Annotated in this window: 52 protein-coding genes and 2 pseudogenes (1 of these 54 cut by a window edge); 29 read left to right on the top strand and 25 right to left on the bottom strand. The window is 75.4% G+C overall.

Annotated elements, in window-relative coordinates; all coding sequences use genetic code 11:
* The 4 genes from AC07D6_RS17810 to AC07D6_RS17795 form a co-directional block, all read left to right on the top strand.
* Window positions 1–299: the end of a transglycosylase family protein gene (locus tag AC07D6_RS17810; protein ID WP_479045278.1), read on the top strand. Its footprint begins 334 nt before the window's first position; the window shows 299 of its 633 coding nt (coding positions 335–633); the start codon falls outside the window, past its left edge; its stop codon occupies window positions 297–299.
* A gap of 304 nt (window positions 300–603) precedes the next feature.
* Entirely contained in the window at window positions 604–1,887 is a 1,284-nt protein-coding gene (locus AC07D6_RS17805; RefSeq protein WP_315881229.1) for a glycosyltransferase family 4 protein, read from the top strand.
* On the top strand, window positions 1,884–2,678 hold the full coding sequence (locus AC07D6_RS17800) for a hypothetical protein (RefSeq protein WP_479045275.1): 795 nt from the start codon (window positions 1,884–1,886) through the stop codon (window positions 2,676–2,678). Before AC07D6_RS17805 ends, AC07D6_RS17800 begins: the two co-directional genes overlap by 4 nt.
* A 64-nt stretch (window positions 2,679–2,742) precedes the next feature.
* Window positions 2,743–3,807 (top strand): helix-turn-helix transcriptional regulator, encoded by a 1,065-nt coding sequence (locus tag AC07D6_RS17795; protein ID WP_479045272.1) that lies wholly within the window; start codon window positions 2,743–2,745, stop codon window positions 3,805–3,807.
* On the opposite strand, the pseudogene ctaD reads toward AC07D6_RS17795, so the two are convergent.
* Window positions 3,698–5,392, bottom strand: a pseudogene (gene ctaD / locus AC07D6_RS17790) (aa3-type cytochrome oxidase subunit I); the annotation flags it as partial. The gene AC07D6_RS17795 and the pseudogene ctaD overlap by 110 nt on opposite strands.
* A gap of 346 nt (window positions 5,393–5,738) precedes the next feature.
* Between ctaD and AC07D6_RS17785 the strand changes: the two are divergent.
* The gene (locus AC07D6_RS17785) at window positions 5,739–5,954 is read left to right on the top strand and encodes an I78 family peptidase inhibitor (protein WP_479045270.1); all 216 of its coding nucleotides are present in this window, start codon (window positions 5,739–5,741) and stop codon (window positions 5,952–5,954) included.
* Between the two features lie 151 nt (window positions 5,955–6,105).
* Here AC07D6_RS17785 and AC07D6_RS17780 read toward each other — a convergent pair whose 3' ends face one another.
* On the bottom strand, window positions 6,106–7,137 hold the full coding sequence (locus AC07D6_RS17780) for a phosphatase PAP2 family protein (protein WP_315881225.1): 1,032 nt from the start codon (window positions 7,135–7,137) through the stop codon (window positions 6,106–6,108).
* Between the two features lie 469 nt (window positions 7,138–7,606).
* On the opposite strand from AC07D6_RS17780, the gene AC07D6_RS17775 reads away from it, so the two are divergent.
* Window positions 7,607–9,286, top strand: a complete 1,680-nt coding sequence (locus AC07D6_RS17775; RefSeq protein ID WP_479045267.1) for an MFS transporter — start codon at window positions 7,607–7,609, stop codon at window positions 9,284–9,286.
* Window positions 9,287–9,367: 81 nt separating this feature from the next.
* On the top strand, window positions 9,368–10,558 hold the full coding sequence (locus AC07D6_RS17770; RefSeq protein ID WP_479045265.1) for an acyl-CoA dehydrogenase family protein: 1,191 nt from the start codon (window positions 9,368–9,370) through the stop codon (window positions 10,556–10,558).
* Between the two features lie 12 nt (window positions 10,559–10,570).
* Here the strand turns inward: AC07D6_RS17770 and AC07D6_RS17765 are convergent, their stop codons facing one another.
* Window positions 10,571–11,005, bottom strand: a complete 435-nt coding sequence (locus AC07D6_RS17765; RefSeq protein ID WP_315881222.1) for a cell division protein SepF — start codon at window positions 11,003–11,005, stop codon at window positions 10,571–10,573.
* A 273-nt stretch (window positions 11,006–11,278) separates the two neighbouring features.
* On the opposite strand from AC07D6_RS17765, the gene AC07D6_RS17760 reads away from it, so the two are divergent.
* Window positions 11,279–12,538, top strand: coding sequence for a DUF5685 family protein (locus AC07D6_RS17760; RefSeq protein ID WP_479045262.1), 1,260 nt, complete (start codon window positions 11,279–11,281; stop codon window positions 12,536–12,538).
* Window positions 12,539–12,739: 201 nt separating this feature from the next.
* On the opposite strand, the gene AC07D6_RS17755 is transcribed toward AC07D6_RS17760, so the two are convergent.
* Window positions 12,740–13,774, bottom strand: coding sequence for a YhgE/Pip domain-containing protein (locus tag AC07D6_RS17755; protein ID WP_479045260.1), 1,035 nt, complete (start codon window positions 13,772–13,774; stop codon window positions 12,740–12,742).
* A gap of 328 nt (window positions 13,775–14,102) precedes the next feature.
* The gene (locus AC07D6_RS17750) at window positions 14,103–14,792 is read right to left on the bottom strand and encodes a response regulator (protein ID WP_315881219.1); all 690 of its coding nucleotides are present in this window, start codon (window positions 14,790–14,792) and stop codon (window positions 14,103–14,105) included.
* Window positions 14,793–14,918: 126 nt separating this feature from the next.
* Between AC07D6_RS17750 and AC07D6_RS17745 the strand changes: the two genes are divergently transcribed.
* The 4 genes from AC07D6_RS17745 to AC07D6_RS17730 are packed head-to-tail and all read left to right on the top strand — an operon-like array spanning window position 14,919 to window position 18,368.
* Window positions 14,919–15,902, top strand: a complete 984-nt coding sequence (locus AC07D6_RS17745) for a Bug family tripartite tricarboxylate transporter substrate binding protein (RefSeq protein ID WP_315881218.1) — start codon at window positions 14,919–14,921, stop codon at window positions 15,900–15,902.
* The gene (locus AC07D6_RS17740; RefSeq protein ID WP_479045255.1) at window positions 15,899–16,417 is read left to right on the top strand and encodes a tripartite tricarboxylate transporter TctB family protein; all 519 of its coding nucleotides are present in this window, start codon (window positions 15,899–15,901) and stop codon (window positions 16,415–16,417) included. Before AC07D6_RS17745 ends, AC07D6_RS17740 begins: the two co-directional genes overlap by 4 nt.
* Window positions 16,417–17,913: a tripartite tricarboxylate transporter permease gene (locus tag AC07D6_RS17735; RefSeq protein ID WP_315881216.1), complete on the top strand. Its 1,497-nt coding sequence runs from the start codon at window positions 16,417–16,419 to the stop codon at window positions 17,911–17,913. Before AC07D6_RS17740 ends, AC07D6_RS17735 begins: the two co-directional genes overlap by 1 nt.
* Window positions 17,910–18,368, top strand: a complete 459-nt coding sequence (locus tag AC07D6_RS17730; protein ID WP_315881215.1) for a GNAT family N-acetyltransferase — start codon at window positions 17,910–17,912, stop codon at window positions 18,366–18,368. The genes AC07D6_RS17735 and AC07D6_RS17730 overlap by 4 nt, the downstream gene beginning before the upstream one ends.
* On the opposite strand, the gene AC07D6_RS17725 is transcribed toward AC07D6_RS17730, so the two are convergent.
* Complete coding sequence (locus AC07D6_RS17725) at window positions 18,347–18,820, bottom strand: ribonuclease FAU-1 family protein (RefSeq protein ID WP_315881214.1); 474 nt, start codon at window positions 18,818–18,820, stop codon at window positions 18,347–18,349. The two genes, AC07D6_RS17730 and AC07D6_RS17725, sit on opposite strands and share 22 nt — an antisense overlap.
* The gene (locus AC07D6_RS17720) at window positions 18,801–19,724 is read right to left on the bottom strand and encodes a GNAT family N-acetyltransferase (RefSeq protein WP_479045251.1); all 924 of its coding nucleotides are present in this window, start codon (window positions 19,722–19,724) and stop codon (window positions 18,801–18,803) included. The genes AC07D6_RS17725 and AC07D6_RS17720 overlap by 20 nt, the downstream gene beginning before the upstream one ends.
* A gap of 70 nt (window positions 19,725–19,794) precedes the next feature.
* Between AC07D6_RS17720 and AC07D6_RS17715 the strand changes: the two genes are divergently transcribed.
* Window positions 19,795–20,169 (top strand): GntR family transcriptional regulator, encoded by a 375-nt coding sequence (locus tag AC07D6_RS17715; RefSeq protein WP_479045248.1) that lies wholly within the window; start codon window positions 19,795–19,797, stop codon window positions 20,167–20,169.
* A gap of 55 nt (window positions 20,170–20,224) precedes the next feature.
* On the opposite strand, the gene AC07D6_RS17710 is transcribed toward AC07D6_RS17715, so the two are convergent.
* Window positions 20,225–21,316, bottom strand: a complete 1,092-nt coding sequence (locus AC07D6_RS17710; protein WP_315881211.1) for a DUF5925 domain-containing protein — start codon at window positions 21,314–21,316, stop codon at window positions 20,225–20,227.
* 328 nt (window positions 21,317–21,644) lie between these two features.
* Here AC07D6_RS17710 and AC07D6_RS17705 point away from each other — a divergent pair, with 328 nt between their 5' ends.
* Window positions 21,645–22,454: an SGNH/GDSL hydrolase family protein gene (locus tag AC07D6_RS17705; RefSeq protein WP_315881210.1), complete on the top strand. Its 810-nt coding sequence runs from the start codon at window positions 21,645–21,647 to the stop codon at window positions 22,452–22,454.
* A gap of 384 nt (window positions 22,455–22,838) precedes the next feature.
* Window positions 22,839–23,102: a hypothetical protein gene (locus AC07D6_RS17700; protein WP_315881209.1), complete on the top strand. Its 264-nt coding sequence runs from the start codon at window positions 22,839–22,841 to the stop codon at window positions 23,100–23,102.
* 147 nt (window positions 23,103–23,249) lie between these two features.
* On the opposite strand, the gene AC07D6_RS17695 is transcribed toward AC07D6_RS17700, so the two are convergent.
* The 4 genes from AC07D6_RS17695 to hmgA form a co-directional block, all read right to left on the bottom strand.
* The gene (locus AC07D6_RS17695) at window positions 23,250–24,464 is read right to left on the bottom strand and encodes a CaiB/BaiF CoA transferase family protein (protein ID WP_479045243.1); all 1,215 of its coding nucleotides are present in this window, start codon (window positions 24,462–24,464) and stop codon (window positions 23,250–23,252) included.
* 316 nt (window positions 24,465–24,780) lie between these two features.
* Complete coding sequence (locus tag AC07D6_RS17690; RefSeq protein ID WP_479045240.1) at window positions 24,781–26,025, bottom strand: type ISP restriction/modification enzyme; 1,245 nt, start codon at window positions 26,023–26,025, stop codon at window positions 24,781–24,783.
* A 32-nt stretch (window positions 26,026–26,057) separates the two neighbouring features.
* Window positions 26,058–26,807, bottom strand: a complete 750-nt coding sequence (locus tag AC07D6_RS17685) for a GntR family transcriptional regulator (RefSeq protein WP_315881206.1) — start codon at window positions 26,805–26,807, stop codon at window positions 26,058–26,060.
* Window positions 26,808–26,855: 48 nt separating this feature from the next.
* On the bottom strand, window positions 26,856–28,190 hold the full coding sequence (gene hmgA / locus AC07D6_RS17680; protein WP_479045237.1) for a homogentisate 1,2-dioxygenase: 1,335 nt from the start codon (window positions 28,188–28,190) through the stop codon (window positions 26,856–26,858).
* Between the two features lie 1,584 nt (window positions 28,191–29,774).
* On the opposite strand from hmgA, the gene AC07D6_RS17675 reads away from it, so the two are divergent.
* The 6 genes from AC07D6_RS17675 to AC07D6_RS17650 all read left to right on the top strand — a co-directional run bounded on the left by AC07D6_RS17675 (window position 29,775) and on the right by AC07D6_RS17650 (window position 36,032).
* On the top strand, window positions 29,775–30,287 hold the full coding sequence (locus tag AC07D6_RS17675; protein ID WP_479045235.1) for a hypothetical protein: 513 nt from the start codon (window positions 29,775–29,777) through the stop codon (window positions 30,285–30,287).
* A 67-nt stretch (window positions 30,288–30,354) separates the two neighbouring features.
* Window positions 30,355–31,143: a class F sortase gene (locus tag AC07D6_RS17670; RefSeq protein ID WP_479045232.1), complete on the top strand. Its 789-nt coding sequence runs from the start codon at window positions 30,355–30,357 to the stop codon at window positions 31,141–31,143.
* Between the two features lie 190 nt (window positions 31,144–31,333).
* The gene (locus AC07D6_RS17665) at window positions 31,334–31,816 is read left to right on the top strand and encodes a DUF3574 domain-containing protein (RefSeq protein ID WP_479045229.1); all 483 of its coding nucleotides are present in this window, start codon (window positions 31,334–31,336) and stop codon (window positions 31,814–31,816) included.
* Window positions 31,817–31,944: 128 nt separating this feature from the next.
* Window positions 31,945–33,336: an aldehyde dehydrogenase family protein gene (locus AC07D6_RS17660; RefSeq protein WP_479045226.1), complete on the top strand. Its 1,392-nt coding sequence runs from the start codon at window positions 31,945–31,947 to the stop codon at window positions 33,334–33,336.
* Between the two features lie 68 nt (window positions 33,337–33,404).
* Window positions 33,405–34,490, top strand: coding sequence for a Zn-dependent alcohol dehydrogenase (locus tag AC07D6_RS17655; RefSeq protein WP_479045307.1), 1,086 nt, complete (start codon window positions 33,405–33,407; stop codon window positions 34,488–34,490).
* Between the two features lie 219 nt (window positions 34,491–34,709).
* Window positions 34,710–36,032, top strand: coding sequence for an MFS transporter (locus AC07D6_RS17650; RefSeq protein ID WP_315881547.1), 1,323 nt, complete (start codon window positions 34,710–34,712; stop codon window positions 36,030–36,032).
* 367 nt (window positions 36,033–36,399) lie between these two features.
* On the opposite strand, the gene AC07D6_RS17645 is transcribed toward AC07D6_RS17650, so the two are convergent.
* The gene (locus AC07D6_RS17645) at window positions 36,400–37,113 is read right to left on the bottom strand and encodes an ArsR/SmtB family transcription factor (RefSeq protein ID WP_315881546.1); all 714 of its coding nucleotides are present in this window, start codon (window positions 37,111–37,113) and stop codon (window positions 36,400–36,402) included.
* An 18-nt stretch (window positions 37,114–37,131) separates the two neighbouring features.
* A complete protein-coding gene (locus tag AC07D6_RS17640) occupies window positions 37,132–37,803 on the bottom strand; it encodes a TetR/AcrR family transcriptional regulator (protein ID WP_315881545.1) in 672 nt (223 codons plus the stop codon).
* Between the two features lie 59 nt (window positions 37,804–37,862).
* Between AC07D6_RS17640 and AC07D6_RS17635 the strand changes: the two genes are divergently transcribed.
* The 3 genes from AC07D6_RS17635 to AC07D6_RS17625 all read left to right on the top strand — a co-directional run bounded on the left by AC07D6_RS17635 (window position 37,863) and on the right by AC07D6_RS17625 (window position 40,064).
* Complete coding sequence (locus tag AC07D6_RS17635; protein WP_479045223.1) at window positions 37,863–39,017, top strand: acyl-CoA dehydrogenase family protein; 1,155 nt, start codon at window positions 37,863–37,865, stop codon at window positions 39,015–39,017.
* A gap of 61 nt (window positions 39,018–39,078) precedes the next feature.
* Window positions 39,079–39,366, top strand: coding sequence for a YiaA/YiaB family inner membrane protein (locus AC07D6_RS17630; protein ID WP_315881543.1), 288 nt, complete (start codon window positions 39,079–39,081; stop codon window positions 39,364–39,366).
* Between the two features lie 71 nt (window positions 39,367–39,437).
* Window positions 39,438–40,064, top strand: coding sequence for a TetR/AcrR family transcriptional regulator (locus AC07D6_RS17625; protein WP_315881542.1), 627 nt, complete (start codon window positions 39,438–39,440; stop codon window positions 40,062–40,064).
* 24 nt (window positions 40,065–40,088) lie between these two features.
* Here the strand turns inward: AC07D6_RS17625 and AC07D6_RS17620 are convergent, their stop codons facing one another.
* Window positions 40,089–40,550, bottom strand: a complete 462-nt coding sequence (locus tag AC07D6_RS17620) for a MaoC family dehydratase (protein ID WP_479045220.1) — start codon at window positions 40,548–40,550, stop codon at window positions 40,089–40,091.
* A 98-nt stretch (window positions 40,551–40,648) separates the two neighbouring features.
* Here AC07D6_RS17620 and soxR point away from each other — a divergent pair.
* Window positions 40,649–41,107, top strand: a pseudogene (gene soxR / locus AC07D6_RS17615) (redox-sensitive transcriptional activator SoxR); the annotation flags it as partial.
* Between the two features lie 925 nt (window positions 41,108–42,032).
* Here the strand turns inward: soxR and AC07D6_RS17610 are convergent.
* Complete coding sequence (locus AC07D6_RS17610) at window positions 42,033–42,656, bottom strand: hypothetical protein (RefSeq protein ID WP_315881540.1); 624 nt, start codon at window positions 42,654–42,656, stop codon at window positions 42,033–42,035.
* Between the two features lie 199 nt (window positions 42,657–42,855).
* Complete coding sequence (locus AC07D6_RS17605; protein WP_479045217.1) at window positions 42,856–44,163, bottom strand: exo-beta-N-acetylmuramidase NamZ family protein; 1,308 nt, start codon at window positions 44,161–44,163, stop codon at window positions 42,856–42,858.
* 224 nt (window positions 44,164–44,387) lie between these two features.
* On the opposite strand from AC07D6_RS17605, the gene AC07D6_RS17600 reads away from it, so the two are divergent.
* Both AC07D6_RS17600 and AC07D6_RS17595 read left to right on the top strand, forming a co-directional pair.
* A complete protein-coding gene (locus AC07D6_RS17600) occupies window positions 44,388–45,152 on the top strand; it encodes an SDR family oxidoreductase (protein ID WP_315881538.1) in 765 nt (254 codons plus the stop codon).
* 74 nt (window positions 45,153–45,226) lie between these two features.
* Window positions 45,227–45,823, top strand: a complete 597-nt coding sequence (locus tag AC07D6_RS17595) for a TetR/AcrR family transcriptional regulator (protein ID WP_315881537.1) — start codon at window positions 45,227–45,229, stop codon at window positions 45,821–45,823.
* A 38-nt stretch (window positions 45,824–45,861) separates the two neighbouring features.
* Here the strand turns inward: AC07D6_RS17595 and AC07D6_RS17590 are convergent, their stop codons facing one another.
* From AC07D6_RS17590 to AC07D6_RS17575, 4 genes are all read right to left on the bottom strand, one after another.
* Complete coding sequence (locus AC07D6_RS17590; RefSeq protein ID WP_479045215.1) at window positions 45,862–47,076, bottom strand: acyl-CoA dehydrogenase family protein; 1,215 nt, start codon at window positions 47,074–47,076, stop codon at window positions 45,862–45,864.
* A gap of 3 nt (window positions 47,077–47,079) precedes the next feature.
* Window positions 47,080–48,102 (bottom strand): phosphotransferase family protein, encoded by a 1,023-nt coding sequence (locus tag AC07D6_RS17585; RefSeq protein ID WP_479045213.1) that lies wholly within the window; start codon window positions 48,100–48,102, stop codon window positions 47,080–47,082.
* A gap of 318 nt (window positions 48,103–48,420) precedes the next feature.
* Window positions 48,421–49,332 (bottom strand): MBL fold metallo-hydrolase, encoded by a 912-nt coding sequence (locus tag AC07D6_RS17580; RefSeq protein ID WP_315881534.1) that lies wholly within the window; start codon window positions 49,330–49,332, stop codon window positions 48,421–48,423.
* Between the two features lie 107 nt (window positions 49,333–49,439).
* Entirely contained in the window at window positions 49,440–49,736 is a 297-nt protein-coding gene (locus tag AC07D6_RS17575; protein ID WP_315881533.1) for a hypothetical protein, read from the bottom strand.
* Between the two features lie 84 nt (window positions 49,737–49,820).
* Here AC07D6_RS17575 and AC07D6_RS17570 point away from each other — a divergent pair, with 84 nt between their 5' ends.
* Window positions 49,821–50,753 (top strand): NADP-dependent oxidoreductase, encoded by a 933-nt coding sequence (locus AC07D6_RS17570; RefSeq protein ID WP_315881532.1) that lies wholly within the window; start codon window positions 49,821–49,823, stop codon window positions 50,751–50,753.
* Window positions 50,754–51,000: 247 nt separating this feature from the next.
* Here the strand turns inward: AC07D6_RS17570 and AC07D6_RS17565 are convergent, their stop codons facing one another.
* The 3 genes from AC07D6_RS17565 to AC07D6_RS17555 are packed head-to-tail and all read right to left on the bottom strand — an operon-like array spanning window position 51,001 to window position 52,235.
* Window positions 51,001–51,315, bottom strand: a complete 315-nt coding sequence (locus AC07D6_RS17565) for a DUF202 domain-containing protein (protein ID WP_315881531.1) — start codon at window positions 51,313–51,315, stop codon at window positions 51,001–51,003.
* Entirely contained in the window at window positions 51,312–51,704 is a 393-nt protein-coding gene (locus tag AC07D6_RS17560; protein WP_315881530.1) for a YidH family protein, read from the bottom strand. The genes AC07D6_RS17565 and AC07D6_RS17560 overlap by 4 nt, the downstream gene beginning before the upstream one ends.
* A 9-nt stretch (window positions 51,705–51,713) precedes the next feature.
* Entirely contained in the window at window positions 51,714–52,235 is a 522-nt protein-coding gene (locus AC07D6_RS17555) for an NUDIX domain-containing protein (protein WP_479045210.1), read from the bottom strand.
* A gap of 112 nt (window positions 52,236–52,347) precedes the next feature.
* Here AC07D6_RS17555 and AC07D6_RS17550 point away from each other — a divergent pair, with 112 nt between their 5' ends.
* Entirely contained in the window at window positions 52,348–54,003 is a 1,656-nt protein-coding gene (locus tag AC07D6_RS17550; RefSeq protein WP_315881528.1) for an FAD-binding dehydrogenase, read from the top strand.
* 78 nt (window positions 54,004–54,081) lie between these two features.
* On the opposite strand, the gene AC07D6_RS17545 is transcribed toward AC07D6_RS17550, so the two are convergent.
* Window positions 54,082–54,873, bottom strand: coding sequence for an ASCH domain-containing protein (locus tag AC07D6_RS17545; RefSeq protein WP_391654535.1), 792 nt, complete (start codon window positions 54,871–54,873; stop codon window positions 54,082–54,084).
* Window positions 54,874–55,002: the final 129 nt, after the last annotated feature.

Here is a 55,002-nt window from a genome sequence, read left to right as displayed (position 1 = left end):
GGGAGGAGTTCGGCGGCCTGGCGTACGCGCGCCGCGCCGACCTGGCCAGCCGCGTCCAGCAGATCACCGTCGCGCAGGAGGTGCTGCGCTGGCAGGGGTGGAGCGCGTGGCCCACGTGCTCCCGCCGGTACGGGCTGTCCGGCCGGTACCACACCGTCCAGCCGGGCGACACGCTGAGCACGGTGGCGCGGCGGTTCGGCGTCGACGGCGGCTGGCGGGCGCTGTACGCCGCGAACCGGGACGTCGTGGGCGGCGACCCGAACGTCCTCCGGCCCGGCTGGATGCTGCGCCTGCCGTAGGCCCTCCCGCAGGATCCCGGGAGGCGCCGCCCGGTGGCGGTGACCACCGTCCCCGGGGGCGCCGGCCCGCCCGGCGGGGCGTACGCGCGCCGGGCGCCGGCCCGTCCGGCGCGGTGCCCCGGCCGGCCGCTCCGGAGCCGCCGCGCCCGCCCGTCCGCCGCCCCCCGGCGGGACGGCCGCGGCGGCCCGCCCGGGGCGGCGCGGACGAGGGCCGCGCCACCGTCCCCCGGCTCGGCCACCGCCCGTGCGGGCCAAGTACAGTCCACCTCTGACGACCTATCGACCTGGGGGACCCGGCCACGCGATGCACATCTCCTTCCTGCTCCACAACGCGTACGGGATCGGCGGCACCATCCGCACGACCTTCAACCTCGCCGAGGCGCTCGCCGCCCGCCACGACGTGGAGATCGTCTCCGTCTTCCGCCACCGCGACGAGCCGACCCTCGGCGCCCCCGCCGGCGTGACCATGAAGCACCTCGTCGACCTGCGCAAGCACAGCCCCGGGTACGACGGCGACCACCCCGACTACCGGCGGCCCGCCAAGGTCTTCCCGCGCGGCGACGGCCGCTGGAAGCAGTACAGCCGCCTCACCGACACGAGGATCGCCGCGTACCTGAAGGCGGTGGAGGCCGACGTCGTCGTCGGCACCCGCCCCGGGCTGAACGTGCACATCGCCCGGCAGACCCGCCGCGGCCCGGTCCGCGTCGGCCAGGAGCACCTCACCCTCGACAGCCACGGCTACCGGCTGCGCCGCGAGATCGGCTTCCGCTACCCGCTGCTCGACGCCGTCACCACCGTCACCGAGGCCGACGCCCGCTCGTACCGCACCCGGCTGAAGCTGCCCGGGGTCCGCGTCGAGGCCGTCCCCAACAGCGTCCCTGCGCCGGCCGTCGCACCGGCCGACTCCACCGCCAAGTGGGTCGTCGCGGCCGGCCGGCTCACCAAGGTCAAGCGGTACGACCTGTTGGTCGAGGCGTTCGCGAAGGTCGTCGCCGCCCGCCCCGACTGGCGGCTGCGGATCTACGGCTCCGGCGACGCCACCGGCAACGAGAGGAACGCCCTGCGCGCCCTGATCGAACGGCGCGGGCTGCACAACCACGTCTACCTGATGGGCCCCGCCAACCCCCTCGAACCGGAGTGGGTCAAGGGGTCCGTCGCCGCCGTCACCTCCCGCCTGGAGTCCTTCGGCATGACCATCGTCGAGGCGATGCGCTGCGGGCTGCCGGTCGTCGCCACCGACTGCCCGCACGGCCCCCGCGAGATCATCGAGGACGGCGTCGACGGCCGGCTCGTCCCGGTCGGCGACGCGGACGCCGTCGCCGAGGCGCTGCTCGGCCTCATCCAGGACGACGAGCTGCGCCGCCGCGCCGGGCGGGCCGCGCTCGCCGCGTCCCGCCGCTTCGACCCCGTACGGATCGCGGAGCGGCACGAGGCGCTGTTCGCGGAACTGGTCGCCCGCGGGTCCGGCGCCGCCCCCCGCGACCGGGGCCGCGACGCGCTCCACCGCGCGCGGGGCGCCGTCCTCGACGCCGCGTACACGGCCCGCTACAAGGCCGCCGACGTCCTCAGGAAGGGGAAGCCCGCATGACCGGGACCACGCCGGCCACGCCGGCCCCCGAGCACGGCGCCCCGCGCGCCGACTGCGTCGCGGACTCGGCGGGCGGCATCACGTTCGACATAGCGGGCGCCGAGCCGGGGGAACCGGTCCTGCTGCTGCGCCGCCGCGGCGCCGACCCGGCCGAGGAGGCCCGGCTGCCGCTCACCCCGGCCGGCGGGGGCCGGTCGCGCGCCGTCCTGCCCAGCACGGTCGAGCTGGCGGAGGGCCACTGGGACGTGTCCGTCGGAGGCCGCCCGGTGGAGCCCGGCGTCCGCGACGTACGGGCCCTCGTCGACCGCGTCCCCGAGGCGTCCGGGCCGGTCGCCGCGCGCGTCCCGTACCCCACGGCGGACGGCCGGCTCGCCGTCCGGAGCTGGCTGCGCGCCCGGCACGCCGAGGCCGGCGACCTCGTCCTCGGGCCGGGCGGCTGCACCGTCGAGGGCCGGCTGTACGGCGCCGTGCTGGGCGCCGGCGCGGTGGCCGAGGCGCGGTGGGGCGGCGAGGTGCGGGAGGTGCCGGTGGAGGGCGAGGACGGCACGTTCTCCTTCACCCTGCCGTACGGCCCGCTCGCCGGGCCGGCGCCGGACCGCCAGCGCCTGTGGCAGCTGTGGCTGCGGCCCTCCGCCGGCGCCGGGCCGGTGCGGGTGGCCCGGATCCTCGACGACGTGTGGGACCGCAGGAACGTCTTCGTGTACCCGCAGGCCCGGGGCGACGGGTTCCGGGCGGAGCCCTGCTACAGCTCCGACAACGAGCTCTGCGTCCGGGTCACCCCGGTCCCGTAGCGCCCCGGAGGGCGGGAGCCGTCGCGGACCGTACCCGTCCGCGACGGCTGGCAGACTCGCCCCCATGTTGGAGACCTCGGCACGACTGCTGCGCCTGCTGTCCCTGCTCCAGGCCCACCGGGACTGGTCCGGCGCCGCCCTCGCGGAGCGGCTCGGCGTCACCCCGCGCACGGTGCGCCGCGACGTGGACCGGCTGCGGGAGCTGGGCTACCCGGTGCACGCCACGCCGGGCACCGGCGGCGGCTACCAGCTCGGCGCGGGCGCCCGGCTGCCGCCGCTGCTGCTGGACGACGAGGAGGCCGTCGCCGTCGCCGTGGGGCTGCGCACCGCCGCGGGGCGCGGCGTGGAGGGGATCGGCGAGACGTCGCTGCGCGCCCTGGCCAAACTGGACCAGGTCCTGCCCGACCGGCTGCGGCGGCGGGTGAGCGCGCTGACCACGTTCACCGTGCCGGCCATGCGCGCCCCGCGGGAGGGGCAGCAGGCCGACGCGGCGGTCCTCACGGAGCTGGCGGGCGCCTGCCGGGACGGCGAGCGGCTGCGCTTCGCGTACCGGGACCACAACGGCACCACGACCCACCGGACGGCCGAGCCGTACCGGCTCGTGTGCACCGAGCGCCGCTGGTACCTGGTCGCCTGGGACGTGGACCGCGGCGACTGGCGGACGTTCCGCGTCGACCGGATCACCCCGACGCCGCCGCACGGGCCGCGGTTCACGCCGCGCACCCCGCCCGCCGAGGACCTGGCCGCCTACGTGGCGCGGGGCGTCTCCACGGCGGCGTATGTGGCGCGCGCGGTGATCCGGCTGCACGCCTCCGCACAGGAGGCGGCGCAGGTGGTGGGCGTGTCCGACGGGGTCGTGGAGGCCGAGAGCGAGACGACGTGCCTGCTGCACACGGGCGCGTGCGGCCTCGACGTGCTCGTGGTGCACGTGGCGCTGATGGGCCTGGAGTTCGAGGTGGTGGAGCCGAGCGAGCTGGTCGGCCACCTCAGTTCGGTTCGAGACCGCCTGACCCGCGCCCTGGACCGCTCGGCCGCTCGGCCGGGTCCGCCGGGGCGTCCCGCTCCGGACGCTGGTACGTCGCGTGCTCCGGGTGGTGCAGGTCGAACGCCGGGGACTCCGACCGGATGAGCGGGACGTGCCGGAAGTTGTGCCGGGGCGGCGGGCAGGACGTCGCCCACTCCAGCGACCGACCGAACCCCCAGGGGTCGTCGGTCCCGACCTCCGTGCCGTACTTGGCGGTCCGCCAGACGTTGTACAGGAACGGCAGCGTGGAGGCGCCCAGCAGGAACGCGCCGATGGTGGAGGCCGTGTTGAGCGCGGTGAAGCCGTCGGCGGCGAGGTAGTCCGCGTACCGGCGGGGCATGCCCTCCGCGCCGAGCCAGTGGTGCACCAGGAAGGTCAGGTGGAAGCCGGTGAACAGCGTCCAGAAGTGGATCTTCCCCAGTCGCTCGTCCAACATCTTCCCGGTGAACTTCGGCCACCAGAAGTGGAAGCCGGCGAACATCGCGAAGACCACCGTGCCGAAGACCACGTAGTGGAAGTGGCCGACGACGAAGTACGTGTCGGTGACGTGGAAGTCCAGCGGGGGAGAGGCCAGCAGGACGCCCGTCAGCCCGCCGAAGAGGAACGACACGAGGAAGCCGACCGCCCACAGCATCGGCGTCTCGAAGCTGAGCGACCCCTTCAGCATGGTCCCGGTCCAGTTGAAGAACTTCACCCCGGTCGGCACGGCGATCAGGAAGGAGAGGAACGAGAAGAACGGCAGCAGCACCGCCCCGGTGGCGAACATGTGGTGCGCCCACACGACCACCGACAGACCGGTGATGGCCGTCGTCGCGGCGACCAGCGTCAGATAGCCGAAGATCGGCTTCCGGGAGAAGACCGGGACGATCTCGGTGATGATGCCGAAGAACGGCAGCGCGATGATGTACACCTCGGGATGGCCGAAGAACCAGAACAGGTGCTGCCACAGCAGCGTCCCGCCCCACTGCGGGGCGAACACCAGGGACCCCAGCCGCCGGTCCGACTCCAGCACCAGCAGCGCCGCCGCGAGCACGGGGAACGCGACCAGCACCAGCACCGAGGTGAACAGGACGTTCCAGGTGAAGATCGGCATCCGGAACATCGTCATCCCCGGCGCCCGCATCCCGATGATCGTCGCCAGGAAGTTGACCGCGCCGAGAATCGTGCCGAACCCGGACAGCGCCAGGCCCATGATCCACAGGTCGGCGCCGACCCCGGGCGTGTGGACCTGCGAGTTCAGCGGGGCGTACGCGAACCAGCCGAAGCTCGCCGCCCCGGTCGTCACGAGCAGCGATCCGAGCACGATCAGCCCGCCGAAGAGGAACAGCCAGTAGGCGAGCATGTTCAGCCGGGGGAAGGCCACGTCGGGCGCGCCGATCTGCAGCGGCACGATCTCGTTGGCGAACCCCGCGAAGGTCGGCGTCGCGAACAGCAGCAGCATGATCGTGCCGTGCATCGTGAACGCCTGGTTGAACTGGTCGTTGCTGATCAACTGTAGTCCGGGGCGGGCCAGCTCCGCGCGCATCAGCAGCGCCATCGCCCCGGCGACCAGGAAGAAGCCGAACGACGTGATCAGGTAGAGGTGACCGATCTTCTTGTGGTCGGTGGTCGTCAGCCAGGCGACCACCATCCGGCCGCGCCGCCGGACCGGCGGTGGCACGGCGGTCGCCCGGACGGTGTCGGTCCCCATCAGCACCCCTCCGCATCGGCTCCTCGTCGGCCCGGTCCCGCCCCACGATGCTCGCGGCCCCCTTCCCGGATCGCCCGCGTTCACGCCGTCCGGAGGTGCGGGAATTCTGTGGAGAGCCCGTGGAACAAACGTGTCCGGTGGTGTTCGGGTGACGCCGTTCGGGGGAATTCCCAAGCCGCCGAATGCGGGCCGCCCGGCCTTCGGGGAATTACCGCGGAACGCCTCCGGCGGGCCCTGCGGGCACGGAAACGTCCGATAATCGTGGCCCGGGTGTCTGTGACATACATGTGACGGGCCGCGTACGGGAGGATGGCGATACCCGTGCGGGGGCGCCTACGGTGAGGCCATGGCACCGATACCCGCGACACCCCCCGCACGGCCCGACGAACCCGGCGCGTACGTCGGCCTCGACGACCGCGAGGCCAAGCGCCGGGCCCGCTCCCGGGGCTGGACGACCGTACGGGCGCTGCCGCCCGGCTCCGTCATCACGCTCGAGTACGTGGAGGGCCGGATCAACTTCGAGGTGCGCGACCACACCGTCGTCCGCTGCTGGGTGGGCTGACCCCTGCCCCGCGCCGTCCGCCCCCGTCCCGCGCCTTCCGCCCCCGCCCTGCGCCTTCCGCCTCCGTCCCCGTGCCGTCCGCCCGACGGCACGGGAAGGGCCCCGGCACGTGGCCGGGGCCCTTCCTCGCGTACGTACCGTCGCCGGCGGCTCAGCCGCCCGTCACCGGGCGGGAGCGCGGCGGTCTGCGGCTGCCCGCCGGGGTGACCGGCATCCGCTCGGAACGCAGCACCGCGTGCGTGCGGGGCTGCGACAGCGTCGTACGGATGCTCGCGGCGTGCGTCCCGGCGCCGACCGCCCCGGCACCCGCCGCCGGTTCGCGCACCGGCTCCGCCGGGGGCTCGGCGGCCGGCCGCCGCGGCTGCGCGTCCGGCAGCGGCCCGGCGGCCGCCACCGGTGCCACGGGCCGTACCGGAGCGGGCGCGGGGCGGCGCTCCCGCAGCCGGCCGCGCACCCGGTCGCGCACCTGGTCCCGAGCGGCGAGGAGCACCGCCTCCGCGCGCGCGATCAGCGGCTCGCACCACGGCAGGCCCAGCAGGATCAGCAGACCGGCGGCCCAGCCCAGGAGCACGTCGCTCAGCCAGTGCGTACCGAGGTAGACGGTGGTGAGGCCGACGCCCAGGGCGACCACGGCGGAAAGGGCCGACAGATAGCGGCGCGCCCGCGGCGTGGTGGCCAGGTAGGAGAGGATGCCCCAGGTCACCACGGCGTTGGCGGTGTGCCCGGAAGGAAATATATCGCCGCCCGCGAACAGTTCGGCCGAGCCGATCTGCGTCGCGTAATGCGGGCCGAGCCGGCCCAGGCCGATCTTCACGGCACCCACCGTGACGTTCAGCAGCAGCAGCGCCGTGCCCAGCACGAGCAGCGGGCGCAGCGTGTGCTGCCGCCACGACCGCCAGCCGAGCCAGGCCGCCACCATCACCGCGGTCGGGCCGCGCTGGCCGAGCACCACGAAGTAGTCGAGCGGCGCGTGCAGCTCCGGCCACTGCTGGTACGGCCGGAAGAGCATGACCTTCCAGTCGATGAGCACCAGCCACGTCGACGCGAGCACGGCCACGACGATGGCCAGGTAGAACACGGACGTCCCGCCGAAGAGGGCAAGACGCGTGCGGCTCATCCGCGGGCTCTCTATCTTCGGCGGTTCCGGCTCCCGGTCCAGACGGGCAAAGATGTCGGTACGCACGCAATCGACGTTACAGGGAGTGAGTGTCGGGCCAGGCCGATCCGGTCTCTTTGTGATGACGATGTGATGTGGAGTGGGTCTCGGCGGCTGTTTATCCGATGCTTATCCAAAATGCGCCGGGGCAGGTCGCCCTAATGTCGGGAGCGGTTCTTCCGTAACCGTGTTTGTCCGCCGGAGGAAAACCCGCCGCGCTCCGCCGCACGGGGAATTCGTACGCCGTTCGGGCCACCGGGGGCGTGTCGCGACGGGCGGTCCGCGTGGCGCACGCCACACTCCCGGGCGCGTTCCGGTGAGAGCTGGGCCACGCACCACCCGCCCCACGTCACGTAGGCTGACGTCTCGCTCGCCCGCCCCCGGAGAGCCGGACGCATCCGGCCGGGGACCCCCTGTTGCCGGGCCGCCCCGCGGAACGTCCCCTTCCCCGGCCGGTGCCCGCCGAGCGCGAGAGTTCCACGCGGGAGGTACCTACATGTCGGGAACGGCCACTGCCGGAGCGCGTCTGCGTGCCGCCGGCGGCGGTGCCAACCGCTGGGTCGTCCTGTTCGTCCTCTGTGTGAGCCTGCTGCTGGTCGCGCTGGACGCGACCGTCCTCCACGTCGCCGTCCCCGCGGTCACCGAGGACCTCCGGCCCAGCTCCACGGCCCTGCTCTGGATCGTCGACGCCTACCCGCTCGTCTGCGCCTCGCTGCTGATCCTCTTCGGCACGCTGGGCGACCGGGTCGGGCGGCGGCGCGTCCTGCTCGGCGGCTACGCCCTCTTCGGCGCGGCGTCCGCCGTCGCCGCGCTGGCCGACACGCCGGCGGTGCTCATCGCCGCCCGCGTGCTGCTCGGCGTCGGCGGCGCGATGATCATGCCGGCCACGCTCTCCCTGCTGCGCGCCGTCTTCCCCGACCGGCGCGAACGGGCCACGGCCATCGGCATCTGGACGGCCGTCGCCGCGGTCGGCGCCGCCACCGGCCCCGTGCTCGGCGGGTTCCTGGTCGAGCACTTCTGGTGGGGCTCGGTCTTCCTCGTCAACATCCCCCTGATGGCCCTGATCCTCCCGGCCGGCCGCTGGCTGCTGCCCGAGTCGCGGGGGAGCGGCGACGGGCCGTGGGACGTCCTGGGCGCGCTGATGGCCGCCGCCGGTGTCCTCGGCGTCGTCCTCGGCGTCAAGCGGACCGGCGCGGGCGACCCCGTCCTGAGCGCCGCCACGCTCGGCCCGCTGCTCGCCGGCGCCGTGCTGCTCGTCCTCTTCGTCCGCCGGCAGCGCCGCCACGCCCATCCGCTCATCGACATGCAGATGTTCTCGCGGGCCGCGTTCACCACGTCCGTCGGCTGCATCGTGCTCGCCATGCTGGCGCTGGTCGGCCTGGAGCTGATCGCCGTCCAGTACCTCCAGCTGATCCTGGGCCTGAGCCCCCTGGAGACCGGGCTGCGGCTGCTGCCGCTGACGTTCGCCGCGATGGCCGCCGGCGCCACCGGCTCGTACACCCTCGCCCGCCTCGGTCCGCGCCGGATGGTCGCCGGCGGCTTCGTCCTCACCGCCGGGTCCGTGCTGCTGCTCGTCCTCATGGGGCAGCACGACCGGCCGCTGCTGCTGACCGCGGGCTTCGTCCTGCTCGGCTTCGGCCTGCAGACCACGCTGTTCGCGGCGTACGAGTCGATGCTCAGCGAGGCGCCCGCCCGCAGCGCGGGCGGCGCGGCGGCCATCGGCGAGACGTCCTACCAGCTCGGCGCGGGCATGGGCATCGCCCTGCTCGGCAGCGTCATGAACGCCGCGTACGCCCCCGGCCTCACCGGCGTCCCCGGCGTCCCCGCCGGGGCGGGCGCCGCCGCCGCCAACTCGCTGGGCGAGGCCTACCAGGTGGCGGCCCGGCTCGGCGGCGCGGCCGGCGAGGCGCTGCACTCCGCCGCGCGTCACGCCTTCGTCCACGGGTTGCACGTCACGCTGGTGGTGAGCGCGGGGCTGCTGCTCGCCGGGGCGGTGATGGCGCTGCGCCTGCCGCGGGTGATGGACGCGCAGGCGGGCGGCCCCGCCGACGACGACGGCCCGGGGGACCGCACCGTCCCCGCGGCCCGCGACGCGCACGGCGCGCCGGACGCGCGGCGGGTGCCCGCGCGGCGCGCCCCGGCGGAACCGGCCGGCTCTGGACGCGCGGCACACTGAGCCGTAACGTCGGCGCCCAGCTCGACTATCAACGGTAGTTTTCCCGTCGTCTCCCTGGTGAGCCAGTTGCCGGAGGTCCGTATGCCCGCACCCGCGAAGCTCCCGCCGTTCGACCCGGACGACCCGCTCGGCGTCGACGACCTGCTCGACCCGGAGGACCTCGCCGTCCGCGACACGGTCCGCGGCTGGGCCGCCGAGCGGGTGCTGCCGCACATCGCCGAGTGGTACGAGCGGGGCGAGCTGCCCGTCATCCGCGAACTCGCCCGGGAGCTCGGCGCGCTCGGCGCGCTCGGCATGTCCCTGGAGGGGTACGGCTGCGCCGGGGCGAGCGCCGTCCAGTACGGGCTGGCCTGCCTGGAGCTGGAGGCCGCGGACTCCGGGATCCGCTCCCTCGTCTCCGTCCAGGGCTCCCTCGCCATGTACGCGATCTGGAAGTACGGCTCCGAGGAGCAGAAGCGGCACTGGCTGCCGTCCATGGCGGCGGGCGAGACGATCGGCTGCTTCGGCCTCACCGAACCGGACCACGGCTCCGACCCGGCCGCCCTGCGCACGTACGCCCGGAGGGACGGCACGGACTGGATCCTCAACGGCCGCAAGATGTGGATCACCAACGGATCGGTCGCCGGGGTCGCCGTCGTCTGGGCGCAGACCGACGAGGGGATGCGCGGCTTCGCCGTCCCGACCGACGCCCCCGGCTTCTCCGCGCCGGAGATCAAGCACAAGTGGTCGCTGCGGGCCAGCGTCACCAGCGAGCTGGTGATGGACGACGTACGGCTGCCCGCCGACGCGGTCCTGCCCGGCGTGACCGGGCTGAAGGGCCCGCTCGGCTGCCTGACGCACGCCCGGTACGGGATCGTGTGGGGCGCCATGGGCGCGGCGCGGGCCTCGTTCGAGGCGGCGCTCGACTACGCGCGGACGCGGGAGCAGTTCGGGCGGCCCATCGGCGGCTTCCAGCTCACCCAGGCCAAGCTCGCCGACATGGCGGTGGAGCTGCACAAGGGCGTCCTGCTCGCCCACCACCTGGGGCGGCGGATGGACGCGGGGCGGCTGCGCCCCGAACAGGTCAGCTTCGGCAAGCTGAACAACGTGCGGGAGGCGATCGGGATCTGCCGCACGGCCCGGACGATCCTCGGCGCCAACGGGATCTCCCTGGAGTACCCCGTCATGCGGCACGCCACGAACCTGGAGTCGGTGCTCACCTACGAGGGCACCGTCGAGATGCACCAGTTGGTGCTGGGCAAGGCGCTCACCGGTCTCGACGCCTTCCGATGAGCGGCCCCGCCCTCAGCTCTGGTTGAAGAAGCCGTCCTGGGCGCGGCCCCCGGGTTCCCCGGTGAGGACCTGCGTGTCCGCGGGTGTCAGCAGGAAGACCCGGGTGGCCACCCGCTCGATGGAGCCGTGCAGGCCGAAGGTCAGGCCGGCGGCGAAGTCCACCACGCGCTTGGCGTCGTCCGGTTCCATGGTGGTGAGGTTCATGATGACCGGGATGCCGTCGCGGAACAGCTCACCGATCGCCCGGGCGTCGCGGAAGCCGGCGGGCGACACGGTGGCGATCCGGCGGCCCTCCTCCCGGGCGCTCTCGGAGGCGACCCGCACGCGGGGGTCGGTCACCCAGGCGTCGCCGCTCTCGGCGGTCTCGGCGTACTCGTCGTCGTAGTAGCGCTCGTCGTTGTCCTCGACGAGTCCCAGCCAGGCACTCGCCTTGCGTACCGATCCCATGGACGCCTCCTTTCAACGTGGTCACGTGTGGTTCCGCACCCCTATGGTCGTCCATGATGCGGATCGCGCGCCAAGTGGATAGCCGCCGAGCGAGCGTTTCGTGACGGTACTGGTGCAGAAGATATGGCGATTCGTCAGGATACTTGCTGCGTAACGGGCTTCTTATACCCCAAATATGAAATTCACACCGGGCGGGCGAGTCGGCGCGCGTACGGGTGAACGGACCCCCGGCTACGATGCCCAGCGCGTACGGATCCAGTCACGGGGGAGCACATGTTCGGTATCGTCAGGCCCTGTTCGCACCGGCTCGCGGAAGGGCTCCGGACGGAGTGGATGGCGCACCTGTGCGGGCTCTGCCTCGCCCTGCGCGCCGACCACGGCCAGTTCGCCCGCGTCGCCACCAACTACGACGGGCTCGTCGTCTCGGTCCTGACGGAGGCCCAGACCGTGCGCACCGCCGCCGCCCGGCGCACCGCCGGCCCCTGCCCGCTGCGCGCGATGCGCACCGCGCCCGTCGCGCGCGGCGAGGGCGCCCGGCTGGCCGCCGCCGTCTCCCTGGTGCTCGCCTCGGCGAAGGTGCGGGACCACGTCGCCGACCGCGACGGGCTGCTGGCCCGCCGCCCGGTGGCCGCGGCCGCCCGCCGGGTCGCGCGCCGCTGGGACGCCGCGGGCACCCGGGCCGGGCGGGAACTCGGCTTCGACACGGCGGTCCTGCTCGACGCGGTCGACCGGCAGACCGGTGTCGAGGCGCTGGCCCGGCCCGGCACGCCCCTGCTGGCGGTGACCGAGCCGACCGAGACGGCCACCGCCGCCGCCTTCGCGCACACCGCGGTCCTCGCCGGCAGGCCGGGGAACGCCGCGCCCCTCGCGGAGGCCGGCCGGCTGTTCGGGCGCCTCGCCCACCTGCTGGACGCCGTCGAGGACCTGGAGGCCGACACGGCGTCGGGCGCCTGGAACCCGCTCACCGCGACCGGTACGTCACTCACCGAGGCGCGGCGCCTCGCGGACGACGCCGTGCACGGCGTGCGCCTCGCGCTGCGGGACGCCGAGTTCGTCGACGACCGGCTGCTGCACCAGCTCCTCGTGCACGAGCTGCGGCGATCGGTGGACCGCGCGTTCGCCGCGCCGTCCTGCTCGCACCAGGGGTACGGCGCGCCCGGCGCGCCCCTGCCCCCGCACGGCCACGCCCACCAGGGCGGGGGCCAGGCCCCCGGCCCGTACGGCTCCTTCAACCCGTACGGGGGCGGCGGGCCGGGCGGTCATGGTGGTCTCGGCGGTCATGGTGGTCACGGCGGGTCCGGCGGGGGACGCGGCGGGTCGGGCGGGTCGGGCTTCGGCGGCGAGGGGCCGCGACAGAAGCCGCCACGCGGGCTCCTCGCCGGCTGCGCCGTTTTCGTCGGCCTCTTCTGCACCTGCCGGATCTGCTGCGCGGAGGAGTACGAGGGGCCCTGGTCCCGCAAGAAGCGCGAGGGCTGCTGCCGCGACTGCGACAGTTGCAGCTGCGACTGCTGCTGCCCCTGCGACGGCTGCTGAGGCCGTACGCGCACCGGCGCCCCGTACGCGCACCGGCCGGTTCCGCGACGGGGCGGGAGCGGCCCTCAGGCCGCGCCCCGGCCCGTCGCGGGGGCGCTCGCCGGGCACGGCGCGCAAACCGGCGGACCCCGGCACGGGAACCGGGAAGGCCCCCGGTCCCGGGAGCACCGGGGCCGGGGGCCCGCGCGGGATCGGGGCCGGTCAGGCCCTGTCCGCGCCGGCCGGCGGCGCGTCCCCGGTGCCGTCGCCGCGGCGCAGCGACGACACGACCAGGGTGACCACCGTCCCGGCGACCGCCCAGACGGACAGCGCCTGGAGCGGCCCGGAGACGGCGTTGCCCCGGAAGTACGCGATGGACCGCGCCGCCCAGGTGCCCGCGCCCGGCGGCAGGCCGGGGCCGATCGTCCGCCAGAAGTCGGGCAGCATGGGGCCGGGGAACGCGCCGCCCGCGCTCGGGTTGCCGGCGATCACGATCAGCAGCACGGCCAGCCCGATGCCGACGATGCCGGTGAGCGCCTGGAGGGCCAGGGTGACCGCGCCGACCGAGAAGACCACCAGCGCGCCCAGCCCCCACAGGGCGGCGACGCTCCCGGGCAGCGCGCCGAGCACCGGGCCGACGATGATCGCGCCGCCCAGCCCGCCGAGGAGCGCGGAGAGCGCCAGGGCGGCGAGCCGGATGACCGCGCGCCGGGTGTTGGCGGGCCGGGAGCCCGCGCTGATGGCCAGGATCGACGCGAGCAGATAGCCGCCCACGCACCACCCGACGACCAGGTAGAAGGCGGACAGGCCGTCGAAGTCCCGCTCGGAGGCGGGGGCCACGTCCACCGTCCGGACCGTGCGGCCCTGGGGTCGTTCGACCTCGGTGGCGATCCGCTCCAGGGCGGTCGCCAGGACCGTACCGCCGCCGGAGGCGACCAGCAGGGTGTCGGTGGTGCCCGCCGGATCGACGACCAGGGCGCCGTCGATCTCCCGGTCCGTGATCCGCCGCCGCGCCTCGGCCTCGTCGGACAGCACCCGCGGGTCGAGCGGGTCGCCGGGCAGCGCGGCGAGGCGGTCGGCCGTCCGCTCGGCGGCGGGGCCCGGCGCGACCACGCCGAAGGGCACGTCCGTGGGCCTCGGGTCGTGCAGGGCGCCCACGTAGGACGCGATGAACAGCAACTGGAGCGCCAGCACGCCGACGACCAGCAGGGCGGCCCTGGGCGTGACGGCGCTTCGCACCTCGGCGGCGAGCGTCATGCCCCCACGCTCCGGTCAGGCCGGGGTTCCCGCAGGCGGTGCGGGGCCGAATGGCTGAGCCCCGGCCGCCGGACCCGCCGCCCGGACCCGCCGCCCAGCCGCCGCCGCGTTCGCCCGCCCGCTGCCGCCCGCCACGTCCGACCGCCGCCCGCCGGACCCGCCGCCACCGCGCCCGCCGTCACCGTGCCTGTTCGCCGCCCGCCGCCGACGCGCCCGGCCGCCGTGTTCGCCCGCCCGCTGCCGCCGCCACGTCCGGCCGCCGCCAGTCCGCCGCCCCGCGGCACGTCCTGCGCGCCCGGCCGCCGCCCTCGTCCTGCCCCGCCGGCGCTCAGCCCACCCGCCGGTAGCGGCGCTCCGGGCGGCCCGTCCCGCCGTAGCGGAGGGTGACCTCGGCGCGGCCCGTCTCCGCGAAGTACTCCAGGTAGCGGCGGGCGCTCACCCGGGACAGGGAGCCCGCCTCCGCGCACTCCGACGCGGACAGCCCCGCGGGGTGCTCGCGCAGGACGCGGTCCACCAGGTCCGCCGTGTGCGCGGCCAGCCCCTTCGGCAGCTCCCGCGACGCGCGGGGCCGGGTGCCGAAGATCCGGTCGACGTCCTCCTGGCGGGCCTCGTCCAGCGCGGCGAGACGCGTACGCACGGACGCCGCGTGCAGCAACTGCTCCCGCAGCGCCGCCTGGCTGAACGGCTTGATCAGGTAGTGCAGCGCGCCCGCCCGCAGCGCCGAGCGGACCGTGGCCGCGTCCCGCGCGGCCGTGATGAACAGGGCGTCCGCGTGCGCGCCGCCCCGCCCGGCGCGCTCCTCCTCCGCCCGTACCGCCCGCAGCACCTCGATGCCGTCCATGTCGGGCAGGTACACGTCGAGCAGCAGCAGGTCGGGGCGCAGCTCACGGGCGGCGCGCAGCGCGTCGGCGCCGCTGTGCGCGACCCCGGCGACCGTGAAGCCGTCCACCGCGGACACGTAGCGGCTGTGCAGCTTGGCGACCATGAAGTCGTCGTCGACCACCAGCACCCTCGTCATTCCCCGAACGCTAGGCCGCGACCACAACGACCACAACGTCCGTTGATTGCGGAACGGAGACATGTTCTTAACGCGCGGGCAACATGTGGGCCATCTCCCGGAACCCAGAACCGAAAGGCGGCACCCGTGCGACTGCGCACCCCCCTCGCCCTGCTCGGGGCGGCACTGCTGGTGCTCGTGGGGCCGCCGCTGCTTCAGCCCGGCAGCGGCTCCGACACCGGCACCCACATCCCCGGCCTGCGCCTCATGGTCCCCAACACGCCCGGCGGCGGCTACGACATCACCGCCCGCACCGTCGCGAAGAACGCCGAGGACGCCGGCCTGACGCGCAACGTCGAGGTCTTCAACCTGCCCGGCGCGGGCGGCACCGTCGGCCTCACCTCGCTCGTCAGCGAACACGGCGACGGCAGGCTCGCCATGTCCATGGGTCTCGGCGTCGTCGGAGCCGTCCACACGAACAACGCGCCCAAGACCCTCGCCGACACCACGCCCATCGCCCGGCTCACCGAGGAGCAGGACATCGTGGTGGTGTCCAAGCACTCCCCGTACCGGACCCTGCGCGACCTGCTCTCCGCCTGGAAGGCCGACCCCGGTGGGCTGCCCGTCGGGGGCGGCTCGTCCCCGGGCGGCCCCGACCACCTCGCGCCGATGCTGATGGCGCAGGCGGCCGGCATCCCGCCGAAGGCGGTCAACTACGTCCCCTTCGACGGCGGCGGCGAGCTCCTCGCCTCGATCCTCGGTGACAAGGTGGCCTTCGGCGTCTCCGGCGTCGGCGAGTACCTCGACCAGATCAAGGCGGGCGAGCTGCGCGTCCTCGCCGTCACCGGCGCCGAGCGCGTCCCCGGCGTCGACGCGCCCACCCTCCGCGAGTCCGGCCTCGACACCGAGTTCACCAACTGGCGCGGCATCGTCGCCCCGCCCGGCCTCACGGACGCCGAACGCGACAAGCTCGTCACCCTCGTCACGAAGCTGCACGCCTCCCCGCAGTGGCGCGCGTCCCTGGAGAAGAACGGTTGGACCGACGCGTTCCTCGCCGGCGAGGAGTTCGGCGCCTTCCTCGACGCGCAGGACCAGCGCGTCGCCGACGTCCTGAAGGAGCTCGGACTGTGACCGCCCCCGCGACCCGTGACCGCCGCGCCTGGCTCCGCGACCACTCCGAACTCGGCGTTTGCGCCTTCCTCTTCCTCCTGGGCGTCCTCGTCCTCACCGACGCCGTCACGATGAGCGTCGACCTCACCCAGCGTGGCCCCGTCGGTCCCCGCACCGTGCCCCTCGTCGTCGGCGCCGGGCTGCTCCTCGTCGCCGTCCTCCTCACCGTCGACGTGCTGCGCGGAGGGCGCGGCGAGGCCGAGGGCGGCGAGGACGTCGACCTGTCCGAGCCCACCGACTGGCGGACCGTGCTGCTCCTGGCCGGGGTGTTCCTCGGCAACGCCGTCCTCATCGGCCCGCTCGGCTTCCCCGTCTCCGGCGCGCTCCTCTTCTGGGGCTGCGCGTACGCCCTCGGCAGCCGCCGCACCGACCGCGACCCGCTCATCGCGGCGGCCCTGTCCTTCGTCACGTACCTCGTCTTCGACCACCTGCTCGGCGTTCCGCTCCCCGGCGGGCCGCTCATGGGAGTGATCTGATGGATTCCCTGAACTCCCTCGTCGAGGGCTTCGGCACCGCCCTCACCCCCCTCAACCTGCTGTGGGCGGCGGTCGGCGTCCTCCTCGGCACCGCCATCGGCGTCCTGCCCGGCATCGGCCCCGCCATGGCCGTCGCGCTGCTCCTGCCCGTCACGTACGGGCTGGAGCCGACCGGCGCGTTCATCATGTTCGCCGGCATCTACTACGGCGCCATGTTCGGCGGCTCCACCACCTCGATCCTGCTGAACACGCCCGGCGAGAGCGCCGCCGTCGTCGCCGCGATCGAGGGCAACCCCATGGCCAAGGCGGGCCGCGGCGCCCAGGCGCTCGCCGCCGCGGCCGGCGGCCACTTCGCCGGCGGCCTGATCGGCACGGTCCTGCTGGTCGCGCTCGCCCCCGTCGTCGCCGCGCTCGCCGTCGACATCGGCGCCCCCGACTACTTCGCGATCATGGTGCTGGCCTTCATCGCCGTCACCTCCGTCCTCGGCTCGTCCCGCGTCCGCGGCCTGGCGTCCCTGCTGATCGGCCTCACCCTCGGCCTCGTCGGCCTCGACGGGACGACCGGCCAGGCCCGCCTCACCTTCGGTTCGCTCCAGCTCGCCGACGGCGTGGACGTGGTCATCGTCGCGGTCGGCCTCTTCGCCATAGGCGAGGCCCTGTGGGTCGCCGCGCACCTGCGCCGCCACGGCGCCGACGCCATCCCGGTCGGCCGGCCCTGGCTGGCCCGGGCCGACCTGAGGCGCGTCTGGAAGCCGTGGCTGCGCGGCCCGCTCGTCGGCTTCCCGTTCGGTGCGATCCCGGCCGGCGGCGCCGAGATCCCGACGTTCCTGTCGTACGTCACCGAGAAGCGGCTCTCCCGGCACAAGGACGAGTTCGGGCGCGGCGCCATCGAGGGCGTGGCCGGGCCCGAGTCCGCCGCCTCCGCCTCCGCCGCGGGCACCCTCGTCTCGATGCTCACCCTGGGCCTGCCCACGACGGCCGTCGCCGCCGTCATGCTCGCCGCGTTCCAGCAGTACGGCATCCAGCCGGGCCCCCTGCTGTTCGAACGCGAGCCGCAGCTCGTGTGGGGCCTGATCGCGTCCCTGTTCGTCGGGATGGTGCTCCTGCTGGCGCTGAACCTGCCGCTCGCCCCGGTGTGGGCGAAGCTGCTGCGAGTGCCCCGCCCCTACCTGTACGCGGGCATCCTGTTCTTCGCCGCGGTCGGCGCGTACGCGGTCGGCGGCGAGGCGCTGGACCTGGTGGTCCTGCTCGTCATCGGCCTCATCGGGTTCGGCATGCGCCGCTACGGCCTGCCGGTGCTGCCCGCCGTGATCGGCGTCATCCTCGGCCCGGCCGCCGAACAGCAGCTGCGCCGCGCCCTCCAGATCAGCGACGGCAGCCTCACCGGTCTCGTCAACACGCCGTTCTCCCTCGCCGTCTACGCCGTGGTCGCGCTCCTGCTGGCCTGGCCCCTGATCGCGAAGGTGATCAACCGGCGCCGTAACCTGACGGCATGACGGACACCCCCGCGGACGGCATCCGCCCCGCCGCCCCCGCCGACACGCCCGCGGTGAAGGCCGTCACCGACGCGGCCTACCGCCCCTACATCGACCGGATCGGCCTCGTACCGGCCCCGATGGAGGCCGATCACGCGGCGGACGTGGCCGCGGGGCGGGTGTTCGTCGCGGGGGAGCCGGTGCGGGGCCTGGTCGTCGTCCGCACCGAGCCCGACCACCTGTACCTCGACTCGATCGCCGTGCACCCCGACGTCCGGGGCACCGGCCTCGGCCGGCGCCTCCTCGCCTTCGTCGAGGACCGCGCCCGCGCCCTGGGCCTGCCCCAGGTGCGCCTGCTGACGAACGCGATGATGTGGGAGAACCGGAGGATGTACGAGCGGTACGGCTACGAGGTCGTCGAGCGCCGCAAGGACGGCCCCTACGACCGCTTCCACTACCGCAAGTCGCTGCCCTGACGGGCCAGGGCCTCCAACGCGTCCAGCGCCTCCACCGCGCGGGCCGCGGCGTGCGGGTCGCGCGCCGCGAGGCCGCTCGCCGCGAACTCGTCCTCGTCCAGGCGCAGCACCAGCCGCCGGTCCGCCGACACCCACAGGTCCAGGTCCAGGTCCTCCACGACCACCTCCGCGGCCGTGATCCGCGCGGGCCGGGTGATGTCGCAGTACCAGCCCTTCGGCGTGCCGTCCGCGGCCCGCACCTCCTTCACGGAGTACCACCGGTCCCGCCCGTAGTGCTCCGTGAACACGTCGCCGGGCTCGAACCGCACGAAGCCGAAGTCCCGCACGCCCTCGCCCGCCCAGGCGGCGCGGACTGTCAGCACCGCGCCGTCGTCACGGACCACCTCCGCCCGGTACCGGATCTTCGTACGCCCCGCCTTGACGAGGACGACGTCAACCGAGCGTGCGGACATGGCGCACCTCCGTGGCGCAGATCCCGTAGCCGAACCACCGGTTGATCGCCAGCATCGGCCCGTTCGCGCCGTCGTTGCTCGTGTACGCGTCGGTGAGCCCGGCGGCGCGGGCGCGGCGCAGCGAGTCCGCCTTGGCCAGCTTCGCCAGGCCCCGGCCGCGGTGGGCGCGCAGGGTGCCGGTCATGCCGGAGACGTAACGGGTCTCGCGGTCCGTGTGGGCGGCGGTGTAGGAGGCCACCCGGCCGTCCACCGTCACGACCGTGGACAGGTGGCGGTCGAACAGGGGGTTGTTCCAGGTGTGGCGCACCCAGTCGTCGAAGTCGTCGAGGACCGCGGCGATGTCGCCCGGCTCGTCGGCCGTCGCCTCCGCGTCCGCCTCGAACAGCGGCCGGGGGTCGTCCTCGTAGTCGGCGGCCGTGCGCAGCGCGACTCCGGGCGGGAGCGCGCCGGGCGGCTCGGGGAGGGCGGCGCGGGCCAGGTCCAGGTGCTGGAAGTGCGCGGTCCGCGTGGGACGGTAGCCGCGCTTCGCGGCGAACGCGGTGCTGTGCGGGTCGTCCCGCACCCAGGCGTGGACCGTCGTGGCCCCGTGGGCCGCCAGGTGCTCCTCGGCGGTGCGCAGCAGCGACCCGCCCGCGCCCCGGCCGCGGTGGTCCGGGTGGACGTTCGGCGTGACGTACCCCTGGCCGGGGACGCCGCTGTCGTACGCGATGCCGGCGTAGGCGGTCCCGACGACCTCGCCGTCCTCCTCGGCCACCAGCAGGCGGAACCGCTTCGCGGGGTTGGCGCTCTCGACGTCGAAGAGGACCGAACGGGGCGTCACCGCCAGGAACGGCACGGTGGCGCGGCGGGACCGGACCACCGCCTCGGCGTCCCCGGGGTGGAAGTCACGGATGATGACGGCCATGGGACGGCACGTTACGGGGCCCGGGCCGTGACCGCCTCCCCATTTCCGCGCGGTGGGGAACAATCGGCCCGTGACCGTGAAACTCTCCGTCGACGCCGGGTCGTCGACCGCCCCCTACGAACAACTGCGCGCCCAGATCTCCGAGCAGGCCCGCTCCGGCCGCCTCCCGGCCGGCTACAGGCTGCCCACCGTCCGGGGCCTGGCGGAGGAGCTGGGCCTCGCCGCGAACACCGTCGCCAAGGCGTACCGGGCGCTGGAGGCGGACGGCGTGATCGAGACCCGGGGGCGCGCCGGCACGTTCGTCGCGGCGGCCGGCGACGCCGCCGGACGCCACGCCGCCGCGGCGGCCGCCGCCTACGCACGGGAGGCCCGCCGCCTGGGCCTGACCCAGGCCGAGGCCGGGGCGGCGGTGGCGGACGCCCTGCGCGCCGTGTACGGGGCGTGAGCCGGCGGGGAGCCCCGCGAGGGGCCCCTACGGGTGGAGCTGTACGGGCGGAGCCCTACAAGTACAGGCCCGCGCCCGCGTTCCGCGGCTCCGGGAGGGAGGTGGGGCCGGTGCCGCGCCGCAGGGCGTACAGCTCCGCGAGGGTGGCGCCGTCGCGGCCGACGCCCTCCTCCCCGCCCAGCCAGGCGACCGCCTCGGCGCGGGTCAGCGGCCCGACCTCGACGCGGGCCAGGCACCGGCCGGGCCGGACGACCGCCGGGTGCAGCCGCTCCAGGTCCTCGTTGGTGGTGACGCCGACGAGGACGTTGCGGCCCTGTCCCAGCAGCCCGTCCGTCAGGTTCAGCAACCGCGACAGGGCCTGCCCCGCCGTGTGCTTGGCCTCGCCGCGGATCAGTTCGTCGCAGTCCTCCAGGAGCAGCAGTCGCCAGCGGCCCTCCGCCGTGCCGTCGTCCTCGCCGATCGCGATGTCCATCAGGTAGCCGGTGTCCCCGAACAGCCGCTCCGGGTCGAGGACGCAGTCCACCTGGCACCAGTCCCGCCACGACCGGGCGAGCGTGCGCAGCGCGGACGTCTTGCCCGTGCCGGGCGGGCCGTGCAGGAGCAGCAGCCGGCCCGCGACGTCGTCGGGCGTGACCTTCATCAGCCGGTCCAGCGCGTCCGCGACGGGCGCGGTGTAGTTGGGCCGCACCTCGTCCCAGGCGCCGGCGGCGATCTGGCGGGTCGTCCGGTGCGGGCCGCGCCGCGGGGACAGGTACCAAAAGCCCATGGTGACGTTGTCGGGGCGCGGTTCGGGCTCGTCCTGGGCGCCGTCCGTGGCCTCGGCCAGGACCCGTTCGGCCAGGGCGTCGTCGACGGCGGTGACGGTGACGTCCGCGCCCCGGTTCCAGCGGGACACGAGCAGCGTCCAGCCCTCGCCCTCCGCGAGGACGGCGCTGCGGTCGTCCGCGCGGGCGGACCGCAGCACCGTCGCTCCCGGCGGGAGCAGCGTCGAGCCCGACTTGACCCGGTCGAGGCTGCGGCTGCGCGAGTGCGGCTGCTCGCCGGTGGCGAAGCGGCCGAGGAACAACGCGTCGACCACGTCGGAAGGGGAGTCGCTGTCGTCGACGGTGAGCCGGATCGGCAGTGCGTCCTGCGGGTTGGCTGACATGCGCCCATGATCCGGCACACCCGTCGTTCCCGCACCGGTTTTCACCCTCCGCCACGCCGCCGTGGCTCCCCGCGGCACAGGTAGAGGCAAAGGAGGGGCGGAGGGGAGGCAGAGGAGGGGCAGGGGAGGGGCGGGGTGGCGCGGGAGAGGGGCGCACGGGTGGGGCCGACTCCACCGGTGCGCGCCGGAGTTGGCGGTGCGGGTGGAGCGCCGTGGGACGCGCACCCCGAAAGAGGGAATGTGCAGGCGATTACCGTCGCGACTATTGGCATGCACACGCCGTCACTGCTACCAAGGGGCAGGCAGTGATCCCGCGACAGGGGGTTCCATGAAAACGTCCCGCGTTGCCGCACTCGCGTCCTCGCTCCTCCTCGGCGCCGCCCTCACCCTCACCGGTGCGGGGGCCGCACAGGCCGACTCCTCGGCCGCCGCCGTCGACTACGTGGCCCTCGGCGACTCCTACTCCTCCGGCGTCGGAGCCGGCGCGTACGACAGCGCCAGCGGCTCCTGCAAGCGCACGCCCCGCGCCTACCCCGCCCTCTGGGCGGCGGCCAACGCCCCCTCGTCGTTCGCGTTCACCGCCTGCTCGGGCGCCCGCACGGCCGATGTGACGGCCGGCCAGCTCGGGCCGCTCAACAGCGGGACGGACCTCGTCTCCCTGACCGTCGGCGGCAACGACGCCGGCTTCGCCGACGTCATGACGACCTGCGTCCTCCAGTCCGAGGCCACCTGCATCCAGCGCGTCAACGAGGCCAAGGCGTTCGTCGACACGACGCTGCCCGGGCGCCTCGACACCGTGTACCGCGCCATCCGCGGCAAGGCCCCGTCCGCCCGGGTCGTCGTCCTCGGCTACCCCCGGTTCTACCAGCTGAACGGCACCTGCGTCGCCGGCCTCACGGAGAACGAGCGGCGCGCCATCAACGGCGCCGCCGACCACCTCAACGCCGCCACCGCCAAGCGCGCCGCCGACCACGGCTTCACCTTCGGCGACGTCGTCCCCACCTTCACCGGCCACGAGATCTGCTCCGGCTCGGCGTGGCTGCACAGCGTCAACTGGCTCAACATCGGCGAGTCGTACCACCCCACGGCCGCGGGCCAGTCGGGCGGCTACCTCCCGGTCCTCAGAAACGCCGCGTAGGCGCGGACGCGTCGCCCGGCCCGGCGGCGGGGGCACGACCGCGCCCCGCCGCCCGCACCTTCCGGACCGCGACCCTCCGCCCCGGTACCCCGCCACGGGCCCGCCACACCACGCCCGCGCGGTTTTCGTCCGGCACGCGGCCGGCAGCGATCCGCCACCGGCCTTTCCCTGCCCGTGCCTTGGCCCGCGAGGCCCCTTCACCGGGACGGCACCGTCCGGCAGGGGGTCGTCCAACTCGCCCCGGAATCGGCCGTATTCGGAGAGTCACCGTCAACCCCCGTATCCACGTGGTGAATCCCGACACCGGGATACACGACTGCGAGGCGGGGACGATAGGGTTAACGTTGGCCCGGGCCGGGTGCCCTTGTACGGGTGGGGAGTGTCATGGAACAGATAGCAATGCGCAGCAGGCCGCGCGTGCCTGCCATCACCTGCGGGAGCGGCGCGACCAGTTCGCGTCTGGACCGCCACCTCGCGGTGCTCGGCGGCCCCGCCGTCCCGCAGCGCGAGACGGCCGAGGCGACCTCCCTCATGCTGGAGCTGACGTCGCGTGACGTCGCGCACCGGGACCGCAGCAAGAGCGCGCGCGTCTCGCTCTTCGCGCCGCTGCGCCGCCTGCGCCGCTCGCTCTTCGGCAACCACGGCTGAGGCGGCCCCGAAGGGGACGAGGTCCGGCCGGTCATCCGCCCGTCGACGCCCACGCGAGACGGCTCCCACCCGGCCGTTCCTCGGCAGGACCGCTCCCCGCCCACCGGTCCTGACCCGCCCCCGGCCGCCCGCCGGTCCCCACCCGCCTCACGCGACCACACCGTCCCGGCGCAGGCGCGCGCACTCCCGCGCGTCCACGCCCAGTTCCCGCAGCACCGCGTCCGTGTGCTCGCCCAGCTCCGGAACGGCACCCATCAACGGCTCCGGCCCGCCCGGCAGGGTGATCGGCGGAAGCAGCGCCCGCAGCGGACCCGCCGGCGAGCCGACCTCGCGCCACCGGTCCCGCGCCGCCAGCTGCGGATGCGCGGCCACGTCCGCGACCGTGTTCAGCCGCGCGCACGCGATGCCCGCCGCCTCCAGCCGCTCGACCGCCTCCACCGCGTCCAGCGCGCCCAACGCCTCACCGACCACGGCGTCGGTCCGCCCCCGGTTCGCCACCCGCGCCGTGTTCGTCGCGAACGCCGGGTCATCGGCCAACTCGGGCCGTCCCAGCACCCGTTCGGCCAGCCGCCGCCACTCCCGGTCGTTCTGCACCGACAGCAGCACCTGCCCGCCGTCCGCCGTCGCGTAGGCGTCGTACGGGGCGATCACCGCGTGCGCCACCCCCGTGCGCGCCGGAGCCCCGCCGCCGTGCATCCCGTGGTGCAGCGGATGGCCCATCCACTCGGCCAGCGCCTCCAGCATCGACACCTCCACGGGCCCGCCGACCCCCGTGGCCGCCCGCCGCAGCAGCGCCGCCAGCACCCCCGAGAACGCGTACATCGCCGCCGCGATGTCCGCCGCGGGGACACCCGCCTTCACCGGCTGCTCCGGCGTGCCCGTCACCGACACGAGCCCCGCCTCGCACTGCACGAGCATGTCGTACGCCCGCTTGTGCGCGTACGGGCCGCCCGCCCCGTAGCCGGAGACGTCCACCGCCACCAGGCGCGGGTGCGCCGCGCACAGCGTCGCCGCGTCCAGCCCCAGCCGGGCCGCCGCGCCCTGCGCCAGGTTCTGCACGAACACGTCCGCGCGCGCGACGAGCCGGCGTACCAGCGCGAGGCCGCGCGGGTCCTTCAGATCGACGGCCAGGGACTCCTTGCCCCGGTTGCACCACACGAAGTGGGAGGCGAGCCCGCGCGCGGCCGTGTCGTAGCCGCGGGCGAAGTCACCCCCGTCCGGCCGCTCCACCTTGATCACCCGGGCGCCCAGGTCGGCGAGCTGGCGGGTGGCGAACGGCGCCGAGACGGCCTGCTCGACGGCGACGACGGTGACCCCGTCGAGCGGCAGCGGGAGCGGCCGGGACCGCAGGTGGGTGCTCATGGTCACCGTGCCTACCGCGTACCGGCCGCCTTTGTCACCCCCTCCGGCCGCGCGCACCGGCACGCCGGGGCCGGCCCGCGCACCACGCCGTGCCCGGCGGCCCGGGCACCGCCCGCACCCGGCGCGACGAGGGCCGCCGGCGCCCGCGCGGCGGCCGTCCCACCCGCGCCGACCGTGCCGACCGGCCCGAGGCCCCCCGCGGAGCGCCCCTCCGCCACCGCGGGGCCCGGGCACCCGAAGCCCGGACGCGCGCCGGACGCGCGGCCCGCCGCGTCCTGGACGGTTTCGGCCGGCCCGCCGGCACCGGCGACCGCGGCTAGAGCAGCGCGAACTGCCCCTCCGGGCCCTCCTCGCGGTGGTCCAGCACGGAGGCCGGGCGCCGGGCGGCCACCGGGTGCGGGAGCACCCCCGCGGCCCGCAGGCCGGTGCGGGTGAGCGACGGCGCGCCGGACGACCGGAGCCGGTCCGCGAGGGCCGCGCGCTCCGCGTCCAGGGCGCCCAGCAGCGCCAGGACGGTGATCAGCTCCAGCAGTTCGGACGTCCACGCGCGCGGCCAGGCCGCCGGGCGGATCGCCTGCAGGGTGCCCGGCCGCGCGGGCGCCGTCCGCCGCTCGAACCAGAGCGGCAGCACCCGCACACCGCCCACGCGGTACTCCCACGCCTCCGCCGGCACCGGTGCGATGCGCCCCGTCCCCAGGTACAGGACCTCGGCCGCCGCGTCGTACTCCAGCGCCTCCGGGCACGGCGGCGGCGCGGCCCGCACGTAGGGCCGCCGCCCGCCCGGCAGGCGCGGTCGCTCCCCGCCCCGCGCGCCGCGCAGTTGGACCCGTGCCATCCGGTGGCCCAGCGCCACACCGGCCGCCCACACGTCCGGGTCGGCGGGCAGCGGCACCCGGCAGCCGGCGGGCGACGGCACCGCCGCCGCGACCGCCCACGCCAGCAGGTCGCCGGCGGCCGGCTCCCGCCCGTACCGCTCCCGCAGCAGCGCCGGCAGACCGGGCGCGACGTTCGGCTCGCGGCCCCCGGGGCGCCGGTACAGGGGGCGGACGCGGCCGGGGCGCCCGGCGGGGGAGCGGCCGTCCGGGAGCGGGGCCGTCACCAGCAGCGCGGGACCCGCGGCCCCCGGCACGTACCCCTGCTCCACCGCGAAGACCTGGTGCGCGTCCGCGACCCGCCACAGCTCCGGCCGCGCCGCGTCGATCAGCCGGTGGTCCGGCAGCAGCCACCGCTCGTCGAACGGCCCGTACGCGATCCGCACCGGCTGCGGGCACGGCCCGTCCTCGCGTACGAAGCGCACGGTCCCGGTCCGCTGCCCCGGCAGCGCGGCCACCGCGCTGTGCGGCGTGCGCGCCCGGCTCGGCAGGAACAGCGCCTCGCGCTCCGCGCCGCCGGCCGCGACCAGCGCGTCCCAACGCGCCCGCAGCGTGCCCGTGTCCGGGGCGGCCACCCACTCCCGGCCCAGCCGCAGCGGCGGCACGGACCACGGCATGAGGTCGTCGAGCAGGGGCACGTCGTCGGGAGGCACGCCGTCGGGAAGCACGTCCGCGTTCACGCGCTGCATGCTAGTGCCGCCCGCACGGGCCGCGGCGGCCCTCAGTCCGCCTCGACCGTGACCGTGAAGGAGAACCGGTCGCCGCGGTAGCGGATGCGGGCCACGTCCACCACACGGCCGTCCTCGTCGTACGTCACGCCCGTGTAGTGGAGGATCGGCGACAGCAGCGGCACGTCCAGCAGCCCCGCCGTCACCGGGTCGGCGAGCCGCGCCTCGACCGTGTCGGTGATCCGGCTGATGCGCACCCCGACCGCGTCCCGCAGCACCTTCGTCATCGGCCAGCGCTCCAGGTCCGCCACGTCGATCCGGTCCGCCAGTTCCGGGCGGACGGCGTTCTCCGCCCAGTTCGTCGGCTCGTCCGTCTCCGCGTCCCGGCGGAGCCGCCGATACGTGACGACCTCCGTCACGTCCGGGAAGTACTCCGCGAGCTCCCCGGGCACCGGCGCCGTGCCGTGCCCGAGGACCGCGGTCCGCTCGCCGGACTGCTGCGCCACGATCGCGTCGATCGAGCCGAGCAGCCGGCGCGGGGCGCTGCGCCGGGCGCCCGGCTCGATGAAGGTGCCGCGCCGCCGGTGCCTGCTGATCAGGCCCTCCTGCTCCAGCTCCTTGAGCGCTTGACGCATGGTCAGCACGCTCACCCCGTAGTGCGCCGCCAACTGCTCCTCGGTGGGCAGCCGCAGCGACGCGTCCGGGGAGCGCCCCAGTATCGAGGCGCGCAGGGACTGGGACACCTGGTACCAGAGCGGCAGCTTCCGGTTCAGGACCAGGGAGTCGGGGGCGAAGGCGGACACGGCGTCTCCGTACTGCTGCGTGCGGCGTACGACCCTACGACGGCGTACTCACGGGCGGAAGTGGCGCTCAAGACCCTGCCACACGTCGTCGTAGCCCCGCTGCAGGTGGTCGGCGTTCGCCGCCTGGGCGGTGGTCGTCACGGGCCAGCGGGTCTCGAACATGAAGGCCAGGCCGTCGTCGACCTTCTGCGGCCTGAGCTCGGCGGCGCTCGCCCGGTCGAAGGTCTCCCGGTCGGGGCCGTGCGCGGACATCATGTTGTGCAGCGACCCGCCGCCGGGGACGAAGCCCTCCGCCTTCGCGTCGTACGCGCCTTCGATGAGGCCCATGTACTCGCTCATCACGTTGCGGTGGAAGTACGGCGGGCGGAAGGTGTCCTCGCCGACCAGCCAGCGCGGCGCGAACACGACGAAGTCGACGCCCGCGAGGCCGGGGGTGTCGGTCGGCGAGGTGAGCACCGTGAAGATCGACGGATCGGGGTGGTCGTAGCTGATCGTCCCGATGACGTTGAAGGAGCGCAGGTCGTAGACGTACGGGACGTGGTTGCCGTGCCAGGCGACGACGTCCAGCGGGGAGTGGTCGTACGTGGCCTGCCAGAGGTTGCCGCAGTACTTGTTGACGACCTCGACCGGGCCCTCCACGTCCTCGTACGCGGCGACCGGCGCCCGGAAGTCGCGGGGGTTGGCCAGGCCGTTGGCGCCGATCGGGCCGAGGTCGGGCAGTTGGAACGGCTGCCCGTAGTTCTCGCACACGTACCCGCGCGCCGTCGCGTCCAGCAGCTCCACGCGGAAGCGGACGCCGCGCGGCACCAGCGCCACCTCGCCGGGGCGCACGGCGAGCAGGCCCAACTCGGTGCGGAGCAGCAGCCCGCCGCGCTCCGGGACGATCAGCAGCTCGCCGTCCGCGTCGCTGAACACCCGCTCCATGGAGGCGTTCGCGTGGTACAGGTGCACGGCCATGCCGGTGCGCTGCGCCACGTCGCCGTTGCCGCCCAGCGTCCACAGGCCGGCCAGCCAGTCCGTGCCGGGAGCGGGCTCCGGGAGGGGGTTCCAGCGCAGCCGGTTCGGGTCCGGGACGGTCTCGGTGAAGGGCGCCGAGCGCAGCGCGCCGTTGTCGACGCGGGCGAACGGCGGGTGCGCCGCCGACGGCCGGACGCGGTACAGCCACGAGCGGCGGTTGCGGGCCCGCGGCTCGGTGAAGGCGCTGCCGCTCAGCTGCTCCGCGTACAGCCCGAGCGGCGCCCGCTGCGGGGAGTTCCGGCCCAGCGGGAGGGCGCCGGGGACGGCCTCCGAATGGTGCTCGTTGCCGAAGCCGGAGAGGTACTCCAGGCCCTCGGCGGTCTTCCTCGTCTGCTCGTTCGCCTCTGCGGCGCCGCCCATGCTCATCGCGCGCTCCTGCTGCTCATGGAATCCTATGGAAGACCGTAGGATTCCGGGCGGCCCGCGTCAACGGGGCGGGCCGCACGGAGTCCGGGCACAGGTCCGGTGCGGGCCGTCGTCCGTGTCGGGGCGGGGGCGGGACGGGTCCGCTGCCCGGTGGGTTCCCGTGCGGGGTGGCGGCGCGGCCCCCCGGGGTGGTCGCGGCCGCGTGCGGCGCGGGGGACGGCGCCGCTGTGCTCCGCGGCCTCCCGGCGAGGCGGTGTCGGTGGGGGAAGGGGCGCCGGTGGGCCGACCGGGCGAACCGGCGGCGGCGCGCCGCGTGCAATGCGCCGCGGGTCCACGATGTGGCGAATAGTCAGATTATCGGCTGATCCGTACGCATCCTCACGGAGGAATCCCGTCATGACCCCAGCCCGACCACTCCTGCGCACCACCGTCGCCGGAATCGCCCTAGGGAGCATCGCCCTCGTCGGCGTGCCCCTCGCCATCGCCGGTGAGAGCGGCTCGTCCGGCTCCGGCTCGTCCGGTGCTGGCGCTGGCGCCGGCGCTGGCGCCGGTGCTGGTGCTGGTGCCGGCGCACCCGGCACACCTGGCACCCCCGGCAGCGGGGGCGGTGGCGCCCCCGGCGGCGGTGGCGCTCCCGGTAGCGGGGGCGGTGGCGCTCCCGGCGGCGGCGGTGGCGCTCCTGGTGCGCCCGGAGGCGGTGGCGCTCCTGGTGCTCCTGGTGCCCCTGGCGGTGGGGGCGCTCCCGGCGTCGGTACACCTGGCGCTCCCGGCAGCGGGGGCGGTGGCGCTCCCGGCGGTGGAGGCGGTGGCGCTCCCGGCGGTGGGGGTGCTCCCGGCGGTGGTGCTCCCGGTGCCCCTGGCGGTGGGGGTGCTCCCGGCGGTGGTGCTCCCGGTGCTCCTGGCGGTGGGGGTGCTCCTGGTGGTGGTGCACCGGGTGCACCCGGTGTACCCGGCGGTGGTGCTCCCGGTGCCCCCGGCGGTGGGGGTGCTCCCGGCAGCGGTGGTGGGGGTGCTCCCGGTGATCCCGGCGGCGGTGGCGGGGGCAGTGGTGCTCCCGGCGGTGGCGGCGGGGGCGGTGGTGCTCCTGGTGGCGGGGGTGGCGGGGGTGGTGCTCCTGGCGGTGGGGGTGGCGGGGGTGGCGCTCCCGGCAGTGGTGGCGGGGGCGGTGGTGCTCCCGGCAGCGGTGGTGGCGGGGGTGGCGCTCCCGGCGGTGGCGGCGGCGCTCCCGGCGGTGGCGGTGGCGCTCCTGGTGCTCCCGGCGGTGGCGCTCCCGGAGCCCCTGGCGCACCGGGAGCCCCTGGCGCACCGGGGGCCCCCGGAGCCCCTGGCGCTCCCGGTGGACCTGGCGGGCCCGGCGGGCCCGGTGGACCCGGCGCTCCCGGCGCTCCCGGTGGACCCGGCGGGCCCGGTGGACCTGGTGGACCCGGGACACCGGGGGGTCCCGGTGGACCTGGTGGACCCGGCGGTCCCGGTGGGTCAGCCCCCGGCGCACCGGCACCAGGGGCTCCCGGCGCACCGGCACCAGGCGCACCCGGTGCCCCCGGCGCACCGGCACCAGGTGCCCCCGGCGCACCAGGCACCGGCGTGCCCGGGGCGAACGGCGACATCAAGATCCACAGCGTCGGCACGCCCCCCCTCGACCAGCGCAGCGAATCCCAGGTGTGCCGCTTCTACCTCGCCGCCTTCGACTTCGCCGGGTTGCGGCAGGTCAGCTACACCCTCAGCCCGCAGCCGCTGGAGGCCGACTCCCCCACCGCCCAGGGGACGATCGCGATCACCCCGACCGGGACCGGGCAGACCACCGAACTGAAGCTGCCGGACGGCCAGTACCGGCTCTCCTGGTCCTACGCCGGCGCCGGATCCGAAAGGATGAAGGTCTTCCGCGTCGACTGCCCGAACGGGGGAGGCGGGAGCGGCGGCGACGGCAGGGGGCCGCGCGGCGGCGTGGGCGCGGGCGGCGGCGGCATGGCCACCGTGGCGAGCATGGCCGGCAGCGCGCCGACGCTCGGTGCCGGAGCGGCGCTCGCGGCCGGCCTGGCGGGAACCGCCGGACTGATCCTCGTCCGCCGTCGTCGCCGCGCCGATGGCGCCGCGTAGGCCCCGGCGCTCACGGTTCGACCCCCGGCAACTGCGCCTCCTCCGCCTCGCCAGGACGATGGCGGTGATGGCGGTGCTGGTCTCCGGCGGGCTCTGGTGGGTCCAGGACGGCGAGCCGTCCGGACCCGCCCCGACAGTGGTGGCGGCGCCGCGGCAGTCGGGGACCGTGACCGCACCGCCTCCCACCGTCGAGTCGAAGGCCGGGCAGCAGCCCGGGCAGCCGGTCGGCCCCCCGTCGGGCCCACCGGCCGGGGGGGAAGCCGGGCAACGGCCCGGGCAGGAAGCGGGCCAGCGGTCCGGGCCGGGGCAGGAGGGCGGCCACCAGGTGCGGCCCGAGGTGCCGAAGCCGTCGGTGAAACCGCCCCCCGCCCCTCTCGGCCCCTCGCCCGCCAAGCGGATCGCCGTCCCGGCCATCACCATCGAGGCCTCGGTCGTGAGGATCGGCCTCGACGAGGCGGGGGGCCTGCGCTCCCCGCCCGTCGACCAGCCCCGGCTGGTCGGCTGGTACGAGGGCGGCGTCACACCCGGTGAGAAGGGGACCGCGATCCTGGTCGGCCACCGCGACACCCGCACCGGGCCGGCCATCTTCCTGAACCTCGACTCGCTCAAGCCCGGCAACACCGTCCGGGTCACCCGCCAGGACGGGGTCACCGCCGTGTTCACGGTCGACCGCGTGCGCACCTACGACAAGGCGAAGTTCCCCGACCGGGAGGTGTACGGACCGGCGGAGCGACCCGAACTGCGCCTGCTCACCTGCGGCGGCGCCTTCGACCCCCGCCAGGGGTACGCGGCCAACATCGTCGTCTTCGCCCACCTCACCGACGTCATCCCGGCGAACGCCCCCCAGGGGGCGTGACGCGGCGGGCCCGCGCCCCACGGCGCGGGCCCGCCGCGGCGTCTCCGCCCCGGGGATCCCGCCTCCCGCCGCGGCCCTCCGTCCGGGAATCAGCCTCCCGGTGGGGCGTCTCCGCCCGGAATCCCGTCTCCCGGCGGGCGTCTCCGCCACAGTGTGAGGGGAGCACCCGACCCCGCAGAGGAGACCCCGCATGCCCCTCCCCGCGCTTCCCCGTCCCCGCGTCCGCGCCCGCACCGCGGCGTTCGCCGCCGCCTGCCTCCTGGCGGCCGGCGCCCCCACCGCGTACGCCGCGCTCGACGGCGACCCGGCCCCCGCCCCCGCCGCCGTCGCCGCGCCCGGGTCGCGGCCCCACGTCGAGACCCGCCTCCTCTTCGGCACCCAACGGCCGGACGGCGGCCCGGACGTGACGGACGAGCAGTTCACGGCGTTCCTCGACCGCGAGGTCACCCCCCGCTTCCCCGCCGGGCTGACCGTCCAGCAGGGGCGCGGCCAGTGGCGGGACGCCTCGGGGCGGATCGTGCGGGAGCGCTCGTACGAGCTGATCCTGCTGTACCCGGTCGCCGACGCGGTGGCGAGCGGCCGGGAGGTCGAGCGGATCCGCGCGGCGTACGCGCGCGCCTTCGGGCAGGAGTCCGTGGGACGGGTCGACGACCGGGTCCGGGTCGACTTCTGAGCGGGCCCCGGTGGCAGGATCGTGCCGTCCGGGAGCGCCGACCCCTGGCGGTGGAAAACTACCGCCGCTAGTTTGGTGGGCGACGCACGCACGACAGCCGCAAGCGAGCCAGGCCGAAGGAGACAGCGATGAAGGTCCACGACGGGATGTACATCGACGGCGCGTGGCGGTCCGCCGTCGGCACCGGCACCATCGCCGTGGTGAACCCGGCGACCGAGGAGCCCTTCGCCACGGTGCCGGCCGGCGGGGCGGAGGACGTCGACGCCGCCGTGCGCGCCGCCCGCGCCGCGTTCCCCGGCTGGTCCACCACCCCGCCCGCCGAGCGCGCCGCCCGCCTGGCCGCCCTGCGCGACGCCCTCGCCGCCCACCAGGACGAGATCGCCGCGACCGTCACCGCCGAACTGGGCGCCCCGCCCAAGATCGCCCACGCGGTGCACGCCGGACTGCCGATCACCGTGACCGGCTCGTACGTCGACATCCTCGCGACGTACCCGTTCGAGGAAGAGGTCGGCAACTCCACCGTGCTGCTGGAGCCGGTCGGCGTGGTCGGCGCGATCACGCCGTGGAACTACCCCCTCCACCAGGTCGTCGCCAAGGTCGCCCCCGCGCTCGCGGCGGGCTGCACCGTCGTGGTCAAGCCCGCCGAGGAGACCCCGCTCACCGCGCGGCTCTTCGCCCGGTGCGTCCACGAAGCGGGCTTCCCCGCCGGCGTGGTCAACGTGGTCACCGGCCTCGGGCACGTCGCGGGCCAGACCCTCGTCGACCACGACGGCGTCGACATGATCTCCTTCACCGGTTCCACCGCCGTCGGCCGGCGCATCGGCGCGGCGGCCGGCGGCGCGGTCAAGCGGGTCGCCCTGGAACTGGGCGGCAAGTCGGCCAGCGTCATCCTGCCCGGCGCCGACCTCGCCGCGGCGGTCGCCGGCAGCGTCGCGAGCGTCATGTTCAACTCCGGCCAGCGGTGCAACGCCTTCACCCGCGTCCTGGTCCGCTCGGACCAGTACGAGGAGGCCGTCGCCCTCGCCGCCGAGGCCGTCGCGAAGTACCCGGCCGGCGACCGGATCGGCCCGCTCGTCAGCGCCGCCCAGCGCGACCGCGTGGTCTCCTACATCGAGAAGGGCGTCGCCGAGGGCGCCCGGGTCGTCGCGGGCGGCGCCCAGCCGCCGCTGGCGCGCGGCTACTACGTCGCACCGACCGTCTTCGCCGACGTGACGCCGGGCATGACGATCGCCCAGGAGGAGATCTTCGGCCCGGTCGTGGCGTTCCTGCGGTACGAGGACGAGGAGGACGCCCTGCGCATCGCCAACGACACGGTGTACGGTCTCGCGGGCGCCGTGTGGGGCGAGCCCGCCGCGGCCGCCGCCTTCGCCCGCCGGATGGAGGCCGGACAGGTCGACGTCAACGGCGGCCGCTTCAACCCGCTGGCCCCGTTCGGCGGCTACAAGCAGTCCGGCATCGGCCGGGAGCTGGGCGTCCACGGCCTCACCGAGTACCTGCACACCAAGTCCCTCCAGTTCTGACCGCTTCTGACCGCCCGGGCAACCCCGGGCCCTCGAACGCTCCGAGCCTCACCAGTCGGGAGAAACCGATCGTGGTCGTCCGCGCCGCCGTCCTGCCCTCCGTCGGGTCTCCGCTGGAGATCACCGGCATCGAACTGCCCGAGCCCGGGCCCGGCGAGGTCCGGGTCCGCCTCGCCGCCGCCGGGGTCTGCCACTCCGACCTGTCCCTGTCCGACGGCACCATGCGCGTGCCCGTCCCCGCCGTCCTCGGCCACGAGGGCGCCGGCACCGTCGTCTCCGTGGGGGAGGGCGTCACCCATCTCGCCCCCGGCGACGGCGTCGTCCTCAACTGGGCGCCCGCCTGCGGCACCTGCCACCACTGCGGGATCGGCGAGGTGTGGCTGTGCGTCGACGCGCTGTCCGGCATGAACCGCGTGCACGCCGTCTCCGAGGACGGCAGGGAGCTCCACCCGGGGCTGAACGTCGCCGCGTTCGCGCAGGAGACGGTCGTCCCCGTCTCCTGCGTCCTGCCGGTCCCGGACGGCGTGCCCCTGCTCGACGCCGCCCTCCTCGGCTGCGCCGTGCTCACCGGCTACGGCGCCGTCCACCACTCCGCGCGCGTGCGCAGGGGCGAGTCGGTCGCCGTGTTCGGCGTCGGCGGGGTCGGCCTGTCCGCGCTCCAGGCCGCCCGGATCGCCGGTGCCGGGCCGATCGTCGCCGTCGACGTGTCACCGGAGAAGGAGGCCCTGGCGAAGGCGGCCGGGGCCACCGACTTCCTCGTCGCCTCCGACACGACCGCGCGCGAGGTCCGCAAGCTGACCGGCGGGCGGGGCGCCGACGTGGCCGTGGAGTGCGTCGGCCGGGCCGTCACCATCCGCACCGCCTGGGACTCCACCCGGCGCGGCGGCCGCACCACGGTCGTCGGCATCGGCGGCAAGGACCAGCAGGTGTCGTTCCACGCCCTGGAGATCTTCCACTGGGGCCGCACCCTCACCGGCTGCGTCTACGGCGACTCCGACCCCGTCCGCGACCTGCCCGTGCTCGCCGAGCACGTCCGCGCGGGACGCCTGGACCTGTCCGTCCTCGTGACCGACCGGATCGGCCTGGACGGCATTCCGGAGGCGTTCGACAACATGCTCGCCGGCAAGGGCGGGCGGGCCCTGGTCGTCTTCTAGGACCGCAGGTGGGACACCCCGGCCGCACGCCCCGCGGCCGGGGCCTCCGCGCTGCCCGCACGCCCCCGCGGGGCCCCGGCGACCGGGGCGCGGGGCGGCGGAACTGTTGCGGTTCAGGCCGTTGACGCCATACCAGCCGGTCGGTACGGTCCCCGCAATCAAGGCGCCGCCCCCCGTTTCTTCCCGTCCCCCTCACGCACCCGTTCGGAGTGTGCACCCATGGACACGGCCCCCTCTCCCACCGCGACCGCCCCCGCCGACCGCCGCCGGCGCAGGGTGGCCATCGCCGCGGCCCTCGCCTCGGCCGTGGAGTGGTACGACTACTTCGTCTTCGGCATCGCCGCCGCCCTCGTGCTCGGCGACCTCTTCTTCCCGGCGGACAACCCGTCGGCCGGGGTCCTCGCCGCCTTCGCCACCTTCGCCGTGGGCTTCCTCGCCCGCCCCATCGGCGGCGTCATCGCCGGCCAGCTCGGCGACAAGCGCGGCCGAAAGCCGATGCTGGTCCTCGCGCTCACCCTGATGGGCTTCGCCACCCTCGGCATCGGCCTGCTCCCCACGTACGAGACGATCGGCATCGCCGCCCCCGTGCTGCTGGTCCTCTTCCGCGTCCTCCAGGGCGTCGCGGTCGGCGCCCAGTGGGGCGGCGCGATGCTCATGGCCACCGAATACGCCCCCGAGGGCAGACGCGGCCTGTACGGCAGCCTCGTCCAACTCGGCGTCCCCATCGGCGTGGTGTCGGCCAACACCGTCTTCCTCGTCGCCGGCGCCGTCTCCAGCGACGCGACGTTCGCCTCCTGGGGCTGGCGGGTGCCGTTCCTCGTCGGCTTCCTCGTCCTCGGCCTCGCCTGGTACATCCACGCGCGGGTGGAGGAGACCCCCGACTTCAAGGCCGCCGAACGGGCCCTCGCGGAGCGGGAGAAGGGCGAGCGCCGCTCCCCGCTGGGCGAGATCCTCCGCCACCACCTCGGCACGGTCCTCCTGGCCGGCGGCTCCTTCGCCGTCAACACCGCGACGTTCTACATCGTCATCACCGGCGTCCTCGACTACGCGACCCGCGAACTGGACATGGAGCGCAGCGCCGTGCTGATGGTCTCCCTCTGCGTCAGCCTCACACAGCTCGTGCTGATCCCGTGGGCGGCCTCCCTCTCCGACCGCGTGGGACGCCTGCGCGTCTACGCGCTCGGCGCGCTCGGCCTGCTGGTGTGGGCGGTGCCGATGTTCCTGCTCATCGACACCGCGTCACTGCTGTGGCTGGCCGTCGGCACCTTCGTCGCCAGTTGCTTCCTCAGCATCATGTACGGGCCGCAGGCGGCGCTGTTCGCGGAGCTGTTCACGGCGGAGATGCGGTACACCGGCGCCTCGCTCGGTTACCAGATCTCCGCCGTCGTCGGCGGCGGCCTCGCGCCCTTCTTCATGGTGCTGCTGCTGGAGGCGACCGGCACGTCGATGTCCGTGGCCGGCTACATCATGGTCCTCGCCGTGATCGCGCTCGTCTCCATCAAGGTCCTCGCCGGCCGGGCGGCCGCGTCCGGCGAGAACTGACCGCGCCGCCCGCCCGGCACCGGCCCGCGTCGCGGCCCCGCCCCGGGCGGGCCCACGCGTCCGGATCCGGGAGCGGACGCCCCGGGCGCCGGCGCGCCGGGGGAGCACGCCGTACCGGCGCCGCGGACGGACGCGAACACCGCCCACGGGACACCTCCACGGGACGCCGCCCACGAGGACGCCGCTGACGGCGGCGGTCGCGAGGGCGGCCCAGCGCGCGGGAGGGGCCCGTCCCGCACCGCGAACCGCCCGTTCGCCAGGGGGCGGGTCCAGCGCGCGGGAGGAGGGGTCCACGGGAGCGGTCGTACGGCCGGAACGGTTCGCCGCCCGCCGAGGCGCCCCGCCCGCCGGGGCGCCCCGCCGGGTGTCAGCGCAGTTCCTCGGCGCCGATCCCGAGCAGGCCGGCCAACGCCCGCTCCCCGTCGGCCGTCACCTTCACCGCGCGCTCCGTCCCGACGCGCACGCACCACCCGGCGTCCAGCGCGTGCCGGCACAGCGCGGCGCCCGCCACCCCGGCCAGGTGCGGTCTGCGCTCGGTCCAGTCGAGGCAGCCGCGCGCCAGTGGCCGCCGCCCCCTCACGGCCAGTTCGAGGCCCAGGTCCCCGAACCAGCGCAGGCCGCGGTCGCTCAGCGCGAACCCGGTGTCCTGGCGGAGCAGCCCGCGGGCCGTCATCGCGTCCGTGACGGCCGTCCCGAGCCGCCCGGCCAGGTGGTCGTAGCAGGTGCGCCCCCGCGCCATGGCGCCCCGCGCGCCCGCCTCCCGCAGCGAGCGCGGCGGCGGGGTCCCGCCGCCCGGCACGGCGTACGCGACGAGGTCCTCCACCAGATGCGCCGCCCGCGCGCCGGCGAGCCGCACGTACCGGTGGCGCCCCTGCCGCTCCTCGGCGAGCAGCCCGCCCGCGACCAGCCGGCCCAGGTGCTCACTGGCCGTGGACGGCGCCACGCGCGCGTGGCGGGCGAGTTCGCCGGCCGTCCAGGCGCGCCCGTCCAGCAGGGCGAGGCAGAACGCGGCGCGCGTCTCGTCGGCCAGCAGGGCGGCGAGCGCGGCGAGGTCCCGTGCGGCGGGGGAGCGGGTCGTCATGCGTCCGGGGCGGCGCGGCTACCGTTCGGTGCCGGCCGCGGCGTGCGCGCCCGGCACCACCGCCGCGTACTGCAGGGCGAGCCCGTCGAGCAGCGCCCGCAGGCCCGTCTCGAAGGCGCCCTCGTCGACCTTCTCCCGCCGCTCGGCCAACAGGTGCGCCTGGCCGAGGTGCGGGTAGTCGGCCGGGTCGTAGGCGGTCTCGTCGTCGACGAACCCGCGCGCGAAGGAGCCGAGCGCCGAGCCGGTGATGAAGTACCGCATGAGCGCGCCGATGTACGTGGCCTGCGCGGGCGGCCAGCCGGCCCGGACCATCGCGCCGAACACGGCGTCCGCGACCCGCAGCCCGGCCGGACGGCGGCCCGGCCCGCGGGCGAGCACCGGGACGATGTTGGGGTGGTCGGTGAGGGCGGCCCGGTAGGAGACCGCCCAGTCGTGCAGCGCCGTGCGCCAGTCGCGGGTGTCGGACTCGTCGAACATCGACAGGTCGACCTGCGCGCTGACCGCGTCCGCGACCGCCTCCAGGATCTCGTCCTTGGTGCGGAAGTGGTTGTACAGGGACGGCCCGCTGACGCCGAGCTCGGCGGCGAGGCGGCGGGTCGAGACCGCTTCCAGCCCCTCCGCGTCGACCAGGACGGCCGCCGCGGCGACGATGCGGGCTCGGCTGAGGAGGGGCTTGCGCGGTCTGGCCATGCGGCACATAGTAGGGCTGCCCACAAAAAACTAGCGCTGGTAATTTAAAGGGAGTCCGCGTGAACCTGGAGCTGAGCGAGGAGCAGGAGGCCGTCCGCCGGCTCGCCGAGGAGTTCGTCCGGCGCGAGGTCACCCCGCACGCCGCCGCCTGGGACCGGGAGGAGGGCGTCGACCGGGGCATCGTGAAGAGGCTCGGCGCACTCGGCTTCCTCGGCCTGACCATCCCCGAGGAGTACGGCGGCTCGGGCGGCGACCACCTCGCGTACTGCCTGGTCACCGAGGAGCTCGGGCGCGGCGACTCGTCCGTGCGCGGCATCGTCTCGGTCTCCCTCGGCCTGGTCGCCAAGACCGTCGCGGCCTGGGGCAGCGAGAGCCAGAAGCGCGCCTGGCTGCCCGGCCTCACCTCGGGCGAGGCGCTCGGCTGCTTCGGCCTCACCGAGCCCGGCACCGGCTCCGACGCCGCGAACCTCACCACCCGCGCCGTCCGCGGGCCCGGCGGCGACTGGGTGGTCAACGGCTCCAAGATGTTCATCACCAACGGCACCTGGGCCGACGTCGTCCTCCTCTTCGCCCGCACCTCCGACGCCCCGGGCCACCGCGGCGTCTCCGCCTTCCTCGTCCCGGCCGACACGCCGGGGCTCACCCGCCGCACCGTCCACGGCAAGCTCGGCCTGCGGGGCCAGCCCACCGCCGAACTGGTCCTCCAGGACGTGCGCGTCCCGGCCGACGCGCTGCTCGGCCCCGAGGGCAAGGGCTTCTCCGTCGCCATGTCGGCCCTCGCCAAGGGCCGCATGTCCGTCGCCGCCGGCTGCGTGGGCATCGCCCAGGCGGCGCTCGACGCGGCCGTCGGCTACGCGGGGGAGCGCGAGCAGTTCGGCAAGCCCATCGCCTCGTACCAACTGGTGCAGGAGCTGATCAGTGACATCGCCGTCGACGTGGAGGCCGCCCGGCTGCTCACCTGGCGCGTCGCCGACCTCATCGACCGGGGGCAGGACTTCGCCACCGCCGCGTCCCAGGCGAAGCTGTTCGCCTCGGAGGCCGCCGTCCGGTGCGCCAACAACGCCCTGCAGGTCTTCGGCGGCTACGGCTACATCGACGAGTACCCGGTGGGCAAGCTGCTGCGCGACGCGCGCGTGATGACCCTGTACGAGGGCACCAGCCAGATCCAGAAGCTCATCATCGGCCGCGCCCTCACCGGGATCTCGGCGTTCTGAGTACCGCCGCTGAGTAGCCGGGCGGATGTGCCGCACACCACGGCGCCGCATCCTCGACCGCATGAGCGAGACACCGGTCAAGCAGCAGAACACCGCGGCCTACCACGCCCAGGCGGTCGCCTCCTTCGTCGTCGCCCTCGCGGCCGTCGCGCTCGGCGTCGTCAATCTGGAGGTGGACGCCTGGGTGCGGGCCTTCCTCGGGGTCGCCGTCCTCTACCTCACGACCTCCGCCTTCACCCTCGCCAAGGTCGTCCGCGACCGCCAGGAGGCCGGGCAGATCGTCAGCCGCGTCGACCAGGCGCGGCTGGAGAAGCTCCTCGCCGAGCACGACCCGTTCCAGAAGCTCTGACCCCGGCCCCTAAGCGCTTGCTCACCCTCGCGGTATGGTGTTCGTCCTTGTGCGAGCGGAAGGGGCGAGCGATGGGTACGGCGGAGGAGACGGCCGACGGCGAGGACGTGCCGTGGGGCGAGGTCACCCCGGACGCGGCCCGGCGGCTGCTCGTGGCCGCCGTCGACGCCTTCGCCGAGCGCGGCTACCACGCCACGACCACCCGCGACATCGCGAGCCGCGCCGGGATGAGCCCGGCCGCGCTCTACATCCACTACAAGACCAAGGAGGAGCTCCTCCACCGGATCAGCCGCATCGGCCACGACAAGGCCCTGCGGATCCTGGAGAAGGCGGCGGACGGCCCCGGGACCGCCGCCGAGCGGCTCGCCGACGCCGTGCGGTCCTTCGTCCGCTGGCACGCCGAGCGCCACACGACCGCGCGCGTCGTCCAGTACGAGCTGGACGCGCTCGGCCCCGAGCACCGCGCGGAGATCGTCGCCCTGCGCCGCAGGACCGACGCCGCGGTGCGCCGCATCATCGGCGAGGGCGTCGCGGCGGGCGAGTTCGACGTGCCGGACGTGCCGGGCACCACCCTCGCCGTGCTCTCGCTCTGCATCGACGTGGCGCGCTGGTTCAACGCCCAGGGCAGCCGCACGCCCGACGAGGTCGGCGCGCTCTACGCCGACCTCGTCCTGCGCATGGTGCGCGCCCGCGGCTGAGGGCCTCCCGCGCCCCGCCGGGGCTCAGAGGTAGAAGCGGGACACCGACTCGGCGACGCACACCGGCTTGTCGCCGCCCTCGCGCTCCACCGTCACCACGACGGTCACCTGCACCCCGCCGGCCACGTCCTCGACCGCCTTCACGGCCGCGGTCGCCCGCACCCGTGACCCGGCCGGCACCGGCGCCGGGAAACGCACCTTGTCCGTCCCGTAGTTGACGCCCATCCGGACCCCCTCCACCCGCATCACCTGCGGGACGAGGGCGGGCAGCAGGGACAGGGTGAGGTAGCCGTGCGCGATGGTCGTCCCGAACGGGCCGGACGCCGCCCGCTCCCGGTCGACGTGGATCCACTGGTGGTCCCCGGTGGCGTCGGCGAAGAGGTCGATCCGCTTCTGGTCCACCTCCAGCCAGTCGCTGTACCCCAACTGCTCGCCCACCGCGGCCCGCAGCTCGTCGACGGAGGTGAAGATCCTCGGCTCTGCCATCCCTGCTCCCTGTCCCTGCGGATCACGGTCGTGTCCAAGCGCTTGCTTAGCATGCTGGGGGCGGTTGCCCTTGTCAACGGACCAGTAGGGTTCGGGGGGTGCCGCAGATTCCAGAGAAGATCCACGAACTCACCGTCGGCCAGCTCTCCGCCCGCAGCGGCGCGGCCGTCTCCGCCCTGCACTTCTACGAGGCCAAGGGCCTGATCACCAGCCGCCGCACCAGCGGCAACCAGCGCCGCTACAGCAGGGACGCGCTGCGCCGCGTCGCCTTCGTGCGCGCGGCCCAGCGCGTCGGCATCCCCCTCGCCACCGTCCGGCAGGCCCTCGCAGAGCTGCCCGAGGAGCGCACGCCCACCCGCGAGGACTGGGCGCGGCTCTCCCGCACCTGGCGCGCGGAGCTGGACGTCCGCATCCAGCAGCTCGCCCGGCTCCGCGACCACCTCACGGACTGCATCGGCTGCGGGTGCCTGTCCCTCGACACCTGCGTCCTGTCCAACCCGGACGACGTGTTCGGCGAGAGCATCACCGGCTCCCGCCTCCTGGGCGAGCGCTCCCGCCCGGAGCGCGAGGAGGACACCCGAGCTCTTGAGGAGGACACCCGAGCTCCCGAGGTGGACGCACGCGTTCCCGAGGAGGACACCTGCGCTCCCGAGGAGGAGGCCCGCGTTCCCGAGGTGGACGCACGCGTTCCCGAGGAGCGCCCCGGGCGGGGGTGCGCGGAGGGGGAGGGGCCCGCGGAGGCGGGCCCGGCCGAGGGGTGCCGGGCGGAGGCGTAGGCCCTGGTCAGCGGTGCCGCCTTCGCGGGTCGGGTGGGCGGTCCTCCGGCTCCGGTGTCTTGATCGTTGGTCGTGCCGCCCTCGTGGGTCGGGTGGGCGCTCCTCCGGCCCCGGCGTCTCGCCCGGTCGGCGGTGCCGCCTTCGCGGGTCGGGCGCGAGGGGCTCACCGCCTCGGCGGTGGCCCGCTCCGCCGCCGGGCCGTGCCGCTCGGCGGCCGGGCGGGCCACCGCGCCCCCTGCGGACGCGGGCAGCGGGCCCGGTCCGGCCGAGCCCGGTCCGGTACGGCCTCCCGGCCGGTGGCCGGCCCCGCGCCGCCGCGGTGTCGTACGGGACGGTGGAACAGGCTCCGGGCGCGCGGCAGTTCGCCGTACAGCGCCTCGTGCGGCTTCGCCGCGCCCGGTCGGCGCACCAGGCCCGCCGACCGGTCGGCCCCGTCCCCTCGGCGAGGGGCGCAGGAGGGCCGCCCACCCGGGAACGCGCACGGCGGCACTCCCGCCCGGTGGGAGCCCTCGGCGGTGACCGCCCGGCAGGGGGCCGCCCGGGCGGTTCGAGGGCGTCGGCGCGCGAGCGCCGGTGGACGACCGGCGGGCGGACGGCCGGCGTCCGGCCGGTGGCGCGCGGCGGGGGCACGCGGACACGGGGACGTGGCACGGCCCCTCACGGCCGGCGGACCCGCCGCCGCTGCCGCCGCGCCGGATCCGGCGGCTCACCCCACGGCGGCCAACTCCCGCACCGCGTCCGCCCGCGCCGCCCGGCGGCGCGCCGCCGCCAGCGCCTCCTCCGACAGCACGAGCGCGGGCACGAGCACCCCGCAGTCCCGGCACACCGGCCCGCACGCCTCGTCCAGACCGTTCCACCGCCACGCGAACCGGTCCCCGCCGCACACCGGGCAGTGCTCGCCCGGCCCCGCCTCCAGGGCGGCGATCAGCCGCCGCAGCGCGTCGCCCAGCGGCAGGTCCGGGTGCACCGCCGGGTCGACGCACCGCGCCACGCCGTTGCCGCCCCAGGTGCGCCGGTGCCAGTCGTCGATCGGGCCCGGGGTGCGCAGCCCCAGGTACTTCTCCCTGCGGCGCCGCTCGGCGAACCGCCGCTCGTAGGCGAGCCACACGGCCCGCGCCTCCTCCACCTCGTCGAGCGCGGCCACCAGCCGCGCCGGATCGAGGTCCCGGTCCTCGTGCCCGAACCCGTGCCGCCGGCACAGGTGGTCCCAGGTCGCCCGGTGCCCGTACGGCGCGAACCGCTCCAGGCACTTGCGCAGCGAGTAGCGCCGCAGCGCCACGTCGCATCCCGGATCACGGACCTGTCTGGCGAGACTTCGGAAACCGGCCATCGTTCCGCCACCTCCGTCGCTGGTACTTCGGCGTCGTTGAAGAGACGTACGGGTGCCCCTTCCGGCTCCATCGAAAATCGAATGGACCCCACCACCACGACATCCCCCCACACGTACGGGAGGGCGCGCAGCGGTGCCCGGTGCGGCGGCGGGGACCTGACGGCCCCTCACTCCCCGGCCGGGCGCCCGCGCCCCCGGTTCAGCGGTACAGCAGGTACTCCCCGCGCACCGCCCGGAACGCCGCGAGGTCCCGCTCCCACGCGGCGGCCACCTCGTCCGGCCCGGCGCCCGCGTCGATCAGGGTCCGTACGGTCGCCGAACCCGTCAGCTTGTCGATCCAGCGGTCGGCGCGCCAGGCGAACCCGCTCCACGTCCGCTTCGCCGTCACCAGCAGCCCGACGCCGGTCCGCACGGGGTCGAACGCCTCCCGGTCGTGGACGTGGAGTTGCACCCCACCGACCGTCCTGCCCTGGAACTTGGAGAACACCGGCGCGAAGTACGCCTCCCGGAACGCCACTCCGGGCAGCTCCAGCGCGTTCGCCGCCTCGGCCCACCGCCGGTCCACGCCCTCGGCGCCCAGCAGTTCGAACGGTCGGGTCGTGCCGCGCCCCTCCGACAGGTTCGTCCCCTCGAACAGGCAGGTCCCGCCGTACACCAGCGCCGTGTCCGGCGTCGGCATGTTCGGGCTCGGCGGCACCCACGGCAGCCCCGTCGCGTCGAAGAGGTCCCGCCGCCGCCAGCCCGCCATCCGCACCGTCTCCAGGCGCACCGGGCGGGCCAGGAACTCCCCGTTGAACAACCGTGCCAGCTCGGCCACGGTCATCCCGTGCACCTGCGCGATCGGCTCGCGCCCCACGAACGTGGCGTACGCCCGGTCCAGCACCGGTCCCAGCGCGGCCCGCCCGCCGACCGGGTTCGGCCGGTCCAGCACGACGAATCGTTTCCCCGCCAACTCGGCCGCGACCATGCAGTCGTACATGGTCCAGATGTACGTGTAGAAGCGCGCCCCCGCGTCCTGGATGTCAAACACCACCGTGTCCACCCCGGACGCGGTGAACACGTCCGCGAGGGCCTGCCCGCTCCGGCCGTACGTGTCGTACACCGGCAGCCCCGTGGCCGGGTCGTCGTACCGGCCCTCCGAGCCGCCCGCCTGCGCGGTTCCCCGGAAGCCGTGCTCGGGCCCGAACACCGCCACCAGCCGCACCCGGTCGTCGGCGTGCATCACGTCCACGACGTGCCGCACGTCGGCGGTGACCCCCGTCGGGTTGGTCACCACGCCGACCCGCTGCCCGGCGAGCACCGCGTACCCGTCCGCGGCCAGCCGGTCGAAGCCGGTCCGCACCCGCCGTCCCCGCCGGGCATCCCCGGCCGCCCCGCCCGGGGCCGCCGCTCCGCCCGGGGCCCCCGGGGTCGCCGGGAGGCCCGCCGCCCCGGCGGCCCCCGTGGCGCCCACCGTCCCCACCGCACCGCCCGCCGCCGCCAGCAGACCCCGTCTGGACACACCCATGGGCCACCTCCGTGATCGTTCCGTCACGCTCCGGCATGAGAGCTCGCAGGCTAGCGCGGCACCCCTTCCCGGTGGACATACCGACCGGTTAGTCTGCACCGCGGCGGCCGGTCCCCACGCCCCCGCCCGTCCGGTGGAAGCGCAACAAACACGAAAAGCGCGACGAACACGGCCAGTACGGCGAACGCAGCGAACGCGATGAACGCGACGAAAAGGGGTTCACGATGAGCACGGTCCAGGGCGCGCACGTGGTCGTCACGGGAGCGGGCGGCGGCATCGGCGCCGCCCTCGCGCGCAGGTTCGCCGCCGAGGGCGCCCGCGTCGTCGTCAACGACCTCGACCCGGCCCGCGCGAAGGCCGTCGCCGACGAGATCGGCGCCACCGCCGTCCCCGGCGACGCCTCCGCCGTCGTGGAGGAGGCCCGCGACGCCCTCGGCGGCACCGTCGACGTCTACTGCGCCAACGCCGGCCTCGCCTCGCCCGGGGACGCCTTCGCCGACGAGGAGGTCTGGGCCGCCGCCTGGGACGTCAACGTCATGGCGCACGTCCGCGCCGCCCGCGCCCTGCTGCCCGGCTGGCTGGAGCGGGGCGCCGGCCGGTTCGTCTCCACCGTCTCGGCGGCGGGCCTGCTCACCATGGTCGGCGCCGCCCCGTACAGCGTGACCAAGCACGGCGCGTACGCCTTCGCGGAGTGGCTGTCCCTCACCTACCGGCACCGCGGGATCAAGGTCCACGCCATCTGCCCGCAGGGCGTGCGCACCGACATGCTCACCGCCGCCGGATCGGCCGGAGAACTGGTCCTCGCCCCCACCGCCATCGAACCCGAGGACGTCGCGGACGCGCTGTTCGCGGGGATGGCACAGGACCGGTTCCTGATCCTCCCGCACCCCGAGGTGGCGGACTTCTACCGGGTTCGCGCCGCCGAGCCGGAGCGCTGGCTGGGCGGCATGAACCGGATCCAGCGCACCTGGGAGGCGACCGGGCGGTGATCCCGACGCCGACCAATGGGAAGATCGGTCGACGACCAGGTGACCGGAACGACAACGAGGAGAGGTGGCGGCGCATGGCCAGGACGACGGACGGGAGCGGCACCACACCCGTCCCCCGCAGGCTGCTGGCCGCCGCCACCCGCCTCTTCGCCGAGCAGGGCTACGACCGGACCTCCGTCCAGGAGATCGTCGAGGCGGCCGGGGTCACCAAGGGCGCCCTCTACCACTACTTCGGGTCCAAGGAGGACCTGCTGCACGAGGTGTACGCGCGCGTGCTGCGCCTCCAGCAGGAGCGGCTGGACGCCTTCGCGGACGCCGACGCGCCGGTCGAGCGGCGGCTGCGGGACGCCGCCGCCGACGTCGTCGTCACCACCATCGAGAACCTCGACGACGCGTCGATCTTCTTCCGCTCCATGCACCACCTGAGCCCGGAGAAGAACAAGCAGGTCCGCGCCGAGCGGCGGCGCTACCACGAGCGCTTCCGCGCCCTCGTCGAGGAGGGCCAGCGCTCCGGCGTGTTCTCCACGGCCACCCCGGCCGACCTGGTCGTCGACTACCACTTCGGCTCGGTGCACCACCTGTCGACCTGGTACCGCCCGAACGGGCCGCTCGGCCCGCGGGAGGTCGCCGACCACCTCGCCGACCTCCTGCTGCGGGCCCTGCGCCCGTAGGGCACCGGGGCCGGCCGCCCGGGCCGGCCCCGGACCCCTCAGGCGTACCGCTTCAGCTCGCGCCGGGCGAGCGACCGCTGGTGCACCTCGTCCGGCCCGTCCGCCAGCCGCAGCGTCCGCGCCGCCGCCCACAGCTCCGCCAGCGGGAAGTCCTGGCTCACGCCGCCCGCCCCGTGCAGCTGCACCGCCCGGTCGATGATGTCCACGACCGTGCGCGGCGTGGCGATCTTGATGGCCTGGATCTCCGTGTGGGCGCCCCGGTTGCCGACCGTGTCCATCAGCCACGCCGTCTTCAGCACCAGCAGCCGCAACTGCTCCACGGCGACCCGGGCGTCCGCGATCCACGCGCGCACCTGCCCCTGCGCGGCCAGCGGCTTCCCGAACGCCGTACGGGACACGGCCCGCCGGCACATCAGCTCGATCGCCCGCTCCGCCATGCCGATCAGCCGCATGCAGTGGTGGATCCGGCCCGGACCGAGCCGCGCCTGCGCGATGGCGAACCCGCCGCCCTCCTCGCCGACGAGGTTCGCGACCGGCACGCGCGCGCGGTCGAAGACGATCTCGGCGTGCCCGCCGTGGTGGTGGTCCTCGTACCCGTACACCCGCATCGCGCGCCGCACCTCGACGCCGGGGGTGTCGCGGGGGACCAGCACCATGGACTGCTGGCGGCGGACGTCGGCGCCGTCCGGGTCGGTCTTGCCCATCACGATGAAGATCCGGCAGTCCGGGTTCATCGCCCCGGAGATGTACCACTTGCGGCCCGTGATGACGTACTCGTCGCCGTCCCGCTCGATCCGCGTCTCGACGTTCGTCGCGTCGGACGAGGCGACCTCCGGCTCCGTCATCGCGAACGCGGACCGGATCTCCCCGGCCAGCAGCGGCTCCAGCCACCGCTCGCGCTGCTCGGGGGTGCCGAACTGGGCGAGGACCTCCATGTTCCCCGTGTCGGGCGCCGCGCAGTTCAGCGCGGTCGGCGCCAACTGCGGCGACCGGCCGGTGATCTCGGCGAGCGGCGCGTACTGGAGGTTGGTGAGCCCCGCGCCGTACTCCTCGTCGGGCAGGAACAGGTTCCACAGCCCCCGCCGCCGCGCCTCCGTCTTCAGCTCCTCCACCACGGGCGGGGTGTCCCACGGGGAGTCCAGCTTCGCCCGCTGCTCCTCGGCGACCGTCTCGGCCGGGTACACGTGCGCGTCCATGAAGTCCAGCAGCCGCTCCCGCAGCTCCTCGGTGCGCGCGTCCATCGCGAAGTCCATGGGTCAGCCCTCCTGAAGGGTGGTGAGGCCGTGCTCGATGAAGAGGGGGACCAGCTCCCCGATCCGGTCGAAGCCCGCGCCCACGGTCTGGCCGAGCGTGTACCGGTAGTGGATGCCCTCGAGGATCACGGCGAGCTTGAACCAGGCGAACGCCGTGTACCAGGCGAGGCGCGACACGTCCCGCCCCGACCGGGCGGCGTACCGCTCGACCAGCTCGCGCGCGGCGGGGTGCCCGGGGGCCGTCGCGGTGGTGCTGATGACGGCCCCCGGCACGTCCAGCGGCGTGCTGTACATGACGAGCAGCCCGAGGTCGGTGAGCGGGTCGCCGAGGGTCGACATCTCCCAGTCGAGGACGGCGGTGATCCGGTCGTCGTCGCCGATGAGGACGTTGTCGAGGCGGAAGTCGCCGTGGACGACGGTGGCGGCGGGGGAGTCGGGCAGGTCGCGCCCGAGGGCGGTGTGCAGCTCGTCGATCCCGGCCAGCTCGCGGCCGCGCGAGGCGGCGAGCTGCTTGCCCCAGCGGCGCAGCTGCCGGTCCAGGAAGCCCTCCGGGCGCCCGAAGTCCCCGAGGCCCACGCCCTGCGGGTCCACCGCGTGCAGCTCGACCAGCGTGTCGACCAGGCCCAGCACGGCGGCCCGGGTGCGCTCGGCGCCCAGCGGGGCGAGCTGCCCGGCGGTCCGGTACGGGGTGCCCGGCACGAAGTCCATCACGTAGAACGGCGCCCCGAGCACCGACTCGTCCTCGCACAGCAGGACCGGCCGGGGCACCGGCACGGCGGTCGGGTGCAGGGCGCTCAGGACGCGGTGCTCGCGCTTCATGTCGTGCGCGGTGGCCAGGACGTGGCCCAGCGGCGGGCGGCGGACGACCCACCGGCGGGTGCCGTCCGTGACGGCGTACGTCAGGTTGGAGCGGCCGCCCTCGATCAGCCGGGCGTCGAGCGGCCCGCTCACCAGGCCGGGCAGCTCGCGGTCCAGCAGCCCGCGCAACCGCTCGGGGTCGAGACCTGGCGGCGGGGCAGAGCTCATGGTGCGCACCTTTCGGAAGCGGGGTCCGGGTTACCCGGGCATCATGACCGACCAGTCGGTATGTCGTCCACCCCCGTGGGCGCGGCGGGTCGCCGGACCCGCCCACCGGCTGCGGGTCGCCGGGGCCGGGTGCCGGCTGAGGGGTGCCGGACTCGCCCACCGGCTGCCGGCTGAGGTCCGCCGGGGCCGGGTGCCGGCTGAGGGGTGCCGGACTCGCCCACCGGCTGCCGGCTGAGGTCCGCCGGGGCCGGGTGCCGGCTGAGGGGTGCCGGACTCGCCCACCGGCTGCCGGCTGAGGTCCGCCGGGGCCGGGTGCCGTCAGGCGTGGCAGGCCACCGGCCGACCGCCGTTCATCGCGGCCATGTCCCCGAACACCGCCGCCACGTCCAGCGGCGACCCCTCCGGCAGCCCCTCCAGCTCCGCGTACGCGCGGTGGACGTTGGCCACCAGCCGCTCCGCCTCGCGCAGCTCCCCGAACTCCCCCAGGTCCGCCCGGCGCGCCACCTCCAGCGGCGTCAGCCCCCTGGCGCGGCCGTCCTCGGCCAGTTCGGCCACGAACCGCAGGTACGCCTCCGTCGCGTCGTACACGGACGGGTCCGCGATCGGCCCGTGCCCGGGGACGACCGTCTCCGCCCCCAGCGACCGCAGCAGCTCGACGGCGCGCAGCGACCCGCGCAGCGACCCGGTCGCCAGGAACGGCGTCCCGCCGTGGAAGACCAGGTCCCCGGTGAAGACGACCCCCCGCTCCGGCAGGTGCACGATCGTGTCGCCCGCGGTGTGGGCCACGCCCGGGTGGACCAGCCGCACCTCCGTGTCCGCCGCGTACAGGGTCATCCGGTCGGCGTACGTCACCGAGGGCGGGGTGACGCGGATGTCGCCGAAGTCGGTCCGCGGCCAGATCAGGTGGAGCTGCCGCCCCGCCGCCAGCACCTCGCGGCGGCACGCCTCGTGCCCGACGACGGCCGCCCCGGGCAGGAACACGGAGTTGCCGTACGTGTGGTCCCCGTGGTGGTGGGTGTTGACGACCGTGTCCGGCGGGGCGGCGCCGTGGGCGAGGAGCGCGTCGCGCAGGGCCAGCGCCCGGCGTTCGGTCGCCGCGGTGTCGATCAGGACGCTCCGTGCGCCGTCGCCGACCCACCCGGCGTTGTTCAGGCACCACCCGCCGTCCGGCTGGACGTAGGCGTGCACGTCAGGTGCGAGCTGGACGGTGTACGGGTCGGTTGCGGGCACCGCTGTCCCCCCGAGTCGTGGCCGAACTGGACAGGCAGAGCCTGCCAGTCCGGGACGGCGGGGAACAGGGTGGGGTCACCCGCGGGCGCGCGGCGCCGGCGCTCCGGTCAGTGGTCGTCCCAGTGCCCGTCGTGGGCGGCGTGCCGGTGTCCGTCGTGCACGTAGTCCAGGTGGTCCCCGTGCGCGACCGCCGGGTGGCCGCACGTGTCGCCGTGCTCGTGGGCGTGGCCGCTGTGGGCGATGTGCTCGCCCGGCTCGCACTCGTCCCAGTGCCCGGAGTGCTCGCGGTGCAGGTGCCCGTCGTGGGCGTAGTCGACGTGGTCGCCGTGGACCACGGACTGGTGGCCGCAGGAAGGGCCGTGTGCGTGGGAGTGCGCCTGGTGTTCCTGATGCAGGACCGTCATGGCGGGACCTCGGTGCGGAGGGTCGTTGACACTCCCAGGTTATCCCTGTTTGCCTGAATGATCCGCTTGGAGGAAGGTCGTTCCATGAAGGCGATCAGCTACCGCCGCTACGGCGGACCCGAGGTCCTGGAGTACGGCGACCGGCCCGTCCCGAAGGTGGGCCCCGACAAGGTCCTGGTCAAGGTGCGGGCGGCGGCCGTCAACCCGGTCGACTGGAAGTGCCAGGCCGGCTACCTCGACACGATCCTGGACGCCTTCTTCCCGGTCGTCCCCGGCTGGGACGTCTCCGGCGTGGTCGTCCAGCCCGGCGTCTCCGTCCCCGAGTTCGGCGTCGGCGACGAGGTGATGGGGTACGTCCGGGAGGACGCCCTGTGCCACGGCACCTTCGCCGAGTACGTCGCCGCGCCCGTCCGCACCCTCGCCCGCAAGCCGCGCACCCTGGGGTTCGAGGAGGCGGCCGCGCTGCCCCTCGCCGGTCTCACCGCGTACCAGGCGCTCCACCGGGCGCTGCGGGTGCGGAACGGGGAGACCCTGCTCGTCCACGCGGCGGCCGGCAGCGTCGGCTCGCTCGCCGTGCAGATCGCCCGCCACCTCGGCGCCCGTGTGCTGGGCGGGGTCCGGGAGAGCGGTGCCGACCGCGTGCGGGAGCTGGGCGGCGAACCGGTCGTGTACGGCGACGGGTTCGCGGGCCGGGTGCGCGACCTCGCCCCGCACGGCGTGGACGCGGTCTTCGACACGCTCGGCGGCGAGCCGCTGAGGACCTCCCCGGAGGTGCTGGCCCCCGAGGGCCGCCTCGCCTCCATCGCGGACGGCGAGGTGGTCGGCCTGGGCGGACTGTACTTCTGGGTGCGCCCGGACGCCGACGACCTGACGGCGCTCGCCGACCTGGCCGAGGGGGGCGTGCTGACGGTGCGGGTGGCCCGGACGTACCCGCTCGGGGAGGCGGCGGAGGCACAGCGCGCGGCGATGGCGGGCGGCCTCGGCGGCAAGGTCGTCGTGACGGTCGGCGAGGACTGACCGGGCACCGCCGTGCGCCGTGCGCCGTGTGCCTGCGCAGCCCGCCGTACGCCAGGAGTCACCCCCCGGCCCAGCCCCCACGGTCCGCTGTCCGCCGTACACCCCGCGCCCACGCCGCCCGCTGCCCGCTGCCCGCCGTACGTTGCTCCCGGCCCGGCCCCCCCAGGCCCGGTCCCCAGGCCCGGTCCCCGGTCCCGGCTCCCAGACCCCCGCCCCGGCTCCCAGGCCCCGTTCCCGTCCGCCCGCGTCAGAGCACCACCGCCACCGCGAACCCGGCCAGCGCGACCGTGCAGACCGCCGCCGCCACGGCGGCGGGCACCCCCAGCGTGCGCGGCCGTCCCCGCCCCAGCGCGGCGATCCGCCGCTGCGCCACCACCAGGAACGCCACCCACACCAGCAGCGACAGCCCCGCCCCCAGCACCCCGGCCGCCGCCACGTCACCGCCGTGCACGGCCTGCCGCGCGGCCAGCACGGCCGCGACGGTGCACGCCAGCGTCGTGCGCCGCCACGCCAGCCGCGTCCGCTCCGGTTGCAGGCCGGGGTCGCGCGGATCCTCCCTCACCCCGTCCACCCGAACAGCACCGCCAGCACCATCGCGAGCGCCACCAGCCCCACCGCCAGGCCCAGCAGCGTCGGGAACCGGCTCACCGGCAGGTCCTCCCCGCGCCGCATCGCCCGCTCGCACCGCACCCAGTGGTTGACCGCCCGCAGCGCGCACAGCGCCCCCGCGCCCAGCAGCACCAGCGCCATCCCGACCCGCACCCCCCACCGCAGGTCCGGCAGGAACTGGTCCACGGCGAACCCGCCGCCCACCAGGGCGAGCCCGGTCCGCAGCCACGCGAGGAACGTCCGCTCGTTGGCGAGCGAGAACCGGTAGTCCGGCGTCTCGCCCTCCTCCCGCACCCGCCGCGGCGAGAACCACAGCCGCGCACTCCGCCCGAAGCCGTCCACCGCGGCGCCCTAACCGCGCGCCGCGCGCAGCCGCTCCCACGCCGCGAGGCCGTCCGGCACCCACGCCCACTCGCCCAGCCGCCGCTCCAGCTCCGCCTCCGTCAGGAACGCGTGCCAGGCGACCTCCTCCACCTGGGGCGACACCGGCAGCTCGCACCGCACCTCGTACACCCGCGACCACCACGAGCCGCGCCCGCCCGGCCCGTCGTCGTACAGGAAGGACAGGAGGGGCACCGGTCGGGGCAGGCCGCGCACGCCCAGCTCCTCCTCGGCCTCCCGCAGCGCCGCCGCGTCGTACGACTCGCCCGCGCCGACGACACCGCCGACGAACATGTCGTACAGCGAGGGGAAGAGCAGCTTCGACGCGGTGCGGCGGTGCACGAAGATCCGGTCGGCGGCGTCCCGCACGAGGACGAACGCGCAGCGGTGGCGCAGCCCCCGGGCGTACACCTCGCCGCGCGGGAGCCGTCCGACCACCTCGTCCCGCTCGTCGACGACGTCCAGGAGCTCCTCGGCGGGGGATGCGTTCACGTTCCGTCCTCATCGGTCGTTCGGTTTTCTCGCGGTCCACGCGGGGTTGACGCGGTTACCGCAGCGTACGGAAGATCGGACGATCCGATCATCCCAGGAAGGGCGGACGTCCATGGCCTACGACGCTGACGTGATCGTGATCGGCGCGGGTCTCGCCGGACTGGCCGCCACCGCCGAACTCGTCGACGCGGGACGCAGCGTCATCCTCCTCGACCAGGAGCCGGAGCGGTCCATCGGCGGGCAGGCCCACTGGTCCTTCGGCGGGCTGTTCCTCGTCGACTCGCCCGAGCAGCGCCGCCTGCGCGTCCGCGACAGCCACGACCTGGCCCTCCAGGACTGGCTCGGCACGGCCGGCTTCGACCGGCCCGAGGACCGCTGGCCGCGCCGCTGGGCCGAGGCGTACGTGGACTTCGCGGCCGGGGAGAAGCGCTCCTGGCTGCACCGGCAGGGCGTCCGCTTCTTCCCCGTCGTGGGCTGGGCCGAACGGGGCGGCTACGGCGCCACCGGGCACGGCAACTCCGTCCCGCGCTTCCACATCACCTGGGGTACGGGGCCCGGTCTCGTCGCCCCGTTCGAGCGCCGCGTCCGCGCGGGCATCGCCCGGGGCCTCGTCCGGGCGGCGTTCCGCCACCGCGTCACCGGTCTCGGCCGCACCGGCGGCGCCGTCGACACGGTCAGCGGCGAGATCCTGGAGCCGTCCGGCGCCCCGCGGGGCACGGCCAGCAGCCGCGAGGTCGCCGGCGCCTTCGAGTACCGCGCCCAGGCGGTCGTCATCGCCTCCGGCGGCATCGGCGGCAACCACGACCTGGTCCGCGCCCAGTGGCCGGAGCGGCTGGGCACCCCGCCGAAGCGGATGCTGTCCGGCGTCCCCGCGCACGTGGACGGGCTGATGCTGGGCATCGCCGAGGCGGCCGGCGCCCACCACGTCAACCGCGACCGCATGTGGCACTACACGGAGGGCATCGAGAACTGGAGCCCGATCTGGGCCCGCCACGGCATCCGCATACTCCCCGGCCCGTCGTCCCTCTGGCTGGACGCCCTCGGCCGCCGCCTGCCCGTCCCCCTCTTCCCCGGCTTCGACACGCTCGGCACGCTGGAGCACATCATGAGGACGGGCCACGAGCACACGTGGTTCATCCTCGACCAGAGGATCATCGGCAGGGAGTTCGCCCTCTCCGGCAGCGAGCAGAACCCCGACCTCACCGGCAGGTCCGTCCGCGACGTCATCGGACGCGCCCGCGCCGACGTGCCCGCGCCGGTCCGGGCGTTCATGGAGAAGGGCGTCGACTTCGTCGTGGAGCGCGACCTGTCCGCCCTGGTCCGGGGCATGAACGCGCTCACCGGGGAGGCGCTGGTCGACGAGGCCGCGCTGCGCCGGGAGATCGTCGCCCGCGACCGGGAGATCGCCAACCCCTTCACCAAGGACCTCCAGGTCACCGCCATCCGCGGCGCCCGCAGGTACCTCGGCGACCGGCTGATCCGCACGGCGGCCCCGCACCGCCTCCTCGATCCGAAGGCCGGCCCGCTCATCGCCGTACGGCTCGGCATCCTCACCCGCAAGTCGCTGGGCGGCCTGGAGACGGACCTGTCGTCACGGGTCCTCACCCCTGCGGGGGAGCCGCTGCCCGGTGTCTACGCGGCGGGCGAGGCGGCCGGCTTCGGCGGGGGCGGCGTCCACGGCTACCGCGCCCTGGAGGGCACGTTCCTCGGCGGCTGCCTCTTCTCCGGCCGCACGGCGGGCCGGGCGGCGGCGCGGGCCGTGGCCTGACCCCGTCCCGCCGACGGGTCGGGCGCGCCGGGCCGGGCGCGGAGAGCGCCGTCCCGCCCCGGCCCCGCCGCCCCTGACCTACGCCCCGTCCGGGACCGGCGTCCCCTGGTGGTAGTACAGCCGCCACGGCGCGCCCGCGCCGTCCGCCGCCCGCCGCCAGAGCGAGGAGCGGCGCGCCCGCCGGCCGTCGGCGACCGTCTCGTACGTCAGGTGCACCAGGTCCGGCGCGAGCGGCACCCCCGCCATGCGGGAGACCTCGTAGTGGGGCCCCTCCGCGTCCCCGGCCGTCCCGGGCAGCCCGGCGAGCATCTCGTCCCGCGTCCAGCGCCGTCCCGACGCGCCGACCTCGGTGAACTCCGGGTCCAGCAGCCGCGCCGCCTCGTCCCGCGACGCCCGTACGTCCGGCTCCAGCAGCCGCAGCTCGCCCGCGACCGCTGCGGCGACCGGGTCGAGCACCTCCACCACGCGGAACCGTTCCGCCACCACCCGGGTCGTGTCGTCCACCGTGAAGTCCGGGTCGCCTAGCGCGGCCCGCACGGCGCCGCCGTTCCAGAACCGCTCGTGCGCGGCCCGCCACCGGGCCACCGACCGGTGGCCCTCGCCCTCGTCGACGGCGTGCCGGAGGTCGACCTCGCCGAGCGGCAGCACCCGGGCCTCCGTCACCTCCACCACCGCGACCGGCCGGCCCGCCGAGTCGATCAGCGCAGCCCGCGCACCGGGCACGGGCAGGGGCTCCCCCTCCGCCTCGTACTCCGCGAGCAGTCCGGTCGTCGCCGTCTTCGCCCCGGTCAGGACGGCGGCGACGAGCCGGTCGCGCAGCGGGCCGGGGAAGGCGAGTGCGTACGGGGGCAGGTCCTCGTGGTCGCTCATGCGCCGTAGCGTCACACGGAGGCGGGCCGGGGGGGGCCCCCAATATGGGGCGCCCCCCCCCCCCCCCCCCCCCGCCCCCCCCCCCCCGCAACACCCCCGCGACCCCACCCACCCCCCCCCTAACCCCCG

The organism is Streptomyces sp. NPDC045287 (assembly GCF_056432325.1).
The sequence above is the reverse complement of the archived record's forward strand: the minus strand, read 5'-3'. Positions and strand labels throughout refer to the sequence as shown.

Excerpts from the sequence above, each read along its gene's own strand:
- AC07D6_RS17805 (WP_315881229.1), top strand. The coding sequence starts at position 604 with ATGCACATCTCCTTCCTGCTCCACAACGCGTACGGGATCGGCGGCACC.
- AC07D6_RS17800 (WP_479045275.1), top strand. The coding sequence starts at position 1,884 with ATGACCGGGACCACGCCGGCCACGCCGGCCCCCGAGCACGGCGCCCCG.
- AC07D6_RS17795 (WP_479045272.1), top strand. The coding sequence starts at position 2,743 with ATGTTGGAGACCTCGGCACGACTGCTGCGCCTGCTGTCCCTGCTCCAG.
- AC07D6_RS17785 (WP_479045270.1), top strand. The coding sequence starts at position 5,739 with ATGGCACCGATACCCGCGACACCCCCCGCACGGCCCGACGAACCCGGC.
- AC07D6_RS17775 (WP_479045267.1), top strand. The coding sequence starts at position 7,607 with ATGTCGGGAACGGCCACTGCCGGAGCGCGTCTGCGTGCCGCCGGCGGC.
- AC07D6_RS17770 (WP_479045265.1), top strand. The coding sequence starts at position 9,368 with ATGCCCGCACCCGCGAAGCTCCCGCCGTTCGACCCGGACGACCCGCTC.
- AC07D6_RS17765 (WP_315881222.1), bottom strand. The coding sequence starts at position 11,005 with ATGGGATCGGTACGCAAGGCGAGTGCCTGGCTGGGACTCGTCGAGGAC.
- AC07D6_RS17760 (WP_479045262.1), top strand. The coding sequence starts at position 11,279 with ATGTTCGGTATCGTCAGGCCCTGTTCGCACCGGCTCGCGGAAGGGCTC.
- AC07D6_RS17755 (WP_479045260.1), bottom strand. The coding sequence starts at position 13,774 with ATGACGCTCGCCGCCGAGGTGCGAAGCGCCGTCACGCCCAGGGCCGCC.
- AC07D6_RS17750 (WP_315881219.1), bottom strand. The coding sequence starts at position 14,792 with ATGACGAGGGTGCTGGTGGTCGACGACGACTTCATGGTCGCCAAGCTG.
- AC07D6_RS17735 (WP_315881216.1), top strand. The coding sequence starts at position 16,417 with ATGGATTCCCTGAACTCCCTCGTCGAGGGCTTCGGCACCGCCCTCACC.
- AC07D6_RS17730 (WP_315881215.1), top strand. The coding sequence starts at position 17,910 with ATGACGGACACCCCCGCGGACGGCATCCGCCCCGCCGCCCCCGCCGAC.
- AC07D6_RS17725 (WP_315881214.1), bottom strand. The coding sequence starts at position 18,820 with ATGTCCGCACGCTCGGTTGACGTCGTCCTCGTCAAGGCGGGGCGTACG.
- AC07D6_RS17720 (WP_479045251.1), bottom strand. The coding sequence starts at position 19,724 with ATGGCCGTCATCATCCGTGACTTCCACCCCGGGGACGCCGAGGCGGTG.
- AC07D6_RS17710 (WP_315881211.1), bottom strand. The coding sequence starts at position 21,316 with ATGTCAGCCAACCCGCAGGACGCACTGCCGATCCGGCTCACCGTCGAC.
- AC07D6_RS17705 (WP_315881210.1), top strand. The coding sequence starts at position 21,645 with ATGAAAACGTCCCGCGTTGCCGCACTCGCGTCCTCGCTCCTCCTCGGC.
- AC07D6_RS17700 (WP_315881209.1), top strand. The coding sequence starts at position 22,839 with ATGGAACAGATAGCAATGCGCAGCAGGCCGCGCGTGCCTGCCATCACC.
- AC07D6_RS17695 (WP_479045243.1), bottom strand. The coding sequence starts at position 24,464 with ATGAGCACCCACCTGCGGTCCCGGCCGCTCCCGCTGCCGCTCGACGGG.
- AC07D6_RS17690 (WP_479045240.1), bottom strand. The coding sequence starts at position 26,025 with ATGCAGCGCGTGAACGCGGACGTGCTTCCCGACGGCGTGCCTCCCGAC.
- hmgA (WP_479045237.1), bottom strand. The coding sequence starts at position 28,190 with ATGAGCATGGGCGGCGCCGCAGAGGCGAACGAGCAGACGAGGAAGACC.
- AC07D6_RS17670 (WP_479045232.1), top strand. The coding sequence starts at position 30,355 with ATGGCGGTGCTGGTCTCCGGCGGGCTCTGGTGGGTCCAGGACGGCGAG.
- AC07D6_RS17665 (WP_479045229.1), top strand. The coding sequence starts at position 31,334 with ATGCCCCTCCCCGCGCTTCCCCGTCCCCGCGTCCGCGCCCGCACCGCG.
- AC07D6_RS17660 (WP_479045226.1), top strand. The coding sequence starts at position 31,945 with ATGAAGGTCCACGACGGGATGTACATCGACGGCGCGTGGCGGTCCGCC.
- AC07D6_RS17650 (WP_315881547.1), top strand. The coding sequence starts at position 34,710 with ATGGACACGGCCCCCTCTCCCACCGCGACCGCCCCCGCCGACCGCCGC.
- AC07D6_RS17645 (WP_315881546.1), bottom strand. The coding sequence starts at position 37,113 with ATGACGACCCGCTCCCCCGCCGCACGGGACCTCGCCGCGCTCGCCGCC.
- AC07D6_RS17640 (WP_315881545.1), bottom strand. The coding sequence starts at position 37,803 with ATGGCCAGACCGCGCAAGCCCCTCCTCAGCCGAGCCCGCATCGTCGCC.
- AC07D6_RS17630 (WP_315881543.1), top strand. The coding sequence starts at position 39,079 with ATGAGCGAGACACCGGTCAAGCAGCAGAACACCGCGGCCTACCACGCC.
- AC07D6_RS17625 (WP_315881542.1), top strand. The coding sequence starts at position 39,438 with ATGGGTACGGCGGAGGAGACGGCCGACGGCGAGGACGTGCCGTGGGGC.
- AC07D6_RS17620 (WP_479045220.1), bottom strand. The coding sequence starts at position 40,550 with ATGGCAGAGCCGAGGATCTTCACCTCCGTCGACGAGCTGCGGGCCGCG.
- AC07D6_RS17610 (WP_315881540.1), bottom strand. The coding sequence starts at position 42,656 with ATGGCCGGTTTCCGAAGTCTCGCCAGACAGGTCCGTGATCCGGGATGC.
- AC07D6_RS17605 (WP_479045217.1), bottom strand. The coding sequence starts at position 44,163 with ATGGGTGTGTCCAGACGGGGTCTGCTGGCGGCGGCGGGCGGTGCGGTG.
- AC07D6_RS17600 (WP_315881538.1), top strand. The coding sequence starts at position 44,388 with ATGAGCACGGTCCAGGGCGCGCACGTGGTCGTCACGGGAGCGGGCGGC.
- AC07D6_RS17595 (WP_315881537.1), top strand. The coding sequence starts at position 45,227 with ATGGCCAGGACGACGGACGGGAGCGGCACCACACCCGTCCCCCGCAGG.
- AC07D6_RS17590 (WP_479045215.1), bottom strand. The coding sequence starts at position 47,076 with ATGGACTTCGCGATGGACGCGCGCACCGAGGAGCTGCGGGAGCGGCTG.
- AC07D6_RS17585 (WP_479045213.1), bottom strand. The coding sequence starts at position 48,102 with ATGAGCTCTGCCCCGCCGCCAGGTCTCGACCCCGAGCGGTTGCGCGGG.
- AC07D6_RS17575 (WP_315881533.1), bottom strand. The coding sequence starts at position 49,736 with ATGACGGTCCTGCATCAGGAACACCAGGCGCACTCCCACGCACACGGC.
- AC07D6_RS17570 (WP_315881532.1), top strand. The coding sequence starts at position 49,821 with ATGAAGGCGATCAGCTACCGCCGCTACGGCGGACCCGAGGTCCTGGAG.
- AC07D6_RS17550 (WP_315881528.1), top strand. The coding sequence starts at position 52,348 with ATGGCCTACGACGCTGACGTGATCGTGATCGGCGCGGGTCTCGCCGGA.
- AC07D6_RS17545 (WP_391654535.1), bottom strand. The coding sequence starts at position 54,873 with ATGAGCGACCACGAGGACCTGCCCCCGTACGCACTCGCCTTCCCCGGC.